Annotated in this window: 62 protein-coding genes and 1 pseudogene (1 of these 63 running past the window's edge); 59 read left to right on the forward strand and 4 right to left on the reverse strand. The window is 52.9% G+C overall.

All coding sequences use genetic code 11. From position 1 onward, the window contains the following. From CHH67_RS19080 to CHH67_RS19275, 45 genes and pseudogenes are all read left to right on the forward strand, one after another. Positions 1-546 carry the 3' portion of a phage antirepressor KilAC domain-containing protein gene (locus CHH67_RS19080; RefSeq protein ID WP_095266871.1) on the forward strand. It extends 246 nt beyond the left edge of the window, so 546 of the gene's 792 nt are visible here — the last part of the coding sequence; its start codon lies off the left edge, out of view; it ends in the stop codon at positions 544-546. A gap of 15 nt (positions 547-561) precedes the next feature. Then, positions 562-738 carry a hypothetical protein gene (locus tag CHH67_RS26265; RefSeq protein ID WP_179292168.1) on the forward strand — a complete coding sequence of 59 codons (177 nt, stop codon included), beginning with the start codon at positions 562-564 and terminating at the stop codon, positions 736-738. Position 739: 1 nt separating this feature from the next. Beyond that, positions 740-913, forward strand: coding sequence for a hypothetical protein (locus CHH67_RS26270; protein ID WP_179292169.1), 174 nt, complete (start codon positions 740-742; stop codon positions 911-913). Then, the gene (locus CHH67_RS19085; RefSeq protein WP_095266873.1) at positions 879-1,091 is read left to right on the forward strand and encodes a hypothetical protein; all 213 of its coding nucleotides are present in this window, start codon (positions 879-881) and stop codon (positions 1,089-1,091) included. Before CHH67_RS26270 ends, CHH67_RS19085 begins: the two co-directional genes overlap by 35 nt. A 66-nt stretch (positions 1,092-1,157) precedes the next feature. Next, positions 1,158-1,415, forward strand: coding sequence for a hypothetical protein (locus CHH67_RS19090; protein WP_095266874.1), 258 nt, complete (start codon positions 1,158-1,160; stop codon positions 1,413-1,415). An 11-nt stretch (positions 1,416-1,426) separates the two neighbouring features. Next, the gene (locus CHH67_RS19095) at positions 1,427-2,986 is read left to right on the forward strand and encodes an AAA family ATPase (protein WP_095266876.1); all 1,560 of its coding nucleotides are present in this window, start codon (positions 1,427-1,429) and stop codon (positions 2,984-2,986) included. Next, complete coding sequence (locus CHH67_RS19100) at positions 2,983-3,255, forward strand: hypothetical protein (protein WP_095266878.1); 273 nt, start codon at positions 2,983-2,985, stop codon at positions 3,253-3,255. The genes CHH67_RS19095 and CHH67_RS19100 overlap by 4 nt, the downstream gene beginning before the upstream one ends. Positions 3,256-3,267: 12 nt before the next feature. Continuing rightward, positions 3,268-3,420: a DUF6906 family protein gene (locus CHH67_RS26275; protein ID WP_179292170.1), complete on the forward strand. Its 153-nt coding sequence runs from the start codon at positions 3,268-3,270 to the stop codon at positions 3,418-3,420. 15 nt (positions 3,421-3,435) lie between these two features. Continuing rightward, positions 3,436-4,344, forward strand: coding sequence for a RecT family recombinase (locus tag CHH67_RS19105; protein ID WP_095266880.1), 909 nt, complete (start codon positions 3,436-3,438; stop codon positions 4,342-4,344). Between the two features lie 154 nt (positions 4,345-4,498). Beyond that, entirely contained in the window at positions 4,499-4,723 is a 225-nt protein-coding gene (locus CHH67_RS19110; protein ID WP_244908257.1) for a hypothetical protein, read from the forward strand. After that, positions 4,720-5,184 carry a hypothetical protein gene (locus tag CHH67_RS19115; protein WP_095266881.1) on the forward strand — a complete coding sequence of 155 codons (465 nt, stop codon included), beginning with the start codon at positions 4,720-4,722 and terminating at the stop codon, positions 5,182-5,184. The genes CHH67_RS19110 and CHH67_RS19115 overlap by 4 nt, the downstream gene beginning before the upstream one ends. Then, on the forward strand, positions 5,174-5,929 hold the full coding sequence (locus CHH67_RS19120; protein ID WP_095266882.1) for an MBL fold metallo-hydrolase: 756 nt from the start codon (positions 5,174-5,176) through the stop codon (positions 5,927-5,929). The genes CHH67_RS19115 and CHH67_RS19120 overlap by 11 nt, the downstream gene beginning before the upstream one ends. Continuing rightward, positions 5,930-6,598, forward strand: a complete 669-nt coding sequence (locus CHH67_RS19125; protein ID WP_095266883.1) for a hypothetical protein — start codon at positions 5,930-5,932, stop codon at positions 6,596-6,598. A gap of 16 nt (positions 6,599-6,614) precedes the next feature. Continuing rightward, positions 6,615-7,568, forward strand: a complete 954-nt coding sequence (locus CHH67_RS19130) for a conserved phage C-terminal domain-containing protein (protein ID WP_095266884.1) — start codon at positions 6,615-6,617, stop codon at positions 7,566-7,568. Further along, positions 7,528-7,875 carry a hypothetical protein gene (locus tag CHH67_RS19135; protein ID WP_095266886.1) on the forward strand — a complete coding sequence of 116 codons (348 nt, stop codon included), beginning with the start codon at positions 7,528-7,530 and terminating at the stop codon, positions 7,873-7,875. The genes CHH67_RS19130 and CHH67_RS19135 overlap by 41 nt, the downstream gene beginning before the upstream one ends. Next, positions 7,865-9,205, forward strand: a complete 1,341-nt coding sequence (locus CHH67_RS19140) for a replicative DNA helicase (protein WP_095266888.1) — start codon at positions 7,865-7,867, stop codon at positions 9,203-9,205. Before CHH67_RS19135 ends, CHH67_RS19140 begins: the two co-directional genes overlap by 11 nt. Beyond that, a complete protein-coding gene (locus CHH67_RS19145; protein ID WP_095266889.1) occupies positions 9,180-9,584 on the forward strand; it encodes a hypothetical protein in 405 nt (134 codons plus the stop codon). Before CHH67_RS19140 ends, CHH67_RS19145 begins: the two co-directional genes overlap by 26 nt. Positions 9,585-9,593: 9 nt before the next feature. Then, on the forward strand, positions 9,594-9,941 hold the full coding sequence (locus CHH67_RS19150; protein WP_218832041.1) for a hypothetical protein: 348 nt from the start codon (positions 9,594-9,596) through the stop codon (positions 9,939-9,941). Continuing rightward, entirely contained in the window at positions 9,938-10,591 is a 654-nt protein-coding gene (locus CHH67_RS19155) for a hypothetical protein (protein ID WP_095266893.1), read from the forward strand. The genes CHH67_RS19150 and CHH67_RS19155 overlap by 4 nt, the downstream gene beginning before the upstream one ends. A 15-nt stretch (positions 10,592-10,606) precedes the next feature. Beyond that, positions 10,607-11,014, forward strand: a complete 408-nt coding sequence (locus tag CHH67_RS19160; protein ID WP_095266894.1) for a hypothetical protein — start codon at positions 10,607-10,609, stop codon at positions 11,012-11,014. After that, entirely contained in the window at positions 10,989-11,828 is an 840-nt protein-coding gene (locus tag CHH67_RS19165; RefSeq protein ID WP_095266896.1) for a helix-turn-helix domain-containing protein, read from the forward strand. The genes CHH67_RS19160 and CHH67_RS19165 overlap by 26 nt, the downstream gene beginning before the upstream one ends. Positions 11,829-11,830: 2 nt before the next feature. Next, a complete protein-coding gene (locus CHH67_RS19170; RefSeq protein ID WP_218832045.1) occupies positions 11,831-13,648 on the forward strand; it encodes a DNA cytosine methyltransferase in 1,818 nt (605 codons plus the stop codon). 43 nt (positions 13,649-13,691) lie between these two features. Continuing rightward, positions 13,692-14,057 carry a hypothetical protein gene (locus CHH67_RS19175; protein WP_095266897.1) on the forward strand — a complete coding sequence of 122 codons (366 nt, stop codon included), beginning with the start codon at positions 13,692-13,694 and terminating at the stop codon, positions 14,055-14,057. Between the two features lie 23 nt (positions 14,058-14,080). Beyond that, positions 14,081-14,233, forward strand: coding sequence for a hypothetical protein (locus CHH67_RS26280; RefSeq protein ID WP_179292171.1), 153 nt, complete (start codon positions 14,081-14,083; stop codon positions 14,231-14,233). A gap of 12 nt (positions 14,234-14,245) precedes the next feature. Next, a complete protein-coding gene (locus CHH67_RS19180) occupies positions 14,246-14,545 on the forward strand; it encodes a hypothetical protein (RefSeq protein ID WP_095266898.1) in 300 nt (99 codons plus the stop codon). A gap of 50 nt (positions 14,546-14,595) precedes the next feature. Continuing rightward, the gene (locus CHH67_RS19185) at positions 14,596-14,919 is read left to right on the forward strand and encodes a hypothetical protein (protein WP_095266899.1); all 324 of its coding nucleotides are present in this window, start codon (positions 14,596-14,598) and stop codon (positions 14,917-14,919) included. A gap of 5 nt (positions 14,920-14,924) precedes the next feature. Continuing rightward, positions 14,925-15,326: a hypothetical protein gene (locus CHH67_RS19190; RefSeq protein WP_095266901.1), complete on the forward strand. Its 402-nt coding sequence runs from the start codon at positions 14,925-14,927 to the stop codon at positions 15,324-15,326. Beyond that, on the forward strand, positions 15,323-15,703 hold the full coding sequence (locus tag CHH67_RS19195; protein ID WP_095266902.1) for a nucleoside triphosphate pyrophosphohydrolase family protein: 381 nt from the start codon (positions 15,323-15,325) through the stop codon (positions 15,701-15,703). Before CHH67_RS19190 ends, CHH67_RS19195 begins: the two co-directional genes overlap by 4 nt. Next, the gene (locus CHH67_RS19200) at positions 15,700-16,086 is read left to right on the forward strand and encodes a YopX family protein (protein ID WP_095266904.1); all 387 of its coding nucleotides are present in this window, start codon (positions 15,700-15,702) and stop codon (positions 16,084-16,086) included. Before CHH67_RS19195 ends, CHH67_RS19200 begins: the two co-directional genes overlap by 4 nt. Then, positions 16,083-16,562, forward strand: coding sequence for a YopX family protein (locus CHH67_RS19205; RefSeq protein WP_144029287.1), 480 nt, complete (start codon positions 16,083-16,085; stop codon positions 16,560-16,562). Before CHH67_RS19200 ends, CHH67_RS19205 begins: the two co-directional genes overlap by 4 nt. Next, complete coding sequence (locus tag CHH67_RS19210) at positions 16,555-16,752, forward strand: hypothetical protein (protein ID WP_095266905.1); 198 nt, start codon at positions 16,555-16,557, stop codon at positions 16,750-16,752. Before CHH67_RS19205 ends, CHH67_RS19210 begins: the two co-directional genes overlap by 8 nt. A gap of 5 nt (positions 16,753-16,757) precedes the next feature. Continuing rightward, positions 16,758-17,105: a hypothetical protein gene (locus CHH67_RS19215; RefSeq protein ID WP_218832042.1), complete on the forward strand. Its 348-nt coding sequence runs from the start codon at positions 16,758-16,760 to the stop codon at positions 17,103-17,105. Next, positions 17,102-17,272, forward strand: coding sequence for a hypothetical protein (locus CHH67_RS26285; RefSeq protein ID WP_179292172.1), 171 nt, complete (start codon positions 17,102-17,104; stop codon positions 17,270-17,272). Before CHH67_RS19215 ends, CHH67_RS26285 begins: the two co-directional genes overlap by 4 nt. A gap of 176 nt (positions 17,273-17,448) precedes the next feature. Further along, a complete protein-coding gene (locus tag CHH67_RS19220) occupies positions 17,449-18,063 on the forward strand; it encodes an MmcB family DNA repair protein (protein ID WP_218832043.1) in 615 nt (204 codons plus the stop codon). Between the two features lie 25 nt (positions 18,064-18,088). Beyond that, positions 18,089-18,577 carry a hypothetical protein gene (locus tag CHH67_RS19225; protein ID WP_095266909.1) on the forward strand — a complete coding sequence of 163 codons (489 nt, stop codon included), beginning with the start codon at positions 18,089-18,091 and terminating at the stop codon, positions 18,575-18,577. 81 nt (positions 18,578-18,658) lie between these two features. After that, positions 18,659-19,123 (forward strand): ArpU family phage packaging/lysis transcriptional regulator, encoded by a 465-nt coding sequence (locus CHH67_RS19230; RefSeq protein ID WP_095266910.1) that lies wholly within the window; start codon positions 18,659-18,661, stop codon positions 19,121-19,123. Continuing rightward, positions 19,104-19,352: a hypothetical protein gene (locus CHH67_RS26290; protein ID WP_179292173.1), complete on the forward strand. Its 249-nt coding sequence runs from the start codon at positions 19,104-19,106 to the stop codon at positions 19,350-19,352. The genes CHH67_RS19230 and CHH67_RS26290 overlap by 20 nt, the downstream gene beginning before the upstream one ends. Continuing rightward, positions 19,336-20,895 (forward strand): recombinase family protein, encoded by a 1,560-nt coding sequence (locus CHH67_RS19240; RefSeq protein ID WP_179292174.1) that lies wholly within the window; start codon positions 19,336-19,338, stop codon positions 20,893-20,895. Before CHH67_RS26290 ends, CHH67_RS19240 begins: the two co-directional genes overlap by 17 nt. 32 nt (positions 20,896-20,927) lie before the next feature. Continuing rightward, positions 20,928-21,014 (forward strand): annotated as a pseudogene (locus CHH67_RS19245) (helix-turn-helix domain-containing protein); the annotation flags it as partial. A gap of 238 nt (positions 21,015-21,252) precedes the next feature. Next, a complete protein-coding gene (locus tag CHH67_RS19250; RefSeq protein ID WP_095266914.1) occupies positions 21,253-21,540 on the forward strand; it encodes a hypothetical protein in 288 nt (95 codons plus the stop codon). Between the two features lie 179 nt (positions 21,541-21,719). Further along, positions 21,720-23,489: a cache domain-containing sensor histidine kinase gene (locus tag CHH67_RS19255; RefSeq protein WP_095266916.1), complete on the forward strand. Its 1,770-nt coding sequence runs from the start codon at positions 21,720-21,722 to the stop codon at positions 23,487-23,489. After that, entirely contained in the window at positions 23,486-24,274 is a 789-nt protein-coding gene (locus tag CHH67_RS19260) for a response regulator transcription factor (protein ID WP_095266917.1), read from the forward strand. Before CHH67_RS19255 ends, CHH67_RS19260 begins: the two co-directional genes overlap by 4 nt. A gap of 104 nt (positions 24,275-24,378) precedes the next feature. Then, a complete protein-coding gene (locus CHH67_RS19265; protein WP_095266919.1) occupies positions 24,379-25,716 on the forward strand; it encodes an extracellular solute-binding protein in 1,338 nt (445 codons plus the stop codon). A 102-nt stretch (positions 25,717-25,818) separates the two neighbouring features. Further along, positions 25,819-26,700, forward strand: a complete 882-nt coding sequence (locus CHH67_RS19270; RefSeq protein ID WP_095266920.1) for a carbohydrate ABC transporter permease — start codon at positions 25,819-25,821, stop codon at positions 26,698-26,700. A 13-nt stretch (positions 26,701-26,713) separates the two neighbouring features. After that, positions 26,714-27,595: a carbohydrate ABC transporter permease gene (locus tag CHH67_RS19275; protein ID WP_095266922.1), complete on the forward strand. Its 882-nt coding sequence runs from the start codon at positions 26,714-26,716 to the stop codon at positions 27,593-27,595. A gap of 124 nt (positions 27,596-27,719) precedes the next feature. Here CHH67_RS19275 and CHH67_RS19280 read toward each other — a convergent pair whose 3' ends face one another. Continuing rightward, entirely contained in the window at positions 27,720-29,330 is a 1,611-nt protein-coding gene (locus CHH67_RS19280; RefSeq protein WP_095266923.1) for a glycoside hydrolase family 43 protein, read from the reverse strand. 197 nt (positions 29,331-29,527) lie between these two features. On the opposite strand from CHH67_RS19280, the gene CHH67_RS19285 reads away from it, so the two are divergent. The 9 genes from CHH67_RS19285 to CHH67_RS19320 all read left to right on the forward strand — a co-directional run bounded on the left by CHH67_RS19285 (position 29,528) and on the right by CHH67_RS19320 (position 40,194). Then, positions 29,528-30,412, forward strand: coding sequence for a helix-turn-helix domain-containing protein (locus CHH67_RS19285; RefSeq protein WP_230875782.1), 885 nt, complete (start codon positions 29,528-29,530; stop codon positions 30,410-30,412). Between the two features lie 111 nt (positions 30,413-30,523). Further along, positions 30,524-31,570, forward strand: coding sequence for a flavin-containing monooxygenase (locus tag CHH67_RS19290; RefSeq protein ID WP_095266925.1), 1,047 nt, complete (start codon positions 30,524-30,526; stop codon positions 31,568-31,570). Between the two features lie 3 nt (positions 31,571-31,573). Then, complete coding sequence (locus tag CHH67_RS19295; RefSeq protein WP_095266927.1) at positions 31,574-31,879, forward strand: ArsR/SmtB family transcription factor; 306 nt, start codon at positions 31,574-31,576, stop codon at positions 31,877-31,879. A 78-nt stretch (positions 31,880-31,957) separates the two neighbouring features. Continuing rightward, positions 31,958-32,137, forward strand: a complete 180-nt coding sequence (locus CHH67_RS26545; RefSeq protein ID WP_141235874.1) for a hypothetical protein — start codon at positions 31,958-31,960, stop codon at positions 32,135-32,137. Between the two features lie 117 nt (positions 32,138-32,254). Then, a complete protein-coding gene (locus tag CHH67_RS19300) occupies positions 32,255-33,976 on the forward strand; it encodes a proline--tRNA ligase (RefSeq protein WP_095266929.1) in 1,722 nt (573 codons plus the stop codon). 144 nt (positions 33,977-34,120) lie between these two features. Continuing rightward, positions 34,121-35,131, forward strand: a complete 1,011-nt coding sequence (locus CHH67_RS19305) for an MBL fold metallo-hydrolase (RefSeq protein WP_095266931.1) — start codon at positions 34,121-34,123, stop codon at positions 35,129-35,131. Positions 35,132-35,435: 304 nt separating this feature from the next. Next, complete coding sequence (locus CHH67_RS19310) at positions 35,436-36,617, forward strand: glucose-1-phosphate adenylyltransferase (protein ID WP_095266932.1); 1,182 nt, start codon at positions 35,436-35,438, stop codon at positions 36,615-36,617. Positions 36,618-36,635: 18 nt separating this feature from the next. Then, positions 36,636-37,739: a glucose-1-phosphate adenylyltransferase subunit GlgD gene (glgD, locus tag CHH67_RS19315; protein ID WP_095266934.1), complete on the forward strand. Its 1,104-nt coding sequence runs from the start codon at positions 36,636-36,638 to the stop codon at positions 37,737-37,739. A 31-nt stretch (positions 37,740-37,770) separates the two neighbouring features. Further along, the gene (locus tag CHH67_RS19320; RefSeq protein WP_095266936.1) at positions 37,771-40,194 is read left to right on the forward strand and encodes a glycogen/starch/alpha-glucan phosphorylase; all 2,424 of its coding nucleotides are present in this window, start codon (positions 37,771-37,773) and stop codon (positions 40,192-40,194) included. A 192-nt stretch (positions 40,195-40,386) separates the two neighbouring features. On the opposite strand, the gene CHH67_RS19325 is transcribed toward CHH67_RS19320, so the two are convergent. Continuing rightward, positions 40,387-40,911 carry a phosphatidylglycerophosphatase A family protein gene (locus CHH67_RS19325; RefSeq protein ID WP_095266938.1) on the reverse strand — a complete coding sequence of 175 codons (525 nt, stop codon included), beginning with the start codon at positions 40,909-40,911 and terminating at the stop codon, positions 40,387-40,389. Between the two features lie 164 nt (positions 40,912-41,075). On the opposite strand from CHH67_RS19325, the gene CHH67_RS19330 reads away from it, so the two are divergent. From CHH67_RS19330 to CHH67_RS19340, 3 genes are all read left to right on the forward strand, one after another. Then, positions 41,076-42,131, forward strand: a complete 1,056-nt coding sequence (locus tag CHH67_RS19330) for a GerMN domain-containing protein (RefSeq protein WP_095266940.1) — start codon at positions 41,076-41,078, stop codon at positions 42,129-42,131. Positions 42,132-42,226: 95 nt separating this feature from the next. Continuing rightward, the gene (rph, locus tag CHH67_RS19335) at positions 42,227-42,985 is read left to right on the forward strand and encodes a ribonuclease PH (RefSeq protein WP_095266942.1); all 759 of its coding nucleotides are present in this window, start codon (positions 42,227-42,229) and stop codon (positions 42,983-42,985) included. A gap of 3 nt (positions 42,986-42,988) precedes the next feature. Then, positions 42,989-43,618: an XTP/dITP diphosphatase gene (locus tag CHH67_RS19340; RefSeq protein ID WP_095266944.1), complete on the forward strand. Its 630-nt coding sequence runs from the start codon at positions 42,989-42,991 to the stop codon at positions 43,616-43,618. Positions 43,619-43,748: 130 nt separating this feature from the next. Here CHH67_RS19340 and asnB read toward each other — a convergent pair whose 3' ends face one another. Beyond that, positions 43,749-45,593, reverse strand: a complete 1,845-nt coding sequence (asnB, locus tag CHH67_RS19345) for an asparagine synthase (glutamine-hydrolyzing) (protein ID WP_095266946.1) — start codon at positions 45,591-45,593, stop codon at positions 43,749-43,751. Between the two features lie 158 nt (positions 45,594-45,751). On the opposite strand from asnB, the gene CHH67_RS19350 reads away from it, so the two are divergent. Together CHH67_RS19350 and CHH67_RS19355 are read left to right on the forward strand one after the other, a co-directional pair. Continuing rightward, entirely contained in the window at positions 45,752-46,078 is a 327-nt protein-coding gene (locus tag CHH67_RS19350) for a hypothetical protein (RefSeq protein WP_095266948.1), read from the forward strand. 40 nt (positions 46,079-46,118) lie between these two features. Then, complete coding sequence (locus CHH67_RS19355; protein WP_095266950.1) at positions 46,119-46,484, forward strand: hypothetical protein; 366 nt, start codon at positions 46,119-46,121, stop codon at positions 46,482-46,484. 85 nt (positions 46,485-46,569) lie between these two features. Here the strand turns inward: CHH67_RS19355 and CHH67_RS19360 are convergent, their stop codons facing one another. Beyond that, positions 46,570-46,863: a magnetosome magnetite crystal formation protein family gene (locus tag CHH67_RS19360; protein WP_095266952.1), complete on the reverse strand. Its 294-nt coding sequence runs from the start codon at positions 46,861-46,863 to the stop codon at positions 46,570-46,572. Positions 46,864-47,025 lie beyond the last annotated feature (162 nt).

The following is a 47,025-nucleotide window of genomic DNA, read 5'->3' on the forward strand; positions in this document are numbered from 1 at the left end:
AAAGAACTCTGCATGGTAGAGAACAACATTAAAGGCCGTGAAGCCCGGCGCTACTTCATCGAAGTCGAGAAAAAATTCAAAGCATCAGCATATGTTCCATCTTATTTGATTGACGATCCAATAGCGCGCGCTCAGAAGTGGATTGAGGAGCAGAAAGCCAAACAAGAAATCGAAACCAAAGCTTTGATGTTGGAGCAGCGTGTGGCTGAGTACGAGCCGAAAATCAGTTACTTGGATCAGATTCTTAAATCAAAAGGCACAGTGACCATAACGCAGATCGCCAAGGACTATGGAATGTCTGGGAATGCCTTAAACAAAATCCTGCACGAAGAGCGCGTCCAGTACAAGCAGAATAAACAATGGCTCCTGTACCGAGAGTACCACGACAAGGGATACACCAAGTCAGAAACTATTGACATCACAAGGAGTAACGGAGACCCGGACGTAACCATGAACACACGCTGGACTCAGAAGGGCAGGCTCTTTATTCATGAACTACTAAAGAAGCGCGGGGTCATTCCATTGATGGATAGAAAAAGCTCTTAGAAAGGAGTACCACCATTGAACGATCAGAATTATCTTCGCAAGAAAATGCTCCAAGCACTTCAGACCGAGCAACGCATGCTGGCTGAGCGTAGATACCTGGAGGCACTAGACGCCCGGGGAGAATATCGAAGATGTCGGCAGGAGCTGCTGAAGCTCTGGGGTGACCGCAGGTATCTGCAGGAGGCGATGTAGGATGTCCCTCGATCGCTTTTCCCGGCCACTGTGGGGTGAACAAAAATCTGCAGGTCAACTGGAAGAGGATGCCCTCGATGCGTACAAGCAGCAGGTGGAGGACAGCATGCTCGATTCCTTGGAAGGAGGTGAACAAGACAATGCAAGTGATCCAGAAGCTGACGGTGGTAAGTAACCCGACCAGAATCTTCGAAGTCGGTACTGAAATGAATGGGCGCGAGATCATCGAGATCAAGCAGGTTGGGGATGAGAACATATCGGAGTTTTGGGTGGTCGATGAGAACGAAAAAATCATCGTCAGCATCGAAAACTGTCCGGTAATCGTGGAATGGCAAGAAGTCGCTGAAGACTAAGCCTATTATTTTTTTGCCAAATTCGGGGTTCTGAGCTCTGAAATCAAGCGAAAGTGAGGAAACAACATGGATCAAAAGACATTGGAGTACATGGGTCAACGGGTTGATAAAGCACGAAATATTCAGCGGCGTATCAAGGAGCTTCAGCATTTCATCAGCTACAGCGAAGGGCGAACAACGATTTGTATTATTGATCGCCATAATAACGGACCTCGAATTAGACAGGATGAGTTTTCAAGGCTATTTGATAAAGCGATTGGTGTGTTCATAGAAGAGATGAGAGAAGAGATCCGGTTGCTCGAGCAAGAGCTTGCGGAGCTTTAGGGGAGGAAACCATGAGTCATTTCAAGTTGATTGAATGCAGCGGCCATAACTTTAAAGCCCACCGTGATCTAAGCGTTAAGTTTGGCGACCTGACCAAGATCACGGGGGACAACGAGGAAGGAAAGTCCAGTGTTCTGGAAATTCCCACATGGACATTGTACGGCACGGACACCTTCGGCGGCAAGATGGACCCGACTCCTACGAATTACAAATACGATCATGTCTTGGCCGAAACGCTGCTGGAAGTTGACGGCAAGCTGCTGAAATTCGGTCGCGGGATCGAGAAGGGGAAGGCAACCTACTATGTCAACGATGTGCCAGGTAAGGCGAGTGATTTCGAGGAGATCGTCAAATCGCTGATTGATAAGGACCTGTTCTTGGCACTGTTTAATCCCTTGTACTTTTTCTCGCTCCATTGGGAAAAGCAACGCGAGCTGATGCTCCGTTACTCGACGCCGCCGACACAAAAAGAAGTGTTCGCAGAAATGAGCCGGACGAACTCGGACCAGAAGCTGAAGGACATCAAACTGAACCCACAAGCTGAGCGGTTGGCCGAGCTGGTGAAGAAACACTCGCTGCCGCAGCTTGAGGAAATCCATAAGAAGAACAAAAACGACAAGGACACAGCACATAAGAAGGCCCAGGGCCGGACGGAGACACTTGAGGAACAATTGCGTCAGCTTCCAGATGTACTGGATGATATCGAGGCGATCGAAGCGGAAGACGCTGAACTGGTCAAGCAGATCAAAAATATCCATGCCAAGATCGAGCTGGCCGACGAGCCCAAACGAAAGCAGGCGGTGCTTGAGGGGACTCTTGAAAATGTTCGGCAACAGATTGCAGCTGCCAAGTCCCGATACATGAAGGTCCACGGGGAAGAGATCGCAGAGGAATGCTCAACCTGTAAACGGCCGTTTGACGAGGCGGCGAAGGCGGCAGCCGAAGCGAGTAAGGAAGAGCGGAAGAAGCCGCTGCGGGAAGAGCACGACAAGCTGGTCGCTCGCCGCAAGGAGATTGAAGCGGAGCTTGATGCGGTGGAACTGATAGACGTGTCTGATCTATGGGAGCAGATGCGAGGGTTGGAGCAGCGCAGAGACGTGACTGCCGACACCATCGGCTGGTATAACCGGCGTCAAAGCCTGCGGGAAGACCTAGAGAAGGCACGGGCGGACGAAGCCGAGCTGCTTGCGAGCCGGAACGACTCGATCTTTATTCTGGACGCGATCAAAGCGTATGAGGCCAAGTCGGCGGAACTGCAGGCGGCCAAGGTTCAGAGCATGTTCAGCGAGTTGAACATCAAGCTGTTCAAGCAACTGAAGAACGGCGAGGTCAAACCGGACTTTGTAGTCACCAGAAATGGCAAGACCCCAGCACAGTTTTCTCTTTCGGAAAGCATCCGAGCCGGCTTAGAAGTTCGCGATGTGATCAGCCAGCAAAGCGATTGGATCACTCCTTGCTTCATCGACAACAAGGAGAGCGTTACGCGCTACAAGGATCCACGCGGGCAGCTTATTCTTTGCCAGGTGGTCGAGGGCCCATTAAAAATCGAAACGGAGGACTCATCCAAATGAGACATATCCCAAATAAAAAGCATGCACTGACAGCAGCACTTCAAGCAGGGGCAGCACGCGACTTCGCACTCATTAAATCCCGGCGGCAGTTTAAACGTGGGGCATCGGATAAACCGCCTTACAAGCCGGGCGGCATCGGGCCTTCTGGGGTAGCAGAGAGGATCAAAAGTATGTTCAACGGCGTGGTCCTCTCACGGAAAGATCGCAGACAGTGGGCCAAAGATACGGGCACAGCATTCAGGCCATTCTACAGTGAGTCCCGCGGGTAGGAGGGATTCTCATTGAAAAACGGAAAGAAGCCCACCCGTCGCCAGAGGATCGCTATCAAGGAAGCCGGCTTGAACATTGAGAACTGGCTTGTATCCAAAGCGCTGCCGGATCGTTTAGTGCTGACGCACCGATATCTCGGCACTGAGAAAACACTATATCTTTAGGAGGCACTTATTCATATGGCAAATTCGAATACACAACTGCAGGCGGTTTCAGAAGAACTTGTCGTTGGCAGTTTTACACAAAAGCATCTCGACATCATCAAGTCCACGATCGCCAAAGGAACCAGTAATGAGCAGCTTCAATTGTTTATTCAGACATGCGTCCGGACGGGGCTGGACCCGTTCCTGAACCAAATCTACTGCATCGTGTACAACGGTAAAGATGGACCGGTAATGAGCATGCAGATCGCGGTCGAGGGTATCGTGGCCTTGGCAAAAAAACATCCACAGTATAAGGGCTTCATTGCTTCTGAGGTGAAGGAAGCTGATGAATTCGAGATTGACATGGTTACAGGCGAGCCCAAGCATCGGATTGTATCCATGAATCGAGGTCAAACGGTCGGAGCCTACTGCGTAGCTTATCGGGAAGGTGCTCCGAATATCGCAGTGATAATTACTAGAGATCAGGTTGAACATCTCTTGAAAGGCCGCAACGCTCAAATGTGGAAGGACTACTTTGATGACATGATCGTTAAACACGCTATCAAGCGAGCCTTCAAAAGGCAATATGGAATTGAAGTTTCGGAGGATGAGTTCGGGACAGCTGGGGCGTCAGCGGCTGCAGTTCAACCTTACGATCGTAAAGACATAACCCCAGAACCCGGGCCCGCCGAACCAGTACAGACAGAACCCACTGCAGCTGAACCTACCCAGACAGATAAACTCCGGGCAGAAATGAAGCTTAAATACAAGAAGTTGGGCATCACCGACAAAGAAGCTATGGCCGCACACATGCAGGAATTCTGCAAGATGAAAGGCGATACCCCAACGGACGCAGAGCTCAAAGCATACCTAAAAATCATGGAAATGCAGATCCAAGAAAAGCAGGCAGCAGAGCAGCAATCGGTAGACACGCTGCCGGAGTAAGCCGTGAAGGAGAAGTATCTGGTAGAGATATTTGAGCGTCTCCCCGACTGCCAGATATGCGGGGATGAAATAAGGGACCCGGGGAAAGGGAGGCAGCTTCACGGGCGCAGGGTATGCCCCCGGTGCTACAAGGGACTGAGAGGAGGCAAGCAGCATGGGAAACATGCCCGAGCAGTTGGACCTGTTTGGAGGCGCAGAGATTGATGTTGCTTCCCCTCCGGACCCGGCCGGGGAAGTGTTGAACGGCATGTATTACGAAAAGGCCACAGATAAATTCGTCTCGTTCGTGCTCGGGCGTCGGTGCTACGAAGAGCCAGCCAAGGGGTGCCCGCACGATCAGGAGTGGCAGGAACGATTAAAGAGGGAGCGTGCGATATGAAGGAAATTACCCCAAAACATCTAGCGTTTGTGGATGAGGCTGCCAAAGCATTTGAAGATAACCCGAAGTATGAGACTTATTATAACGCTGACCGCGATCTTATCGCCCTGCGGTTTGGTGCTGACCGCGACTGCATTAAGGTGTATGAACTCGGCGAACCAGTCGGATTTTTCGTACAGCAAGTTACCATTCGAACGCCGCTGCCAAGAAAAGAAGTAGCAAGGTTTGCAATGGACATGGAAGAGCAGCTTAGAGCAAATGAACTCAAAGGTGGCTGGAAGGTGTGCTCGAATGATTACCTTCTCCATCAACTTTATAGGAATGCGAAACACCTAGAACTCCGCAACCACCACTTATCACATTCGGAATTACGCCGCCGCTGCGCGAACATTGCAAACTACGCAATGATGCTTTCTGACAATGATCGGCGGGAAGAGGAGGAGCGAGCTAGTGAAAGTTGACATTCTCGCTTCCGGCAGCGCCGAGAACTGCGTGGCCGTAACCGCTGGCGGCAAGTCCATCCTGATTGATGCCGGCGTGGCGAAGACCAAAATCGAGAAACGTCTGCTGGAAGTCGGCATCCGGCCGGATCACATCGCGGCGATTTTCATAACCCACGCCCACAACGATCATATCAGGGGGCTGCCGCTGGCCAACAAGTTCTCGATCCCGGTTTGGGCCACGGAGGGAGAGTGGAAAGGCATATCCGGCGTAGATGAGGATCTGCGGCGGGTGGCGGAAACCCGGTGGGGCAAGTACGAGATGATCGAGCTGGGCGGCGTCCATGTGTACCCATTCCAAACCTATCACGATGCCTACGAGCCGGTCGGATACGCGATAGAAGATGACGAGGGCGACCGCTGCTGCGTGGTCTTTGACACCGGAAAGTGGACGGAAGAGATGATTGAAAACATGGAGGGAAGTCATTATGTGCTGATCGAGGCAAACCACGATCCCGACCTGGTCGAGATGTGTAACCGGCCCGACAGCATCAAGGCCCGCATACTTTCCGACATTGGGCACCTGAGTAATCAGCAGACGGCGGAGATCCTGCAGCGACTTATCTGTGGCCGGGGGGAGCGAATATACCTCACTCACTTATCCGGCGAAAATAACACTCCCCAGTTGGCGGAGATGACCGTCATATCAGCGCTGCGGCAGATCGGGTATGAGGCGGGCAAACATTATCATTTGGAGGTGGTTTAGATGCCAATGGTTTTGATAAAAAACGGAGACAACGGCACTTGGTATAAAGACAGGAAAGGCAAGGCTTACCCAATTAGTGACTACACAGACGGCTATTTCTATACAACGGTTTGCGGGCACGGGACTGTTAGGCGGGAAGATGGCGAGCTTCTCTACACTAAAGCCGAATATGACGAACTGCTCTCCGTATGTAACGAACTTCGCCGTCGATTCAACAAAAGCATCGACGATCTCGCCAGACACGCACGAGAATTGGTTGAGTTAAAGGAAGAGCGAACAACACTCCTGCAGAAGATCGAGCGGGCAGTGGACGAGGACGCGAAGAAGGTGGAGCTACCGCGGGAGGTGGCCGAGGCGATCGAGGACTTTCGAAAGGATGGCCATGATGTCGATTACATCATGCGTAATCTTGTAAAAGCGAGCCCGGACCGAACCCGCCGACTACAAATACTTCAGGACTTTTCTCTAAGCAGAGGATCCGAACTGATTATGGCTTTAATCAATGGCTACACGGTCGAGCAGACACCGGGCAAAAGGCTGCACGCCAAAGTTGAGGAATTGATTTATAGCTGGCTGGATTCTCCGGTTGATGAAGCCGGAGCTGAGGAGATTCATCGACTGGCTGATCGCATCGTGGAGCAGGCGCAAGAATTAATAACAACAACCTGAACGTTGGTGAGGAGGTATGAGCGGGTTTATCCCGATAGGGAGAGAGTTGCAGAATCACTGGCTCAGGCGCGATAAGGACTACTGGATGGTGTTCTGCGAAATGGCATTCCTCGCTCGGTTCTCTGATTCTCCAGAGGTTCGGGTGATCGACGGGCAAGAGGTCACCATTCGAAAAAGGGAGTTTATCTTCGGTCGTTCGTCCTGGAGTACCCGGATGGATATCTCCGAGCGGCGGCTGAGGACCCTGGTTAAAAAGCTGGTCGATGAAGGGTTCATAAAACAAATCGCTAAATACAGCAAATTCACGATTTATTCGTTCGAATATATACCCGGATTGACCCAAAAAAGCGACCAGCACAACGACCAGCAGAGCGACCAGCAGAAACCGGGAGAGCGACCAGCAGAAACCTTTATGTCGCAAGGGATTTCTGGCGATAGTGACCAGCACAAATTTGAAAAGCGACCAGCACAACGACCAGCAGAGCGACCACAGAAAGAAGAAGGTATTAAAGAAGAAAGTAATAAAGAAGAAGGTATTAATAATATGGCGAAAAATCACGAACCCATTGCGAAAGAAGTAATTGCTTACCTCAATCAAAAAATGGGGAAGCGATACAGGGCTACTCCGGGGACTATGAAAAACATCTTGGGCCGATTAAACGAAGGCTATTCCAAAGAGGACTGCATTCATGTGATCGACGTTAAATGTGCCGAATGGATCGGAACAGATAAAGAGAAGTACCTGGATTACGAAACTCTCTTTAGACCAAGCAAGTTCCCCAAATACCTTAACCAGCGGCTAGAGGTTGTAACTCGAAAGGGGAGCGATGGATCATATTCAACTAAGTCTCAACGGGCAAAGTCCATTTTAGACCAAGAATTACGAAAGGAAGGTGGACGGGATGGAACGCAGCGACGTGATATTACTCATGAAGTTGATTACCAACGTTTACCAGAATTTCGAGGTTGAAGACCCGGCGAAGATCGATGTCTGGTATATGGTTCTCAGAGAAACCTCGGTAGAGAGCGCCAAATCAAATCTGATGATGCATTTCAGAACGAGCAGCTTCCCGCCTACACCGGCTGATTTGATCGGCGGCAAAGAACCAGAGAAATCTTTGACCATATACGATATTCAGCGGAAAGAGCAAGAACAGCAGCTCCTCGAGCTCCAAGAGTACCACGAAAGGGAAGACGTTAAGCCGATGCCGGATCATATTGCCAAACGGCTGGGACAAATCTTCGCAGGCATGCGGGTGAATCGGGATGAATCTTGAAGCAGAACGTGCTGCTTTAGGGGCTCTACTAAAAGATCATGAACTGATGGATGAGTGTTATCTGTCAGCAGCTGATTTCAGCGAAGAGGAAGATCACCGGACGATTTTTAAAGTGCTTCAGTATGCCAAAGAACACTTTGAAGGAGTCAAAGATCCATTTGACCCAGTTCTCCTTGTATCACAGTGGGGTGAGCGTCTTCAGAAGATTGGTGGAATGACCCGGCTCATAAATCTCCGAAGCTCCGTGCCTACAACCGCAGATTTCTCCCATTATCAGCAGAGTGTACGTTCAGCACGGATTCAGCGGGAGATTCAAGAAATAGGGCAGCAAATCGCGTCTTCTGGCGGTGGGGATCTATCGGAACTCCAACTGAAAATGAACAAGTTGGCAGAGTTGCAGCGCGGTCAGTCCGGGAGCGGTTACGTTCATATGGCCACTACCCTTGAAGGTCACGAACATACGATCATGAGACGCGCCGAAAGCAAGGGTGTGACCGGTGCCAAGACAGCAAATGACGAAATCAGTCAGATGAGTGGCGGCCATCAGCCGGGTGATCTCGAAATAATTGCTGCTCGCCCAAGTATGGGAAAGACGCAATATGTCCTTAATGACATGGACGCTGTTACTAAGGCCGGATGGTCAGCAATAATTTTTTCGCTAGAAATGAGGTCCCTTAAGTTGGTAGAGCGCTTGGTAGCGTGTATCGGAGGGATCAAAAACAAGAAGATCAAGTCCGGGCTCATGTCTGATAACGATTGGGATTCATACAGCAAAGCTGTCGAGATAATCGCAAGCCGTAATCTGTACATTGACGATACACCTGGTGCCACAGTTGAGTATGTTCGCCAGCAAGTAAAACAACTGAAGAAGAAGCACTCTAAGTTGGTTGTATATGTGGACTACCTCCAGTTTTTGAATACTGAGCGGAAATTCACAAAAAATCACGAACGTATCGCCTACATCACCAAGGTTCTGAAAGGGATAGCACGGGAGTTTGAAGTATGTGTGGTTGCTATATCCGCAGTTGGCAGGGATCCGGAGAAAAGGCCCGATAAGCGCCCCCTGCTGTCTGATCTGCGCGAGTCAGGTGACATTGAGAGCGATGCTGATGTGGTTACATTCCTGTACCGCGACGAATATTACAACGCAGATACGGCCAAAAAAGGGATCGTCGAGTTGATCGTGGCAAAAGGGCGGGATATCGGTACGGGGACGTTTGAAATGATATTTCAGAGCGATACTGGCCGCTTTATCAACCTGACGAAGGAAGAGAAAGAGAAACTGGCGGAGAAGGTGAGGCAGCATGAGCAAGCTCATTCAAAACGATGATCAATATAACAAGGCTCTCAGCGGGCTCGTGACGATGGCAGCGAAGCTGGAAGATCCTTTGAGTCCTATGACCCCGGCAGAACGAGAAAGGACGAAGGCCATATATGACCTAACGGCAGAGAGGATTCAGTTGTACAAACGGGGGCGGCTGGTGCAACAATTCCCGGGGTTGAGGGAGAAATACACGGAACTGGGCTGGGAATGGCAGGAGTTTGGCGAGCCGCGGCAACCAGAGGCGGTGACGGATCCGGGAAGTGCGCAGCGGCAGGATACAACGACACAGCAGCCAGAAGATCAGCAGGAGGAGCCGGAGCTGGAGCCGCCAGCAAAACCGACACCCAAAAAGAGCCTGATGGCCTGGCTCGATGATGATGATTAAAGGGAGCGGATGAAATTGGAGATGAGTAAGGCCAGGAAGCGCGAGCTGCTACAGATCGCCCTTCACGAGGTGTGTGATATCGATATCAAGTACGCGGCTGCCCGGGAGCTGCAGCGGCGTGGCAAGACACACTGCCCTGATACCGTCCGGCAATACGACGGCCGGGAAGAGAAGATAATCAGCCAGTTGTACAGTCAGGGCTACCTGCTGAGTGATATAGCATTGCGATTCGGGAGGAGCAAGCAGGGGATAAAGGATAAGCTCCGGGAGTTGCACAAGAGAGGATTGCCCTATCGCACCTTTTCCAGGTGGAGTAAGACCGGTATAGTGCCCGGGAGAGGGACGGGGCAAACATGAGGCATGTTGGAATTGATCCGGCCACACATACCGGATTTGTAGCCCTCGGCCCAGACGGCAAATTAATCGGCTGGAAGGAGTTTGTCGCAAAAGGCCAGACTGCACCAGCTCGGATTAACATGATTCTCAACGAGGTCTATCGGTACCTGCTGCCTGATGATGATGTCTGCATTGAGGGCTTCGCGATGGAGGCCCAGTACGACACAAACAAGGTTTCGAGCGGGTTCAACTGGGGAGTCCGGCTTGCTACAGATCGGAAAGTCGGCAGCTTTATATCAGCAACTCCCAATCAGCTCAAAAAGTTTGTCAAAGTCTCTGAATGGGAGGGCGAGCCCGGCAGCAAGGTGAAGTTGGATGGAAAGGCGGTCAAGCGTCGCGTAATGGCAGCGGTCGAAGATCACTGGGGAGATAAGCCGCCGACAGAAAACATTGCCGATGCTTACGTGCTGGCACGGATCGCTGAGGCTGTATACGACGTCAAGAACGGTCAAGCGCTCAATTGTTATCCGGAATACCAGCAAGAGGTCATTATGACGATCATTGACCCGGAGAGTGTCAAAAAGCCAAAGAAGAAATCGACCAAACGCCGGAGGAAACCTGCGGCGGCGGACGGTCACACCCAAGACGAGGAACAAACGTTCTTATTTTGAGAGGGGGAAGGGGATATGGACAGGAACTTAATCCGGAAGTTTCAGAAAATGAAGTCTATGAGTAACGAACGTTTTTGGCAAGAAATGAACGATATCCACACCCGTGCATACGCCATGGGGATTAAACACATGCGCGAAGCCATGGAATGTCACCCTCGGATCAGTAAGCCTATGGTACAGCAAGTGCTTATCAAGGCGGATGAGATCAGGGAGAAGTGGGACGGCCTGCGGATGGTGACGGTGGATGATACCGAATCCGAGCAATTCCGGACTGCTGCCGAAATCATTCACAATCTTACGCCGACCGAGGGATATATTTTCAATCTGAAAGAGGAGGCTGTGATCAGCATCGCAGGGCGTCAGTTTAAGGTGCAGCCGGTCCAGGAGGAGGGTCAGCATGGGGACGTCGATACCCAGGCGTGAAAATGAGTTGAAGGGGGCACCGCCGAGCCCGGTCAAGAAATACAAACTCAGTCCGGAGGAGTTGGAGGAGATCGTCGGCAAGCCAATTCCGAAGTCACACACAAAACCGATTGGCTTTGATACAAAGGCCAGCAATCCTAAAAAAGAAAAGGATGTGAACGACGTGCCAAAGGTCAATAAAGAGGAGTATTTAGCACTTAGAGCACAGGGTTTATCCCGGGGAACGGCTGCTAAGAAATTGGGCACGACAATCAAGAGTATAGAAAAGTACTGGCTTAAGCGCTGGGATATTAACGGTATCGCAGGCGAAGAAGAGGAGATTGCTCGGTATAAGGAGCAGCGCAAAGCAACCAAAAAGGAGGATGCGACCCCTCCGGCCGACGAGCTTAAAGCCGATCTAATCGCCACCGAACCGACCGCACAGGAATACGCTCCTCAGGAGCCGCAGCAGCAGGAACAATACACGATCCCATACATTCCTGTCCAGCTGACCTTAGAGCAGGCCAACGCCCTGAAACTGGTCATGCAACATAAGCCGGCCGATGAAATCGTACTGCTTCATTCACAAACAATCATCATCACTCACGAGTGGTGGAAAGAAGAACTGGAGCCGCTGAACGATCTCACGTTGGATGAGATGATCCGAGCGGTGTATCAAGGATACGAGCTCGCCAAGAAACCGGAGGAGCTGCTGCTGCAGGAATTCGAACAGGCAGAGGCGAGAGTCGGGGCTGATTCGGCAGCGGTGTTCAGGACTGGCCTGCAGCTGGCGGCGGATATTTTTGGGCACAAGGTTCAGGGAGTCAATGCATGATGATGAGGGAGATTATCGTAGACAATTTCGCCGGCGGCGGCGGGGCTTCTACAGGGATAGAGTTGGCAACCGGGCGCAGCGTGGACATTGCCATCAACCACGATCCCGCAGCGATCGCTATGCACCGAGCTAACCATCCTGAGACGGAGCACTATTGCGAAAGCGTATGGGATGTTGATCCCCGGGAGGCGACACAGGGGAGGCCGGTCGGCCTGGCGTGGTTTTCTCCGGACTGCAAGCATTTTTCCAAAGCCAAGGGAGGACAGCCGGTAGAAAAGAAAATCCGTGGCCTTGCATGGATCATTCTCAAGTGGGCTGGGAGGGTCCGGCCCCGAGTCATAATCCTCGAAAATGTGGAGGAGTTCAAAACGTGGGGACCCGTAAGGAAGGGCCGGCCGGTAAAAAGCAAAAAAGGCCAGACCTACGGACAATGGAAATCGCAGCTCGAAAGCCTTGGGTACAAGGTTGAGAGCCGAGAACTTCGGGCCTGCGATTATGGAGCGCCAACGATTAGAAAGAGGTTATTCGTAGTGGCACGACTCGATGGTCGCCCGATTGTCTGGCCGGAGCCAACACACGGCGCGCCGGACAGTCCAGAGGTGCTTGCAGGCAAGCGTAAACCGTGGCGGACGGCGGCGGAAATCATTGACTGGTCGATTCCATGCCCGAGTATTTTTGAACGGAAGAAACCTCTGGCGGAAAATACTATGCGCCGAATCGCCCGGGGGATACAGCGGTTTGTGATAGATAATCCGATGCCTTTTATAGTCCGTGTTAATCACAGCGGTTCAAACCATCATTACACGGATTCGATTGACGAACCATTCAAGACAGTCACATCTAAAAACGGCTGGGGAATTGTAACACCGTACATTGCCCGCATTGGGCAGACGGGATTCGGCGGAGATCGCCTGCAGTATGAACTTGACGATCCCCTGACGACGGTAACCACCAAAGCGGAGCATTTGCTTGTCAGCCCGACCCTGATCGAGATCGGATACGGCGAAGGTCCGGGGCAGGCACCGCGGGCTCCCGGTCTGCAAAAACCACTCGGGACGGTTGTATCCGGCGGCCGTAAACATGCGATGGTAGCAGCGTTCCTTGCCAAGCATTACGGTGGCAATTACACCGGTCCAGGAAAAGGACTGGACGAACAGCTCTCTACAGTGACCACGGTGGACCACAACGCTCTGGTAACAGCGCATATAACCAAGTTCCGAGGTGGAGCCACCGGACACAAAGTGGACGAACCGCTTCACACCATCACAAGCGGAGCAGGAGCGGCCAGACCAGCAGGAGCCGCACACGCCCTTGGCCTTGTAACTTCCCATCTGGTTAAGCTGCGCGGCACCTGCCAGGACGGGCAGCCGGTTACGGAGCCGCTGCCGACGATCACAGCCGGCGGGCTGCATGTCGGGGAGGTCCGGGCCTTCCTTCTCAAATACTACGGCAGCGCCGACAACGGCCAGCAGCTGGGTGAGCCGCTCCATACAGTCACCACAAAGGACCGCTTCGGCTTGGTAACCATCCATGGCGTTGATTATCAGATCGTCGATATCGGCATGCGGATGCTAGAGCCGCACGAGTTATTTGCGGCACAGGGATTCCCAGCAAACTACATCATCGATGTGGACGCTGACGGCAAGAAGTATTCCAAGAGCGCCCAGGTTGCCCGCTGCGGCAACGCCGTGCCGCCACCGTTTGCAGAAGCATTGGTTAGGGCGAACCTGCCAGAGCTATGTACCGGGTCCGGAAATGCGTTGACGTTTGAACGGTACAAAGAGGCTGCCGGTTCTGGGCAGATGGAGTTTTCACTGTGAGGTCAAGGGATGTCGCAGAGTAAATGATTTGGAAGGTGAATTAATGAAACCTGAAAAAGTCGACAAAAAGGAACTTCACAAGTTGTTCCTTTCCGGCAAACCGATTAAAGAAATTGCGCTTCAACTGGGCAGCACATCGGGATCCATACGAACGATGATCTATCACGAACGGTTACGTAATCCACTAGATTGGCCGCAACGTGTTAGTTACTCGGGCAAGCCAGACATGGACCTGTTGATGATGCATGGCTATGAGTGTGGGGAATGCGCTGTAATGTTTACTGTTGAGGATGATATGGATGTAGACCATTCCATTACAATTTGCCCTATCTGCCAGAGCGAAGATGTGAAAGACAGGGGATACGGTAAATTTGTAGCGACTTCAGATGTAATGAAGCGCGATGCATAGATAAATGGGGGAGGTAACCGCCTATGAAATGGGAAGGTTTTGAATGTGATGACTGCAAGCAACGTTTTGCAATCGAGCAGACTCCAGGCGACGAAATTGAAGAACCTTTGTGTCCGAGTTGTGGTGGCCATTATTGTGGTCCGGTAGAAATTGAGATTTGGGAAAATCGAGATTGATTGGTGAGTCCGATGAACGATGTTGCTTCTGAAAGAGAGTGGTTGGAATACAGAATCCGTTGTAATGAGTCTTATATTCGCGAGTATGAGAAACTGATCGAGTCTGCTGAAAGGCAAATCGAGCAAGAACACCAAGCCAGGGGGAAGGACACGAAGGTCGCTAAAGAACGTATCGAGCATCTGACCAAGAGCTTTATCCCATGGCAGCAAGACGGAATTCAAGATTCACGGGAGTGTATCGAGAGGTACCGAGCACGGCTCGATGCGCTGAACTTCGTCGAAAAGGACGGCCAGCTCGAACTTGTTTTTTAAATCAAAGGGGAAGGGAGGCCCCTCCCCCGCTAAAAGGAGAGGTGAACGGCATGGATTGGAATAAAATCGTGACTGATTTGCGTGAGGCCAATGCAGCGGCAACAGCTGCGGCAAGCGCGATTGCTGATGGAGGCAGCGCGAACCTGGACGCAGTATTCCTCAAGCTGCCGCGTCAGCGGGAAGAAAAGGTGCTGCAAGCCATCAGCGAGGCGGGATTATACTGCCGCGGGAAACGCGAATGGATTGGTTCGGGTTATATGGTCGTGCCAACATGCGGTGGCCAAGGTGATCGGCGGGCACTGTCCGTCACGGTGATGTGTGACGAGTTGAGGGATCGGGGTTGGAGAGCAATCCCCTTCCGCAAGGTGGATTGATCGATATGGAAGACGACAAAATCATCATCCTTGACACCATTAGGATTGATCGGAACAAACCCCGCAAGTGTACCTGTCAGGGGCAGCGCAAATTCACCGTCGATACTGTGAATAGGGAAATCACATGTGGCTGCGGCCGGCCGGTGGATCCGTTTGAGGCAATGGCTGACTTGGCAGCTCACTACGAACGTATCAACCGCCAGCACGAAGCAATGAACAAACAGCGAAAGGAATGGATACGGCAAAAACCGCATTCGGTTTTATTCAAACAGCTTGAGCAGTCTTACCGCCGCGGGGCGATGCTTCCTTTCTGCCCCCGCTGCGGCGATGTGTTCGATTTCACGGAATTGACCAGATTCGGGAGTGCTGATTTTTATACAAAAATGAAAGGTCGGGATAAACAATGAAATCCATAAACGAATTAGTGCAGGCAGCACATCAAAATGCAAAGGACAAAGGGTGGTGGGACGAACCGCGCAGCTTCGGGGAGATCATCGCGCTGATCCACTCGGAGGTGTCGGAGGCGCTGGAGGATCACAGGAACGGCAAGCAGCCAACGGAGGTCTGGTATGAGGCAGATGGATATGAAGGTCCAATCATTCAATCCGATATGCAAAGATACCCAGAGTGGAAGCCATGTGGCATCCCATCCGAATTTGCCGATGTTGTTATCCGGATATTCGATGCCTGCGGGCGGTACGGTATCGATCTTGAGAAAGCGATCACCGAGAAGATGGCCTATAACGCGACCCGGCCGCAGCGGCATGGAGGGAAGGTGTTATGAGGGGGTACCGGTTCCGTGGCAAGCGACTGGATAACGGAGAGTGGGTGTTCGGGTTCGGCGCCTTCATATGGGAAGACGATGGAGTCAAAAGAGCAGAGATTTACAGCACGTGTGGGGTCTATGATGTTGATCCCGAAACAGTAGGTCAATACACCGGGAAAAAGGACGAAGAAAAGAACGAAATATTTGACGGCGACAAACTTTATGCTCCAGGAAACCTAGACGCTGATCTGCAATACGTTGGAACGGTCGAGTGGGATGACAATGACAACAGATGGGAAGTCGCAAGCTTTCATGGTCGCTTTGAATACATCCCTGATGGGTGCGTTGTTCACGGCAACCGCTGGGACAATCCCGATCTATTGGGGAGTGAGAAGGTATGAGACAGTACAAATTTCGCGGAAGAAGCATAGAGCCACTTGTAGGAGAAGATCAGTGGGTATACGGATTCGGTGTTCATGTAGTGGAGTATACCGACGGCAACAAGGAATACTGGTTGTACACCGATAACGGGCCATATCAGGTCGATCCCGGAACAGTAGGTCAATACACCGAACTTCCTGATCGTAAGGGCAAGGAAATATACGAGAAAGCAACGGTTCTAATCACTGGCACACAAGAACTGGATGGTGGTTTATCATTCGAATGGAATGAGAGAGCTGTCGTCCGATGGTCTGAAGAGGAATGCGGATATTACTTGGATGTCATCAACAAACGCGAGGTCGGATTCTGTCAGGACGGTTTTTTCACCATAGATACTTTCCCACTGCGAAAGTGGGAGGAAGGCGAGTGGGAAATAGAATACGAGGTGTTGGAGGGTAGAAAGAACCCGGTTCTGCTGGAGGTGCCGCATGGATAACCAGAACAAGAAGAACTGGCAGGCATACCCTCCAGCGCAGCTGATCGTCGGAGCAATGGGAATGTTGGTCGATGACTACGGCATGACTCCGCGAGAAGTGTTTGAGCTGATCGAAGCAATTAAGCGCGACACCTGGCACGGCTTAGCGGAAATGCATGCCGAGAATAAGAAGGGCGGTCGGGTCCAGTGAACCGCATGATCGTAAAATCTGTGACCCCTCAATTTGATAAAAATCAATTACTCAATGCGATGAAAAGTCTGTTTGAGCAATATGACATCTGCAAGAGGACTCCAGGGAATCCGGACCGCGATGAGTATGCTTCAGCAGTCGAATCAGCTGTTGAACGATTGTCGGACAAGGAGAAGGAGCTGATCACTCAACGCTACATGATCGATTACTATCGAAAGGATTACCAAGTATATAGTTTTATCCTCGACCCGCCAATATCCAAAGAGACATACATGAAGATACGACATCGAGCCTTTTCGAAGCTGTTCATTATGTTAAGCGAGAAAGGGATTGTACGGGAGGGAGATGTATGAGCTCGATGAAAACCAAAATCTGGCCTCCGGAGAAGCTTGCCGCCCATCTCAAAGCGATCGGAGCAGACAAGCCACCAGAACCCAGAAACAGTGGATTGAAATATGAGATCACCGCCCCGCGGAAGGGCTACAGCGGCAAGTATCTCAAGCGAGGTGGGGAGTATTGAAGGCCGTTAAAATCAGGGCTGACCAAATAAAGCGAGCTCTCTCAAAGCGCCACACAGACGATCTGTTCCTTACAGAGGTCAAAACGGGGGCGACATGGAACAACACAGAGCTGCTGAAATTCGACGCCCTGGCCATGAAGAAGAGTTAGGCTAACCCCTGCCTGACTGGATATGAGGTGAAGGTGAGCCGGGGGGACTTTGTTCAGGATCAGAAGTGGCCCGGATACATGGCATACTGCCACAAATTCAGCTTCGTGTGTCCCAAAGGACTGATCAGCAAGGATGAGCTGCCGGAAGAAGTCGGGCTGGTCTACTACTACCCAGACTCCGGAGCACTCAGATCAGAGCGCTCGGCCAAGCATCGTATGGTCGAGATCCCGTCAGATATCTATCAATACATCCTGATGTCTCGGACAGAATCGGACAGACATCCCTTCTTCAGCAACAGCCGCGAAATGCTGGAAGCCTATGTTTCGGACAAAGCGGACAGAAAGGCACTCGGTAGTGAAGTGAGTTCAAAACTCGTTGCCGAGATCCGCGATCTGCGGAAGAAGGTCAGGGATGTAGATTGGGAGAAAGAACGGTTGAAAAGAGATGCGCAGCTGCTCCAGGAAGTACGAGTGCTTCTGGCTGAGTACGGCATCCGGCTAGGGGCCTGGAACAATTGGGAAGAAGAGATGCGGCAGAGGCTGTCGGTTGGTGTTAATCCGCAAGTGATCAAGATAATGAACCAGATCACAGCGAGCACTGAGGAGCTCGCGAGGATGCTGCAGCCTGTCGAAACGAAATGAAATTATTCCGAGAGGGGAAATATCCATGTCTATTAAAATCAAAGCTTTATTCAACAAACAAACCCGCGATAGCAAAAAAGAGAGCATGACCTTCTGGGTCAAGGGTGCGGATGAGGAAAAAGAGGAGCTGCGCGCACTATCCCGCAGCGTGGTTACACTCGAAATCGAAGAGCTTGGTGGAGTCACCGTCGAAGCCGAATTCAAGAAACTCAACAGGGATGATAAAAAGACCGTACTGGAGTTCGAGGTTAAGGGCGGCACATCAGAAGAGAGCAGCAGCGCATTTTATAGCCGTTCCGGTACTGACGTTACCCTTTCAATCTCTAAGGCCAGTCAGTCGGTTGAGGAATTTCGGGAGCACCAGAAAAAGTATCGGGAAGGCTTGAAGGGCAAGATCAATCTGGACGGAACGGTAGAGGTGGACGATCCAAACCAGCTGACTCTCGATCAAGTAGCTGCAGCCGAGCAGGACGGGCCGCCGATGCCAGATGATGACGATGATCTGCCGTTTTGATAGAGTGCAAGGATCAAGACCCCGGCTCCGGCCGGGGAGCATCCCCCTTGGAAACTGTGAGGTGAGGAGAGAGTGGGGCAAATGAGTTTTTTACCAGAGATTGACCGGGAACGGACTCAAGAAGCCGTGGAGGCGATCCTTGAGCGCTATCGGATGTATAAATTCCTTTCTTTCGAAGAGCGTGAGGCAAGCACCACCTCGAATATCAGTGATATCCCGAGGAGCTTCACGGGGACGACGAGTGACCAAACGGCCAGTATCGCTATATACAACGTGGACACCAGGGCGCAGCAGAAGAGCTTCTGTGAACGGGTTGAGCGAGTAGTGAGAAGGATGCCAAGATTGGAAAGATTCCTTATCGAAGAAAGATATATGACCATAGAGCATGATTACATCACCGACCAGCATGTATATAACCACGTCTTTCAGCCTCCGATCAGCGGGGGAAAGTACAGCAAGATAAGGTGGAAAGCTTTTTATAAACTGGCTGCGGACTTTGATGTGCTTGTAACGAAGAAGGGACCAGATGATGAAGGGGCAACTTAACCAAGCCCCTTCTCATAGCATAATAGTGGGTGATGAGATCATGGGGAAATCGTTTAATATTAAGTTCGTTAAGGTGGGGGATGACGACCAGTCCGCGGAAATTATCAGGAAAATAACCAAGAGTGAAATAAAAAAGGTGCTGGATAATCACGGAGCGGTGTCGTACAATTTGGATGATGTTTTGTCCAAATATATTACAGGGGAAATGCGTAATGATCAAAGAGGATAGAGCCTATGTCCGGGTGTCTACAAAGTATGAAACCCAGAAGGACAGCCCGGAGCATCAAGAATCCTTTATCAAAGAGTGTGCCGCAAGAGAACAAATCACAATAAGGCATGTTTACTTGGATAGGGACACTGCAACCAACATTGTAGAGCGCGAAGATGTTAAAAAGATGATCAGCGATGCCCAGAAAGGGTATATTCGTTCCCTATGGTTCGCCTCTCTATCCAGGTTTAGTCGTGATGCTCTTGATGCGATTACACTCAAAAGGATCCTTGTCAACGCACTGAAAATCAGGGTTGTATCAATCGAGGACGGGTATGACTCGGCCAAAAAGGATGACGAATTATTATTCGGTATTAAGTCGGTTGTTAATCAGAATACGAGTGGCGATATCAGTATCTCCAGTAGGCGAGGGATTAGGCAATCAGCGCTGGATAAAGGGAACATTATTGCTTCTAAACCTGCCTTCGGGTACCGAAAAGTTACCGTTGATAAACGGAGAACGTATGAGATTGTGCCCGAGCAGGCAGCCATTGTCGAACTGATTTATGAGCTATATATCGATGAAGGGTTTGGAGCAAAAGCAATCGTAAAATACCTGAATGGGGACAACCCGCAGAAGACAGTTTATGACTCCTACAGTGGGAAGCTATGGTCCTTGTCTACAGTGCAGGCTATTCTCGAAAATCCGACCTATACAGGCTATAACGTAGCAGGCCGATATAAATCAGAAATAGCTTACGACGACATCACTGATTTAATGAACCGTAGGAAGAAACTCGTGAAGAACCCGCCTAGCGAATGGGAATGGTCCAAGGAAATGACTCATCCGGCTATCATCCCGAAAGAACGATATGACCGGGCTACAGAAATCAGGCTTTCGCGTGGTGGGAGAGGTGGTCGCAGGGAATTCGTTAATGTTTTTGCCAAAATGATTTTTTGCGCTCATTGTGAATCGGCCATGGTTTCCATGTCGTCGATCGGCCGCGGCGGCAAGCGTTACAGGTATCTGATGTGCAGCAGGCGCCGAAGACTCGGAGAAGCTGGTTGCCCGAATGAAAAATGGATCCCATACGAAGAAGCAAGAGACGAGCTTATCAGCGAGATTTTGAGTAGGATTTCGAAGGCGATTGAGAAATTTGAAAGCAGCGGCACCGAGGAGCTTGCGATTTCGATTCCGGTAAATGATTTTGAAAAGGAAAAACGGAAGCTTGAGAAACGCATAGAGGGTAACCGCAAGCTGTTATTTGAGATCAGGCGGCAGCATATGCTCGATGAGATCGATAAGGTGCAGTATGAATTTGAGAAAGAACAATACGAGAAGGAGATTGCTGACTTCGAACAACGATTGGTTCGGATACTGGCGGAAGAAAAGAAAGTCGTTGATTTGGAGCGACTGATCAAGGCGGCGAAGAAGACACTTCGGGAACTCACTGACATAACGTCATATAACGATGATGTTGAAAGGACGCGCACGTTACTTAATCAAGTGGTGAAGCGGATATACGTAAATGGTGAAGATATCACTGTGGAGACGTATATTTAATTTTTTGCCCCGTGATGTGTGCTTGAAAATGCATAACCAATGTGATGCAGAAATTGAACGTAAAAGGACGTTCGCAAGCTGTCGTTGAGTTGATAAAACTCGGTGAATTGAAGATCTGACATCATGTCGGTGCCGGTTTATGGACCGAACACGGCGAAAGCCTTCTTTCCCAGCAAGAACGGGAAATAGGAGGCTTTTTTGTGTTGCTGCTGCTCTTGGAAATGCCCAAGGTAGAAATGTCACCCCGAGTTTGCTAGACTTATGTAAGTTATTGTAAATTACATCCGGAGTGTGCTCACAAGCGTACTCTGTATAGCAGGCAAGCACAGGCAGGTCGTCATGGGGAGGATAAGTGATATGGATATACATACCGGACTCTGGATCAGCATCGCCGTGGTCATAGGGGCTATCGTGATAGGCGCGGTGCTGTGGGACCGAAGAAAACGCAGGAAAGGCCGATCCGGCACAGTGGTCCCGCTGCAAGGAAAGCGCAAAGGGGCAGGAAGCGCGGACACTCAGCCATGCAGCCGCTGCCGGAAGCGCCGCAAGCTGACCTATTATGCGAATGATGCCGGAGTGGTCAGCGGGCTGTGCACAGAATGCAAAAAGGTGCTGGAGCGCCATCAGGAGCTGTATCCGATGTGAGCCAGCAGCTCGGCTAACGCCATAGCGATGATGCTTGGCTTAATAAACCAGGCAAAGGCGAAGGGCCTTGATGTATCCCGAGCGCGCGTGCTGATTCGCTGTGTAGGTAAGAGCTTGGCCGCGCAATGGGATGGCAGATGGCCGGGCGGCAACGGAGCAGGGGGAAGGAGAAGGAAGAGATGAACAGACTGGGCAGATTTGGGAGTTTCAATACGCTCCGGAATCAAATTTTTCTGGGTTTTATGCTGGTCATGGTCATTGTGCTGGCCCTGGTCGGTTTTTTTGTGTACAACCAGGTGTCGGTACTGCTTCAGAACAGTGCGGAACGGCATATTCAGCAGACCGCTGTCCAGGCTGCGGGCAAGCTGGATGCTTCCCTGAAGCAGGTGGATACGCTGTCGGCACAGGTGAGCACGAACGCGACGGTGCAGCGCTTTTTGACACAAGAGACCGAGGGGCAACCGATCAGCTTCAGCGAGCGCCAGTCTTTGCAGCAGGAGGTGCGAAAGTACGAGGCCTACGCGACAGGCATTCGTTCGATGGAAATCTATACGACCGATTACCGGCGCCTGTTCCCGCTCGATGAAGGCAGCCTGGAGAGCCGGGTGCCGGGCGAGTGGATTGCGCTTGCGGACAGCGGGCAAGGCCGGCTGTACTGGTTCGGGCAGGACCCGAAGGAACCGGATCTGGTCATCGCGCTGCGGCGTATTCGGCTGATTGATGAGTCTTTTGCACACGGAGGATATTTGCTGGTCCGGATGGAGAAGAGCTATTTCGATCTGACCGACACCAGCGCTGCCTCGGATATTCGGGAAGCCATGCTGCTCTATGACCAGGCGGGACATATGATTGCCTCCAATTTCCATGAGGATGTGGATCCGGCCTATATTCTGGAGCGAGAGGGAGAGACCCTTACGCTGGGCAAGGAGGATTATATATCCGTGCACAAACAGTCGGCAGCGACTGGCTGGCGGATTGTGATGCTGACACCGGTGGATTATACAACCGAAGGGATTTCGGTGCTGCGGACCTCGATTTTGGTATCCGGGGCTGTAGGCGCCTTGCTGTTTCTTGTATTCAGCTTCATCTTGACCACGATGATTACCCGGCCGATTCTGCAGCTGATCAAGGCGATGCGCGGGGCGCGCTTCGGGACGCTGAAGCCGAACAAAGCGACCTCTTCCACGATGGAGATCAATGAACTGAACAATACGTATAATCAGATGGTGGATTCGCTTAATGAACTGATTGAGGTTGTATATCAGAAGGAAATTATTCAGAGCCGCACGGAGCTGAAAGCGCTGCAGGCGCAAATTAATCCGCACTTCCTTTTTAATACGTTGGAAGCGTTTTACTGGGCGCTTGAGGAGAAAGGAGAAGAGGAGCTGGCTCAGGTGGTGGTGGCGATGTCGGGGCTGTTCCGCTATGTCATCAACCGGAAGGACGAGGACGAATGGGTCACCATCGCCGATGAGCTGGAGCACGCGGAGCGGTACTTGACCATTATGAAAATGAGGCTGCTCGACCGCATATCCTGGCGGATCGAGGCGGACGACAGATGCCGTAAAATCATGATTCCGAAGCTGCTGATTCAGCCGCTGGTGGAAAATGCGATTTTGCACGGTGTTGAGCAGAAGCTGGAGCCCGGGAAGGTTGTGCTGCGCGTCGAGCCCTCGGCGCAGCCGGGATATACCCGGATATCGGTCTCGGATGACGGGCCCGGCATGGATGAGGAGGCGTTGGCACAGCTGTATGAGGCGATGGAGAGAGGGCATTCCGAATCATCCAAAGGAAGCGGAGTCGGGCTCGCCAACGTCGGCCGCAGAATCGGGCTGTATTACAGCGCTGAGCAAGGCGGGCTCAACGCGTTGCAGGTAGAGAGCAGGAAGGGAAGCGGGACGACCGTTTCCTTTGAAATCCCGAACGATGGCAAGGGGGAAATAAGATGAAAACGATCTTGATTGTGGACGATGAGCCGAGAACACGGGAAGGGATTCGCAAGACGCTGGAAGCTTGGTCGGCAGGAAGCTGCCGGATCGAGACAGCCGCAAGCGGCGTGGAGGCGCTCCGAATGCTGCCGGAGCTTCGAGCGAACCTGGTCGTCACCGATATCCGCATGCCGGAAATCGGCGGCCTGGAACTGATCGAGAAGCTGAGCGAGGCGCCGAATCCGCCTGTAGTCATTGTCATCTCCGGACATTCCGAATTTGATTATGCCAAACGTGCGCTGCAATTCGGCGTCGTTGATTATTTGCTGAAGCCGCTCGACAAGGGGAAGCTGGTGCAGGCTGTAGAGACGGCCCTGGTGCGTGAGGAGAAGCAGAACCGGATCAAGCGCATGGAGCAGCTGGTGGACCCCAAGCTGCTGGAGACGGTGCAGGAGGAGAAGGTATACAGCGCACAGATCCAGGAGGCGCTTAAATATGTGGATGAGCATCTGCATGAGAGCATGTCCATGAAGGAGGTAGCCGATCATCTGCATCTGAACGCCAGTTACTTCAGCGTGCTGTTTAAGGAACAGACGGGGCTCACCTTCAGTGAGTATTTGACCCGGCGCAGAGTCCAGCGGGCCAAGGAGCTGCTGCTGGCCACGCCGCTGCCTATCTCTGAAATTTCGGAGAGGGTCGGCTATCAGACGGCCAAATATTTTATCAAGGTGTTCCGAGATCAGGAGAACATGAGTCCAAGCCAGTATCGCCAGCAAGCAACCGATCGCGGAGAACGAATCCAATAAAAGTGGTATTAGTCCCAATCGCCATGACCTTATCGCTCGAAATAACCACTGCTACAATTGAATTAAAGCGGTTTCATAATAAAGATCCAAAAGGGGTTGAAAACGTGTTCAAGAAAAAGTGGACTGTACTGCTGTTGACGTTGTGTCTGGCACTCATTGCCGCCGGATGCGGATCTAGTGGTGGAAATTCCGGAGCTGCCGGCGGTTCGGGCGAATCCGGAAGCAGCGGAAGCGAAGGCGACAAGGTGACCTTGAACTTCATGCATCTATGGCCGGCTGGCGTCTCTGCCGGACAGAACCGAATTGTCAACCAGATTATCGAGGAATACCAGAAAGAGAACAGCCATGTCGTGATCAAGCAGGAAGTGCTGGATAACGAGCAATACAAAAACAAGCTGAAGGTGCTGTCAGCCTCGAATGAGCTGCCGGATGTCGGCGTAACATGGGCCGCAGGATTTCTGACACCTTATGTGGAGGGCAATCTGTTTGCACCGGTGGATGACCTGCTGAGCGGGGAACTCAACGGCAAGTTTGTAGCGGGCACGACCGAGGCCTATGCGATCGACGGCAAGACATACGCGCTGCCGCTGGAGTTTAACATCGCACCTGTATACTACAACAAAGCGATCTTTGAACAGTATGGGCTGGAAATTCCACAAACGTATGAAGAATTCAAATCGATTGTGAAAACGCTGTCGGACAACGGCATCGCACCGGTTGCTTTAGGGAATAAGGATCGCTGGACCGGCTCGCTCTGGTATATGTACCTGGCTGACCGGATCGGCGGGCAGGAGAGTCTGGCTGAAGCGATCACGGGGGCCGGCTCCTTTAAGGATGATGCGCTGGTGCAGGCTGCTGCCGAAGTGCAGTCGCTTGTGGACAGCAATGCATTTGTGAAAGGATACAACGGCTTATCCAACGAGGAAGCCAAGTCGGAATTTCTGAACGGGAAAGCGGCCATGTACATGATGGGAACGTGGGAGCTGCCGAACTTTACAACGAATGAAGATATTCCGCAGGAGTTCCGCGACAGCGTCGGTTTCTTCAAGTTCCCGACCGTTGATGGCGGCAAGGGCAATGTGGACAGCTGGGTCGGCGGACCGGGTGTCGGATTGTTTATCGCGGAGAACTCGGCTGTGAAGGAAGAAGCCAAGAAGTTCGTTGAATATTTTGTCACCAAGTGGGGTGAGCAGTCCGTGACTGGGGCAGGCGTCATCCCGGCTACGAAAGTGGATACGGCTTCGCTTGAGCTTCCTCAGCTCTATATCGACCTGTTCAATGAGATGAATCAGGCCAGCAGCATCACCTTGTTTGCCGATGTTCAGATGGAAGCCGGAGCGGCGGAAACGCATCTGAATATGATCCAGGCGCTCTTTGGGAAGGCCGTCACTCCGGAGAAATTCGCGGAGGAGCATGACGCGGCGATCTCCAAGGGGAACTAAGGTTTAAAGCAGCCAAGGGGAGCAGGAACCCCTTCTCCGGCCGTCCGTGCCGGGGAGGGGGCTTCACTTCCTGCAAGCCTGTACAGAAAGGAGTGGGAGCACTTGGATAAAGTCATGTCAAATAAAAAAATCATCACGCTGTACGTGCTGCCTGCGCTGCTCCTGATTCTGGCCATCGTCTATATTCCGATTGTGCTTACGGCTTATTATGGACTGCATGACTGGAACGGAATCGGCGCTATGACCTTTGTCGGCCTGGCTCACTATCAGAAGCTTCTTATGGATGGTATGTTCTGGAGCAGTGCGGGTCACTCGCTGCTGCTGGCGGTATTTTCAGCGCTGAGCTTGATTGTGTATCTCATTGTGGCTATGGTGCTGGCTTCCAAGATCAAGGGAGCGAATCTGTTCCGCAAAATCTACCTCATACCGATGCTGCTATCCTCGGTCGCCATTGCCCAGCTGTGGCTTCGGATGTATCATCCGACGAACGGGATTGTGAATTCGGTGCTGGAATCGCTTGGGGTGGCCAATCCGCCGGCCTGGCTGGCGGAACCGTCCCTGGTGCTCTATGCACTGTTCGTGCCGATCCTGTGGCAATATGCGGGCTTTTATATTTTGATTTACTACGCCGCCTTGAAGAATATCCCTTCTTCTCTGGAGGAAGCCGCCAAGATCGACGGCGCCAATTCTCTCCAAATCGCGTGGAGAATCAAACTTCCGCTGATGATGGAGGTATTCAAGGTAACGATTGTGCTGGCGGTGGTTGGCTCCTTGAAATATTTTGATCTGATCTATGTCATGACAGACGGCGGACCGAACGGGGCCAGTGAGGTTATGGCTTCCTACATGTATCGCCAAGCTTTCCGGGCATACGATTTCGGCTACGGCAGTGCAATCGGATTTTTCCTGCTTGTCATCTGCCTTGTCGTGACGTGGGCCATTCGCCGGGCGACCGCAACGAAAGACAGAATTCAATATTCGTAAGGAGGGGGTCTATATGGTACCTTCAACTGCAGCCCGGCTCGGAACGGAAAACGCAGGCTCCCGATCGCCGGTTGGAAAGCTGGGATACTTGCTGCTTTATGTCGTGCTTATTGTTGTGGCGGCCTTTCAGTTATTTCCACTCGTATGGCTGCTTCTTTTTTCACTGAAGAACAATCAGGAAGTGTTTGATCTTCCTCCTTTGTCGCTGCCGATGAATCCGCGCTGGGAAAACTACGAGAAGGTGTGGAGCGCGGGCAACATCAGCGTCTACTTCCTGAACAGCGTCTGGATTACGATTGCGGCGACGGTGCTGACGATCATATTGGGAAGCCTTGTTACCTTTGCTATCACCCGGATGAAGTGGAAGGGCAGCTCGCTTGTGCTCGGATTGTTCATGGTGGCGATGATGATTCCGGTTCACTCGACGCTTATCCCGTTGTTCAGTCTCTTTAACCGGGTGGGATTAACAGATCATCCGCTGTCGCTTGTACTTTCTTACGCGGCTTTTAACTTGCCGATTACGATGATGATTCTGCTCGGCTTTTATTACTCGCTTCCGCGCGAAGTGGAGGAGGCTGCCGTGATGGACGGCTGCTCTGTCCACCGCGTGTTTTTCCGGATCGTGCTGCCGATGACCGGCTCTGTGCTGGCCACCACGGCGATCATCAATATGATCTATAACTGGAACGAGTTTATTTTTGTCAATACATTCATCAGCTCGGATACGTTTAAAACGTTAACGGTGGGTGTTCAAAACTTTATTGGTCAGTATACAACGGATTGGGGTGCGATTGGCGCGACGCTCATGATCAGCATTTTGCCGATTCTGCTTATGTTCCTCTTCCTGAGCGATCGGATTGTGGAAGGGATAGCGGCCGGCTCCGTTAAAGGCTGATTATGCAAGCAAAATGATCATTGCGGATTCAAACTGCTGACAAATGAAGAAGGCCTGGATGCTCGGTCAAGAGCTCCAGGCCTTTAGCGTATAACCTTTGATGAACCAAGGTGACAGCGCGTGATCAGGAATGGCTTTTATAGATGAAATAGTCAAAATCAGCTGGCTGGCTTCGCCCCGACGTATCCTGGCACTGCATGCCGACAAAGGCTCCGGTGAAGAAACCGCCGCTGCGAATGTAGTCGTCCGACAGCTTGTAGGACTCGAAGCTTACCGGAAGCTGTACCCAGTTGTCTCCATCGAAGGAGTATGAATAATGGTAAAGATCGGTTTGCACATCTACGCGGAGATACACGTACTCCACTTCGTCCGGGATCGGAATTTCTTGCCCGTACAGCGGCTGAGCGTATTCGGAATTGTCGCAGGATGACAGCTCCAGCACTCTTCCTTTCTCTTCGTGCCACGTAATCTGGCAAGCGGTCCAGTGCTGAGTGTTGTAATAGTTCACTAGTCCTGCGGCCTGCTGGAAGGTATCCGGACGGAAGTCCACCTTCGTCTCCGCGGTAAAATTAAAGTGCTGCCAGCGTCTGGCGATGAAGGCCTGCGTGAACCTCGAGGTCAGGGATTCCTTGCCGTACAGGCGCAGATGGCCCGGGCGATCGGTCAGCGAGACGATATGCTCGCCAAGCGGAATGCGCAAATTCTGAAAATGAAGATTCAGCTCGCTGCTGTCGAAATCGTCCTTTTCCGGATAATCCGGGTCCCATGGAACTTCAGCAATTTCCGGCCCTTCAATTTCAAGCGAAGGGAAGTTGCCGCCGACGACATAAGGCCAGTCATTCCTCCACTCCAGACGCTGAATGGCCGTTTCACGGCCGAGCGGACAGAATCCCCGAGGATCCAGAAGCGGCTGATCCGGTCTTGGCAGTGGTCTGCCCGTCAGGTGGACCAAAAACCATTCATCGGTATGCGTTTTCACAATGGATGCATGGCCGGCCTTTTGCAGCGGGTTTCTCGGTACGGCAAAGGACGAAATCAGCGGATTGTCAGGATGAACCTCATAAGGCCCGTGAAGCTGCTTGGATCTGGCGATGGTCGCTTGATGATCGTATTTCGTGCCGCCTTCGGCAGTCAGCAAGTAGTAATAGTCGCCAATTTTGTACAGATGCGGAGCTTCGGTCAGCTTCACATCGGTTCCCTTGAAGATCACCTCGCGCTTGCCGACAAGCTTCTTCTCTTCCGGGCTGTATTCCTGAAGCACGATGCCATAGAAGTTATGATGGCCGCTGCGGTGATCCCACATCATATTCACGAGATATTTCTTGCCGTCATCATCATGGAACAGGGAAGGATCGAATCCGGAGCTGTTCAGGAATATCGGTTCAGACCACTCGCCATCAATTGTGTCTGTGGTGACCAGGTAATTGTGGCAGTCCTTCCAGCGCCCGTCCGTCACTTTCACATCGGTATAGATGAGCCAGAATACACCGTCATGATAGGAGAGCTGCGGAGCCCAGATACCGCCTGAATCGGGGTTGCCAAGCATGTTCAGCTGGCTTAGCCGATTGAGCGGACGGGACACGAGTCGCCAATGCTTCAGATCTTTGGAATGATAGATTCCGACTCCTGGAAACCACTCGAAGGTGGAGACGGCAATATAGTAGTCTTCACCGGCGCGGCAGATGCTCGGGTCCGGATTGAAGCCTGTCAGAATCGGATTGCGAATGATTGACATGAATGGTCACTCCTTCTCGGGAATAATGAAAGACTGTGCGGATGTTATCCATCTTCACAGCATTCTATTCATATGGCTTTATCTGTATAATATCAATAATAGAGATGTGCTTCCCATATCCATACTATGCCGTTATTTACCCAAATCAACTAAATGTTTTCGTATACATGAAGGCGCATTCATAAAGGGGGATTACCATGCAGCGTTTAACTGCCCGCAACATGGGAGAGGGGGAGTTCATGCTTCCGGATATGGATACCACCTTTCGCGTATTTGCCGCTCACTGGCGAAGGGTGGAGCCGAGCTGGAGCTATCCGCGTCACAAGCACGCCTTGTTTGAAGTGAATCTCGTGCTGTCCGGGACACAGAAGACGGTCGTGAATCGAAAAACGTACGTGCAGCACCCGGGGGATCTTCTGCTGTTGAATCCGGGGGATGAACATGAGAGCTGGGCTGTCGGCGATGAAGGGATGACGTATTATTGCCTTCATTTTGATGTGGACGAGCGGGCCTTCCGCGAGCTTATGCACCGGAATCGGACATGTTATCATGCCTCGGACAGCGATCTGGCCAGAGCGATCCGGCCGGCACTGGATAAACTGATCGAGCTGACTGCCCAGGAATCTGCTGCTCGCGTAGAGGGGAGAATGATGGCATTGTCCGCTATGTTTGAGCTTTTCGGGAGTTTGAGCGCAGCGCTTTCCAGACAGGTTGGCGACCGGACAGCGCATGGGATGACCCAGACAGCGGCTCGTATAGCCGAATATATCGAGCGAGCGATCGATAGGCAGCCGGGAGGCGATGGAGACGGTCAGGAGACGATTGCCTCGATCTCAGCAGAGGTGGGGTACAGCCTGTCGTCCGTGAACCGGATGTTCTCCGAGGTGTACGGGATGTCCCCGCGCCAATATATGTCCACTTTAATGCTGAAAAAGGCGAAGCTGCTGCTGATGGACCCGGCGTTGACGATTGAGGAGATTTCTCAGCGGCTGGGATATCACAATATCGCTCACTTCAGCCGCCAGTTCAAGCGCTGGACCGGGGAGCCGCCAAGCCGCTTCCGCAGCCGATTTCATGAATAGGGAGCCCCTTCTCTGCATCTTTTGCATCCGATTCTTCGGGTTGCCGAGATGCTTTTTCTATGGTATATGTATATATGAGCAATTGAACATATATGAATAGGAGTGGGGAAGATGAGATGGGATACCCTGATTATCGGAGCAGGACAGGCAGGAATGGCTGCGGCCTATTGGCTGAAGAAAGCGAGCGTCCCCTTCATTATGCTGGATCGTGGGGAGCGGCATGGGCAGGTCTGGGAAGAGCGGTATGACTCGCTTCGCCTCTTTACCCCGAGAACGCACAGCGCATTGCCGGGATTACCCTTGGAAGGGGATCCGGACGGGTTTCCGGACAAAGCGGAGATGGCTGCTTATCTGGCGAAATATGCGGACATGTTTGAGTTTCCGATCCGCTACGGGGATGAGGTATTCGCTGTGCATCAAGAGGAGGAGGGCTTCCTCGTGAACACGGCCCAGGGAGATTATCACGCCAGACAGGTGATTGTGGCGACCGGACCGTTCCAGACCCCGAGAATTCCGGAATTGGCCGCAAGCCTGCCTGCGGATATTGTGCAGCTTCATTCCTCATCTTATCGCAATCCTTCCCAGCTCCAGTCTGGAAGTGTGCTCGTCGTTGGCGGGGGGAACAGCGGGGCCCAAATTGCGTACGAGCTGTCACATACACGGGAGACCCATCTGTCCATGAGCAAGCGGCCGCGTCATTTGCCAATGGTTCTGGGCGGCAAGGGCATGTTCTGGTGGCTGGACAAGCTGGGGCTGCTTCGGGCAAGCTCCACTTCATTCGTTGGAAAGCTGCTGAAACGCCAGGGAGATCCCATTTTTGGATATGAATTGAAACAGGCGATGAAGTACGGTAAAGTGAAGTTGCATGGCAAAACGGTTGGCGGAAGCGAGAGCGGCGTTCGATTCGAGGACGACTCGGAGCTTCAGGTACGCAATATTGTATGGGCAACCGGTTTTGCTTCTGACTATGGCTGGCTCCAGATGAAAGGGGCTTTGAATGACGAGGGCGGCGTGCGGCATTCCCGGGGAATCAGCCCGGTTCCCGGCCTGTACTATGTCGGTCTTCCTTGGCAAACGCACCGCGGGTCGGCTCTGCTGGCCGGGGTATCTGAGGATGCCCGCTGCATCGTGGAGGCGATACTTGAAAAGAGGGGATGAAGAATGAAGGAACACTGCCATGAACTTCTGGATGAGGAGCAGGCGGTCGAAGCTTCCCGATTGCTGAAGGCGATATCGGATCCGACGCGGATTCGCATACTGCATATGCTGTCTCAGGAAGAGTGCCCGGTGGGGCACATCGCGGAGGCGCTTGGGATGAGTCAGTCTGCGGTTTCGCACCAGCTGAGCTATTTGCGAAGCCTGAAGCTCGTGAAATACCGGAGGGACGGCAATATGTTTTACTATACATACGAAGATGAACATGTCATCGCCATACTGCGGCAGGTGCTCGAGCATATATCCCACTGATACGGATGATCCGGTTTGCTCTTGACATTTGTGGCAGTTGGAGTGTAATTTATGAACAACTGAATGGAACCAAGAACGATGATCAAGGACATAAGCTCGCATCATTCGGCGATCCAGAGAAGAAGCCCCTGGCTGAAAGGCTTCCTCGCACGGGTGCCGGCTTCCTACCTTGTAGTTTTCCGGGCTGGCCAGGTACTGGGCATCCCGGACGGTTGCGGCACGTTATCGCCGCCTAGAGGATTCTTTGCGGATTTTTAGGCGCAAGAATTGAATCAGGGTGGTACCACGAGCACATTCGTCCCTTTCGGCGGATGTGCTTTTTTTGTGTTGTCCTTGGGATGAATCCAGTCATGATATACAAAGGGGAGAGAACAGATGCGTCAAAGCCAATTATTGCTGACTACGCTGCGTGATGTGCCGTCTGAAGCTGAGGCACGAAGCCACCAATGGCTGCTTCGCGGCGGCTATATCCGGCAGATTGCGGCAGGGATTTATTCCTATTTACCGCTGGGCTGGCGGGTGCTGCGGAAGATCGAACACATGATTCGGCAGGAGATGGATGCCGCCGGCGCCCAAGAAATGTGGATGCCTGCCATTCAGCCTGCTGAGCTGTGGAAGGAATCCGGCCGGTATGGCGCCTATGGAGCCGAACTGATCCGGCTCCATGATCGCCAGGAGCGGGAATTTGTGCTCGGGCCGACGCATGAAGAAGTGATTACGTCGATCGTGCGCAATGAAATATCGTCTTATCGAAGACTACCGGTCAATCTGTACCAAATTCAGACGAAATACCGGGACGAGCGGCGGCCGCGGTTTGGCCTGATGCGGGGACGGGAGTTTCTGATGAAGGATGCGTATTCATTCGATCGCGACTGGGCAGGGCTTGATGCTGCATACCGGACGATGTATGCCGCCTATGAGCGCATCTTCGGCCGCTGCGGCTTGACATTCCGGCCCGTTGAAGCCGATGCGGGCTCGATCGGCGGGCAGGGGGAGACACATGAGTTCATGGCGCTGGCAGACATCGGTGAGGACATCATCGTATCCTGCAGCGCCTGCGATTACGCTGCCAATCTGGAACGGGCGGAGTCTGGCCGGACGGCGGGGAGCTCGGGAAATCATCCACATGCAAGTACCGATGGACAGGCACCGTCCGAGGTGCGTACGCCGAATGTTAAAAGCATCGAGGAACTGAGCGCATTTCTGCGGACTGGGCCGGAGCAGATCATCAAGACGCTGGTGTATCGTGCAGACGGCGAGCTGTACGCCGTGCTGGTTCGTGGAGATCGCGAAGTGAATGATACGAAGGTGAAATCCTATCTGAAGGCGGAGCAAGTGGAGCTCGCCGGTGCGGACGAGGTTCTGCAGGCCGCCGGTGCGCCGGTCGGCTTTGTCGGTCCGGTCGGCCTGACCTTAAACATCTTGGTGGATCATGAGGTTGCAGCTATGGCTGAAGGGATTACAGGCGCGAACCGGATTGATACCCATCTCACAGGCGCTCGTCCCGGGAAGGACTTTGCGCTGGAATTTACCGGGGATTTCCGGAATGTGACAGAGGGCGAACCTTGCCCGCGCTGCGGTCAAGCGCTGGAGTTCCATCGCGGCATTGAACTGGGGCATGTATTCAAGCTTGGCACCAAATACAGCGAGGCGATGAATGCGACCTTCCTCGATTCGGATGGCCGGGAGAAACCGCTTGTGATGGGTTGTTATGGCATCGGGGTGTCGCGGGTCATGGCAGCTGTAGCCGAGCAGAGCATTGTGGAGGATCGGCTCGTCTGGCCGATGTCGGTTGCGCCGTTCGCAGCGCATATCATCCAGGTGTCGATGAAGGATGAAGAGCAGCGCGCTCTGGCCGAGCAGCTCTATGCCGAGCTCGGGGCGGCAGGGGTGGATGTGCTGCTCGACGATCGCGATGAACGGCCAGGCGTCAAATTCAAGGATGCCGATCTGATTGGCGCACCGCATCGGATCATTGTCGGGCGCGGAGCGGCTTCGGGCGAAATTGAGTGGATGGGTGAAGACGGGATCAAGACAACAATCCCGGCTGCCGAAGCGGTGCAGCATGTACGTCAGGCGGCAGATGTGGCACGCTAGACGCCGAGGAGCTGGCTTGACGGGTCCGATGAATGCATGAAACGTTAATCCCCAGAAACTATGTACATGAGTGTGGTTTCCGGCTTATGATGGAGTCAGATGAGCTACAACCTACAACAGTCTGTGGACGGAGGAGTTAGAGGCATGAGCAAGCAGCAGCGGGAGCCGGGCCCGGAAGTGAAGGAAATGCCGGAGCATCATCTTGCACAGGTGAAAATAACGCTGGACAACCCACTGCGGTGGGTGAACAGCTATGTGCTGCGCGGGGATGAGGGCGTGACCATCATCGATCCGGGGCCGCGAACCGAAGGCTCGGAGCGGGAGTGGGAGGCGGCGCTGACGCAGCTGGGCATTACGCCAGGCGACATTGCCTCCATCGTGCTGACCCATCATCATCCCGACCATTATGGGCTTGCCGGATGGTTCCAGGCACGCTCCGGGGGCCGTGTATGGATGTCGCGGCGTGCGCACCAGGAAGCGATGCTGATGTGGGGGCCGAATTCCGCGATGGAGACGGCGCTTCCGTCGCTGTTTCGTCTTCACGGCATGCCGGAGCACCGGCTGGCTGAGCTTCCGGCCCATCTCAAGGGCTTTAACGCCCAGGTCACGCCGCAGCCGGACGTCTCCTTCCTGGAGGCGGGGCGACCGTTTCATATGGGCGATCGCCGCTGGCTCCCGATCGAAACGGCCGGACATGCTCCCGGGCATCTGTCATTCTATGATGCCGACCGCGGGGTGCTGCTGTGCGGCGATGCCGTGCTGCCGCAAATCTCGCCTAACGTAAGCTTGCTGCCCGGGAGCGATGAGGCGCCGCTGGCGCTCTACCTGGCCGGGCTGCGCCGCCTGCGCGAGCTGGATGTCCGGACGGCATATCCCGGACATCGTAACCCGTTCACGCATTTCCGTGAACGGATCGACGCGCTCCTCGAGCACCACGAGGAGCGTCTGGCCCACATCGCCGGCCTGCTGCGCGAGGCCGGGCAGCTGACCGCCTACGAGGTATGCACCGCCCTCTTCGGCGACTCGCTCGGCATCCATCAGCTGCGCTTCGCCATGTGCGAAGCGCTGGCCCATCTCGCCGAGCTGGCCCGGCGCCATAACGCCCGGATGGCCGAAGGCACGGGCGGCGCGCTTTATTTTACCGTGAGCGACTGAACTAAAAACTGACCGCCTGCTGCACGTTTGACTTCTCATGCGTAGCGCAGGCGGTTTTTTTACGTATCCGATTTTCGAATCATTGTCAATCTCGCAGTCAGAGTTCCCGCTTCTCTCGCATATACTTGAATACCTTTCCTCTTTAAGCAACGCTCTCAAACGTCTCAAGCCCCATGTTTCAGTCTGATGCATCTCCATGATGCCCCGTCCTTTTTGCAAGCAAGTGCTGCTCGTTTCTTGGCATTCAACCGCCTGATTTCTTGTCTAAGATTCTGGATCAAGCGCCTCTAAAGGAGAATCGGCCATGAAGAAAAAAGATGTCGTCGCCATGCTGCTTGCCGGAGGCCAGGGCAAGCGGCTGAAAGGCTTAACGAAAACGCTGGCGAAGCCGGCGGTTTATTTCGGGGGAACCTACCGCATTATCGATTTTCCGCTCAGCAATTGCTCCCACTCCGGCATAGACACGGTCGGGGTGCTGACCCAGTACGAGCCGCTCGTGCTGCATTCGTATATCGGTGTCGGCAGCGACTGGGATCTGGATCGGTTAAGCGGAGGCGTTTATGTGCTCCCTCCTCATGAACGCGAAGACGGTACGACGTGGTACCGGGGCACCGCGGATGCGATTTTTCGCAATCTGAAGTTCATTGATCAGTATGAGCCTGACCATGTGCTGATTCTGTCCGGGGATCACATTTACAAGATGGATTATGATCGCATGCTTGCGTATCACAAGGAGAAGCAGGCAGATTGCACGATATCGGTCATTGAAGTGACGCTGGAGGAAGCTACCCGATTCGGGATGATTAACACCGATGACAGGTACCGCATTCTCGAATTTGAAGAGAAGCCCATTAGTCCGAAAAGCACGACCGCGTCGATGGGCGTCTATCTGTTTCGGTGGCCGCTGCTTCGGTCCTACCTGCTCCGCAATGCCGAGCTCACGGATACAAGCCATGATTTCGGAAAGGATATTCTGCCGCTGATGCTCAGGGAGGGCAGGAGCCTGTATGCTTATCCGTTTGACGGCTACTGGAAGGATGTCGGCACCATTCAGAGTCTGTGGGAAGCCAATATGGATCTGCTGACTGCTCAGCCGAAGCTGAATCTGAACGATCCGAGATGGCGCATTTATACCCGTAATCCGAATCAGCCACCGCAGTATATTTCTCCCCAGGGCATCGTTCGGAACAGTATGATCAGCGAAGGATGCGCGGTTAGCGGAGAGGTGGTGCGCTCTGTGCTGTTCTACGGCGTGGAGGTCGGCGAAGGGAGCGTCATCACCGACTCGGTCATTATGCCGAAGGCCCGCATCGGTCGCAATGTGCGGATACACCGGGCGATTATCACGGAGGATATGGAAATCGGAGACCATGCGGTGATCGGGACGCCGGATGCGGCTGAAGCTGAAATCACGCTCATTACCGGACAAGACGAAGAGGGGCTGAAGCTGCTTCAGACCTCTTCGCTCCGCACGGATCAGGGGTAGGAACAGGAGGCAGGAACGATGAGAGAGCTGATGGGCATTATTAATCTGGATCGGGAACGGGATGTGCTGAATGAATTGACCTATTATCGCTGCGGGGCTGCGGTCCCGTTCGCAGGCAGATACCGGTTGATCGACTTCATTATGTCGAGCATGATGCATGCCGGGATCCAGGATATTGCGATTTTCGTGCGGCGGAAATATCGTTCCCTGATGGATCATCTTGGCGAGGGGCGCCCCTGGGATATGAACCGCAAGCGGGGAGGGCTGTTCATACTGCCGCCCGACTGGAACGATGAGACGGATATGTCAGCAGGAGAGCTGAGGCATATCAACAATAATCTCGATTTTTTCGAGCGCGGGGCCGCCTCCCATATCGTCCATGCCGGCAGCCAGCATCTGAGCACGGTGGATCTGAACGCAGTCCATGCTTACCATCTGGAGAAGAAAGCGGATGTGACGCTGGTCTATACCCGCGTCCCTTCGCCAAGACCCGAGCACCGGTTCTGCTACCGGTTGGACGTTGACGAGGACGGCAGCGTTGCAGATATTCATTACGAGCAGCGGCATGACTGCATATATATGGAGATGTTTGTGATGGAGAAGTCGCTGTTCCTGGAGCTTGCTGAGCACTGCATCGCCCATGGCGGAAAGCACTTCTTTCGCGATGCCCTTATGAAGAACCGCCACAAGCTGAGCATCGCCGCCTATGAATACAAGGGCTACCATGCCGTGATCAATTCGCTGGAGAGCTATTACCGGACCAGCATGAACCTGCTGAATCCCCAAACGTATGATAGTCTGTTTGGCAAGCGGACCGTTCATACGAAGATCAAATACGAGGTGCCCGCTAAATATTTGGACACGGCGGACGTCAGCAATGCCTTGGTGGCCAACGGCTGCTGGATCGAAGGGGAAGTGAAGAACAGCATTCTGTTTCGCGGAGTCCAGGTAAAGCGAGGCGCAAGCATTCACAATTCCATCATCATGCAAAAATGTGTCATCGGTGAAAACGTCCGGCTTGAGAATGTCATCCTGGACAAAGATGTCATCATCTCCCGCGATCATCAGCTGCAGGGCGATTATCGCAAGCCTTTTGTGATCGCCAAGGATGTCTCAATCTAACCGCCAATAGGATGGGTCAGGAGGAACGACGTTGTTTAACGACAAGGAGTCATTCAAACAGCATTTCAAGGAACAGCTGGTCAGCCGATTGGGGAAGGCAGTGGAGGAAGCGACGCCCGGGGATGTATACAAGGTGCTTGGCAGTATGGTTCGGGAGCATGCCGGGCGGCCATGGGCCACGACGAACCGCATGTACCGGGAAACGGGGCAGAAGCAGGTGTACTACTTTTCGCTGGAATTTCTGATCGGACGTCTGCTCGGCAACAACCTGCTTAATTTGGACTTGCTGGATATGGTGCGGACCGGACTTGCCGAGCTCGGATGGGATTGGGAGGCGGTCGAAGAGCAGGAGACGGACGCAGGGCTTGGCAACGGCGGTCTCGGTCGTCTTGCTGCCTGCTTCCTGGATTCCATGGCATCGCTGCGGTATGCAGGACATGGCTGCGGCATCCGCTACAAGTATGGTCTGTTCGAGCAGAAGATCATTGACGGTCATCAGGTAGAGCTGCCGGACAACTGGCTTCAGCGCGGCAATGTGTGGGAAGAACGGCGGGCTGACAAGGCGGTGGAGGTGCATTTCTGGGGGCGGGTCGAAATCGCGGAGGAAGCCGGGAGGCTCGTATTCCGCACTGTTGACCAGGAGCGGATACGCGCGGTTCCCTACGATGTGCCGGTGATCGGTTATGGCGAAGGAAGCGTGAATACGCTGCGCCTGTGGAGCGCCGAATCCGTCACCGACATGAGCCGGATCGGGCCGGGAGGCCAGCATGGGTATCATCAATATTTGGATTACAACCGCTCCGTGGAATCGATCTCGGAATTTCTGTACCCGGATGATTCCGCTTATGAAGGGAAGCTGCTTCGGCTGAAGCAGCAGTATTTTCTCTGTTCGGCGGGCATCCAGAGCATTCTCCGCACCTTTGCCAAGCTGGGTCGGCCTTACCGTGAGCTGCCGGATTATGTGGCGGTGCATATTAACGATACCCATCCGACACTTGTCATTCCCGAGCTGATGCGGCTGTTGATTGACGAGCTCGGCTTTGGCTGGGAGGAAGCGTGGGACATTACAAGCCGGACGGTGTCGTACACTAATCATACTTTGCTGAGCGAGGCACTGGAGCAGTGGCCGGTCGGCATGGTCAGAGAACTGCTTCCCCGTGTGTACATGATAATTGAAGAGATTAACAAGCGGTTCTGCGCGATGCTGCTTGACCGTTATCCCGGCGATCCGGAGCGGATCGCACGGCTGGCTATCATCGAAGGCGAACAGATTCGGATGGCGCATCTGGCAATCGCCGGGAGCTACAGTGTGAACGGCGTGGCCGCCTTGCATACCGAATTGCTAAAAAGCCAGGTGATGGCGCCTTTCTACCAGCTCTACCCGGAACGTTTCAACAACAAAACGAACGGCATCACCCATCGCCGCTGGCTGTTGTATTGCAACCCTGCGCTCAGCGGTCTGATTGTCGAAGCGATCGGAACGGACTGGATGTTAAGTCCGCGTCAGCTTCGCTTGCTGGAGCCGCTCCAGCATGATGCTTCTTTTCAAGAAAAGCTTCAGGAGATCAAGCGGCATAACAAGCTTCGGTTGGCCGACTATATCCTCGACAAGCAGGGGATTGCCGTGGACCCGGACTCGATCTTTGATGTTCAAGTGAAACGGCTGCACGGATACAAGCGGCAATTGCTTAACATTATGCGGGTGATGCATCTGTATAACATGATCAAGGACGACCCGACAGCTGAGGTTGTTCCGCGAACCGTCATATTCGGAGCGAAGGCGGCCCCAGGTTATTATTTGGCCAAAAACATCATCAAGCTCATTCACAATGTCGCGGATGCGGTCAATAGCGATCCTGATGTTTCCAAGAAGCTGCGCATCGTATTTCTGGAGAACTACTCGGTCTCCCTGGCAGAGCGGATTATCCCGGCAGCGGATCTGAGCGAGCAGATTTCGACGGCTGGCAAGGAAGCCTCCGGCACGGGCAATATGAAGTTTATGCTGAACGGCGCCTTGACCATTGGCACACTGGATGGGGCGAATGTGGAGATGCATGAGCTGCTGGGCGATGACAACATGTTTCTGTTTGGCCTTCGGGCCGAACAGGTGCTGTCTTATTACAGGGACGGCGGTTATGCAGCCCGGGAAATATACGAGCGGATGCCGGACATTTCAAGGGTGGTGGATCAGCTGGTGCAGCCCGGTCCGTTTTGTGCCCAAGAGCAGGAGTTTATCGCTATTTATCAGTCCTTGCTGGATCATAACGATGAATTTTTTGTGCTGGGGGATTTTCATAGTTACTTAGCGGCGCAGGCGGCTGTGGACCACGCTTATGTCGATCGTTCCGCCTGGATGGCCAGATCGGTGAAGAACATCGCGCATGCAGGCCATTTCTCCAGTGATGCCACCATTCATCGGTATGCGTCGGAGATATGGGGAATCTCGCCGATCTGATCGTTCGACAAGCAGGTGGCTTTGCCTTCGAATAGATAAACAAATAAACCTCTGATCATCAGAGGTTTATTTGGCGTTCTATACTTGCTTTAAGGCTTCAGGCGACGCCGGTACATAGGCTTGCTTAGAGCAGCTGCTCGTTAGGGGCAGTTGCACTGGCTGTTACTCCTGTTCCGGGGCGGTTGGCTCGCCTTATTCAATTTCATGGTCCTCTTGCTTGCGATGGGCGATCCGGCTGCTGGCTGCGGCTGCAATCGCGCCGACGATGTCGTCGAGGAAGGTGTTTACGATGCCTTCCGATTTATCGTTCAGCCGTTCAAGCACCCCTGGCTTCAGCTTGTCGATATACCCGTAATTCGTGAAGCCGATGCTGCCATAAACATTGACGATGGAGAAGGCCAGAATTTCATCCACGCCGTACAGGCTTTCGTCATTGGCAAGCAATTCCTGGAGCGGGGACAACAGCTTGCCCTGCTCTGCCAGAATGTCAAGCTGAATGCCGGTCAGCACGGCATTTTGGACTTCTCTTTTGCTGAGTACGGCCTCGACATTTTCGATACATTCTTCCATCGAGAGGTCTGGATAATACTTCTTCTGAAGCACCATAACCAGCTCCGCGATCTCTTCGGTGTGAACCCCCCGCTCTTCGAGCAACTTCCAGGTGGCTTCAGCTACCTTTTTGCTGTTCAGGCTGTAAGGGATGTTTGTATCCGCCATGATCTCACCTCATTGAATTCTTCGTTTGAATGATGGTGCTTACTGAAGATTGTACTTTTTTCACAACCCCTTTGTCCAGAAAACAGGGGAACGAGGGTATTTTTTTGAAAAGGGCTCGTATACATAGGAGTACAACCTGTACAAAATTTAGGGAGGAACAATACATGACACGTAAGAGATCACTGCGCAGAGTTTCAGCCGCCGGGCTCCTTGCTGTTCCGATCATGATATCCGGCTGCGGTCCATTCGGAGGCAATCAGTCTGAAGCGATCGACCCCCCGCCGGCTCAAGTGGAGGAACAAATGATGAACGGCATCGGTTCGGCCGCAACCCAAGGGGAGATTGGCGAGCAGACGACCGTATATCTGACGGACAACCGTGGAATGCTGGTGCCTGTTACGATGGGAATCCCGAGCGAGGAAGGCTCGGATAGCATGAGCAGCGCGCTGGAAGTGCTGATCAAGGGAGGAAGATACGCCGCTTATATACCGCCAGGCTTCCAGGGGGTATTGCCGCCAGGAACGCAAGTCAACAATGTTACCGTAGATGAGGAGAACAAGCTGGCCCTGGTCGAGTTTAACCCGGCGTTTGCAAGCTACAGTGCTCAGGAGGAACGGCGGATACTGGAGGCGCTGACCTGGACGCTCACCGGACAGGAAGGGATTGAACAGCTGCAGATTTGGGTGGACGGTGTGAAGCTGACGGAGATGCCGGTGAACGGGACACCGGTTGACCGGCCGCTGACCAGAGCGCTGGGCATCAATCTTCAGAAAGCGGACGATGCGATCTACTCCTCCTCTACACCGGTAACCGTGTACTTCTCTTCGGTGACGCCGGAGGGGATTCAGTACTATGTGCCGGTAACCCGACTCGTTCCAAGCGGGCAAAGCGCTCTTCAAGCAGCGCTGAATGAGCTGATCCGGGGGCCGCAGCCAGGAGATGGCCTGGAGAGTGTCATATCCGGGGATGCCGCCGTAGCTTCTGTTGAGCAGGGCGAGGATGGCCTGGTGACGGTTGCGCTGGAGGACGACATGTTCATGGAGGGAGACCCGATTCCTTCGGAGCTGCTGCAGGCCGTTGTGCTGACGGTGTCGGAGAACGCACAGAATGCCAAAGTGAAAATCCGCATGAATGATCTGGCCGAGGTGGTCGGCACCGACAGCCTGAATTACAGCGAACCTGTCACCCGTCCTGAGCGCATCAACGAAATTTCCATTTAAGCAAGCCATCCGTCCAGAGGGTGCTTTTGTGCCTGCACTTTGGTAGAATAGGGAATGCTAATCAGGATTGCGATATGAAGTAGGAGGCAGAAAACATGAGATCTAACGGACGTAAGAGCGATGAGCTTCGCCCGATGAATTTATCGACCCATGTGAATAAATATGCGGAAGGCTCCGTGTACATCGAAATGGGGGACACGAAGGTGCTGGTGACGGCAACCGTCGACGAGAAGGTTCCTCCGTTTCTGAAAGGACAAGGAAAGGGCTGGGTAACGGCAGAGTATTCGATGCTGCCGCGCGCTACGCAATCCCGGAATCAACGGGAAGCGAATCGTGGAAAGCTCAGCGGCCGGACGATGGAAATTCAGCGGCTGATCGGCAGAGCTCTCAGGTCTGTTGTGAATCTGCATGCACTTGGAGAGCGTACCATTACGCTGGACTGCGATGTGATTCAGGCTGACGGCGGTACGCGCACCACCTCCATTACCGGGTCATTCGTTGCGCTTGCCATTGCGGTTAACAAAATTGTGGAACAGCATAAGCTGCCTGTATTTCCGATCACCGATTATCTGGCTTCGGTCAGTGTAGGCATCGCCGGTGGAGAGGCCCTTCTTGATCTCAATTACGAGGAAGATTCCAAAGCCAAGGTGGATATGAATCTGGTGATGACAGGAAGCGGCAACTTTGTCGAGGTGCAGGGCACCGGTGAAGAAAGCCCGTTCACCCGCGAGGAGCTTGACCAGATTCTTGAGCTGGGTGACAAGGGGATTCGGGAACTGATCCGCCGTCAGCAGGAAGCGCTTGGTCCGATTGCCGATAAAATTGGTTCAGTCAAGAGTGGGAGTGTAAGATAACAAATGAAGCTAAAGCTTGGAGACACACTAATTGTTGCGACACGTAATCAAGGCAAAGTTAAGGAATTTTCCCATGCTTTCGCTGCATTTGGAACTTCCGTCAAAAGCATGTATGATTATCCGGAATTGCCGGACGTGGTGGAGGATGGCGCAACCTTTGCCGAGAATGCTTACAAGAAGGCAAAGGCGGTTGGCGATGCGCTGGGGCTTCCGGTGCTGGCCGATGATTCCGGCCTGTGCGTCGATGCTCTGAACGGAGAGCCGGGGGTGTACTCTGCCCGTTACGCCGGGGAACATGGCAACGATGAGGAGAATAACAACAAGCTGCTTGCGGAGCTGGAGAAGCTGAAGCTTGGTGAAGATACGGAGCAGCCGCTGCTCAGCACGGCACGATTCGTATGCGCGCTCGTGCTGTATGATCCGGCATCCGGCACCAAGATTGAGACCGAGGGCACCGTCGAGGGCTGGATTACCTCGGAGCCGGCGGGCTGCGGTGGCTTCGGCTATGATCCGTTGTTCTACCTGCCAAGCCATGAGAAAACGATGGCGGAGCTTAGCGTGGAGGAAAAGCAGGAGATCAGCCATCGGGGGGCAGCGCTGCGTCAGCTTGTGGCTCAATTGCAGGAGAGCTGAAGTTATCCGGACCGGAAGGGTCTCACGCCCCTTGCGTCCGCTAGCCACTTTAGCATCATATAGACAGGAAAAGGTCGAGGAATGAGCCTAACTGCTCAATACCCCGGCCTTTTTTGTGGTTTTATGGATGTTACCGGATCGCGACATTGTACTCCTTCAGCCAGAAGTGCACCTGGGCCAAATAGGCGAACAATTGGGGACCCGACATCAGCTGGCCGAACCAAGGCAAATTGGAGGAGGCGTCCGGTGATGAGGCGAGTTCGCGAATTTTTTTCTTATCAATCAGCGGGAGCAGCGGCGAGGTTGAGTCATCCAGGATCGACAGCACCTGCTGTTTGACGGCTGTCAAATAGTTCGGATTGTGGGTTTTGGGATAAGGGCTCTTTTTGCGATACAGCACGTCATCGGGCAGAACGCCCTCAAGCGCTTTGCGAAGGATGCCTTTCTCACGGTTTCCTGCCGTTTTGATGCTCCATGGAATGTTCCATACATATTCAATTAGCCGATGATCGGTATAAGGCACCCGAACTTCAAGGCCCACGCCCATGCTCATCCGATCTTTACGATCCAGCAGCGTAGGCATGAAGCGTGTAATGTTCAGGTAAGACATGACCCGCATTTTCTGCTGTTCGCCGGTTTCGCCCTGGAGTGCGGGAACTTCGGCCACAGCTTCGGAGTATCGGTCCCCGAGATATTCAAGCGGCTTGATCCACTCCCGGATCTCTGGCGAGAGCAGTCCTGCCCGCATGTCAGGTGCAACCGACCATGGGAAGGTACCGGAATTCAGCATTTCCTCCCGGTGGAACCATGGATATCCGCCAAAAATTTCGTCTGCTGCTTCGCCGGAAATGGCAACGGTGGCGCCTTTCTTGATCTCGCGGCAAAAGAGGAAGAGGGAGGCATCGACATCCGCCATCCCTGGCAGGTCGCGCTGACGGGTTGAGGCATCAAGCGCTTCAACAAGCTCCGGTGTGTCAAATTCAATCCAGTGATGCTGCGTGCCAAGCTCCTCGCTCATGCGTTTGATCCAGGGGGCGTCGGCACCGGGCTGGAAGGAATGGGACTGGAAAAACTTATCATTGTCCACATAGTCCACAGAATACGTATGGACCTGGCCTTGCCCTGTTCGGCTGTAATAGTCGACGGCAAGGGAAGACAGGGCGCTTGAATCCAGACCGCCGGACAGCAGCGAACAGACCGGTACATCGGATACCAGCTGTCGCTCCACCGTATCGCTCAGAAGATCGCGGAGATGGCGGGCCGTCTGATCGACATTGTCCTCATGCGGCTTGCTTTCGAGCTTCCAATAGCTATATTTTCGCAGACCCTCCCGGTTGAAGATCATTGCACAGCCCGGACGCAGCTCGGATATGTCCTTGTAGACGCCATGTCCCGGGGTTCTTGCAGGCCCGATGATGAACACTTCTGCCAAGCCCTCTGCACCGACGACAGGCTCCACCTTCGGATGTTGAAGGATCGCTTTCGGTTCGGAGCCGAAGATCAGCGTGCCGTCCTTGTAGCTGTAGAACAGCGGCTTTACGCCCACGCGGTCTCTCGCGAAAAAAACCTGCTCTCTGACGCTGTCCCAGATGGCAAAGGCAAAAATTCCATTCAGCCTTTCAAGGCAATCCGGTCCCCACTCCATATAAGAGACGAGCAGTACCTCCGTGTCGCACTGGGTCTGAAACCGATGTCCCCGCGCAACCAGTTCGGCTCTCAGCTCTGCCGTATTATATAACTCCCCGTTGTATACAATGGCATATACATCCTCTTCTTTATGAATGATCATCGGCTGGGCACCATTCTCGGGATCAATCACGCTAAGACGGCGGTGACCAAAAGCGCAGGGATTGGAAATCCAAGTGCCTGATCCGTCAGGTCCGCGGTGGGCCAAACTATCTGTCATCTTGACCAGCAGCTGCGAATCCTGGGTCAAGTCGCCGCTCCATTGTATAAAACCGGTTATTCCGCACATGACGGCTCATCCTCTCTTCACTTTGTCATACGTTGTCCTTCTTTAAGGGGTTATTTGGGAAAGTGATACAGATATATGCCGAAGCAAGGCATAAAATGTCTGTCCTTTTACGAAAACTAGGGAGGAGGACGAATGTAGAACAAAGGAGTGAACCGTCCATGAACAAACAGAAATATTATGTTTCCGTTCAAAGCAAATCCGTGATGAATCAGCAAGGGGACGCCTCCTACGAGTGGGAGATTGAAGCGACACCCGAAGAGGCGGATCAAGTTCGGATCGAGCTGGACATGATGCAGGAGAAGGAGGAAGAAGCTTTTCCCGGTTATGTGTTTCCATGGCCGGACACCCCGGAGCAAAGCAATAACGCCCTGTTTCAGGATTCGCTGGATCGGGTCTACCGGACGATTTACCGGTTTGGAACCGAAGAGACACGCAAGCAGATGGAGCAGTTCAGGCTGATTCCGGGTCTGGAACAACAATATTAAACCGTGCTGTCCGCAGTGCGATAGTTAGGAGAATGCAGAGATGTATACGATACAGGATGTCAAAATTCGCCGGATTACCGAAATGAATGGAGCGCCCTGCGCGGAGGTTGAGGTATACCCGGCAACGGAAGGAGACAGCGTCCTGCTCGCTTACTTGACGCCTTCGGCTCCTCTGGGCGGCTATGAGCTGGTCAAGCTCGTTCGCAGTGATGCAAGCCTGGAGGTAGATTGGTATGACAACAGTATGCACAGCGCTTATGAGGACGCGACGGACGAAGCGTTCGAGAACAGTACGACGGCCACTGCCGAGGAGAATCGGGATGCATTCAAGCAGCAGCTGCTCTCTTTTGGCCAATTGTACGAGCAGTTGAACCAGCGTTTGAGCGAAGGCACGAACTGGATGTAATGCATATGTGAGAACACAGAATATGCGGGGAAAAAGCTTGGTGACAGAAGTCGCCAGGCTTTTTTTATATTAGGGGGGGATCGCGTTAAACGTATTCGCGTAGTACCTGAACCCCCTTCAGAACGTTGTACACAAAAGTCAGAAAATAAATCAGGCCAAACAGGATCAGATACATAATGACGGAACCGAGCACCTCAGCGTTAAACATCAGGTAGATAAGCGGGATGGCCGCAATAACCGGAATCAGGTGGGAGAGGAGCGCATGACGCGCATGCCGGGCTATATAGGCGTTGTCCGAGAGAACCCATACGAGGAAGGGGAATATAAAGGGAGCAAAAAAGATGCTGAAATAGGACAGGGAGGACAGCAGCTGTTTCATATCATTCACGCTCCTTGTTCGCTGTCATGTTGTTTACATATTACCCTATGGAGCGGGCTCTGATTCGGGCTCCCATAATGAATAAAAAAAGGCTTTGAATTTTCTCCAAAATGCGATATAATAATCTTCGTCACTGTTTCAAAAAACCAATTACATACCTAT

It is taken from the genome of Paenibacillus campinasensis (genome assembly GCF_002272015.1).
Taxonomy (GTDB): domain Bacteria; phylum Bacillota; class Bacilli; order Paenibacillales; family Paenibacillaceae; genus Paenibacillus_AQ; species Paenibacillus_AQ campinasensis.

Excerpts from the sequence above, each read along its gene's own strand:
- CHH67_RS26270 (WP_179292169.1), top strand. The coding sequence starts at position 740 with ATGTCCCTCGATCGCTTTTCCCGGCCACTGTGGGGTGAACAAAAATCT.
- CHH67_RS19085 (WP_095266873.1), top strand. The coding sequence starts at position 879 with ATGCAAGTGATCCAGAAGCTGACGGTGGTAAGTAACCCGACCAGAATC.
- CHH67_RS19090 (WP_095266874.1), top strand. The coding sequence starts at position 1,158 with ATGGATCAAAAGACATTGGAGTACATGGGTCAACGGGTTGATAAAGCA.
- CHH67_RS19095 (WP_095266876.1), top strand. The coding sequence starts at position 1,427 with ATGAGTCATTTCAAGTTGATTGAATGCAGCGGCCATAACTTTAAAGCC.
- CHH67_RS19100 (WP_095266878.1), top strand. The coding sequence starts at position 2,983 with ATGAGACATATCCCAAATAAAAAGCATGCACTGACAGCAGCACTTCAA.
- CHH67_RS19105 (WP_095266880.1), top strand. The coding sequence starts at position 3,436 with ATGGCAAATTCGAATACACAACTGCAGGCGGTTTCAGAAGAACTTGTC.
- CHH67_RS19110 (WP_244908257.1), top strand. The coding sequence starts at position 4,499 with ATGGGAAACATGCCCGAGCAGTTGGACCTGTTTGGAGGCGCAGAGATT.
- CHH67_RS19115 (WP_095266881.1), top strand. The coding sequence starts at position 4,720 with ATGAAGGAAATTACCCCAAAACATCTAGCGTTTGTGGATGAGGCTGCC.
- CHH67_RS19125 (WP_095266883.1), top strand. The coding sequence starts at position 5,930 with ATGCCAATGGTTTTGATAAAAAACGGAGACAACGGCACTTGGTATAAA.
- CHH67_RS19130 (WP_095266884.1), top strand. The coding sequence starts at position 6,615 with ATGAGCGGGTTTATCCCGATAGGGAGAGAGTTGCAGAATCACTGGCTC.
- CHH67_RS19135 (WP_095266886.1), top strand. The coding sequence starts at position 7,528 with ATGAAGTTGATTACCAACGTTTACCAGAATTTCGAGGTTGAAGACCCG.
- CHH67_RS19140 (WP_095266888.1), top strand. The coding sequence starts at position 7,865 with ATGAATCTTGAAGCAGAACGTGCTGCTTTAGGGGCTCTACTAAAAGAT.
- CHH67_RS19145 (WP_095266889.1), top strand. The coding sequence starts at position 9,180 with ATGAGCAAGCTCATTCAAAACGATGATCAATATAACAAGGCTCTCAGC.
- CHH67_RS19150 (WP_218832041.1), top strand. The coding sequence starts at position 9,594 with ATGAAATTGGAGATGAGTAAGGCCAGGAAGCGCGAGCTGCTACAGATC.
- CHH67_RS19155 (WP_095266893.1), top strand. The coding sequence starts at position 9,938 with ATGAGGCATGTTGGAATTGATCCGGCCACACATACCGGATTTGTAGCC.
- CHH67_RS19160 (WP_095266894.1), top strand. The coding sequence starts at position 10,607 with ATGGACAGGAACTTAATCCGGAAGTTTCAGAAAATGAAGTCTATGAGT.
- CHH67_RS19165 (WP_095266896.1), top strand. The coding sequence starts at position 10,989 with ATGGGGACGTCGATACCCAGGCGTGAAAATGAGTTGAAGGGGGCACCG.
- CHH67_RS19170 (WP_218832045.1), top strand. The coding sequence starts at position 11,831 with ATGAGGGAGATTATCGTAGACAATTTCGCCGGCGGCGGCGGGGCTTCT.
- CHH67_RS19175 (WP_095266897.1), top strand. The coding sequence starts at position 13,692 with ATGAAACCTGAAAAAGTCGACAAAAAGGAACTTCACAAGTTGTTCCTT.
- CHH67_RS26280 (WP_179292171.1), top strand. The coding sequence starts at position 14,081 with ATGAAATGGGAAGGTTTTGAATGTGATGACTGCAAGCAACGTTTTGCA.
- CHH67_RS19180 (WP_095266898.1), top strand. The coding sequence starts at position 14,246 with ATGAACGATGTTGCTTCTGAAAGAGAGTGGTTGGAATACAGAATCCGT.
- CHH67_RS19185 (WP_095266899.1), top strand. The coding sequence starts at position 14,596 with ATGGATTGGAATAAAATCGTGACTGATTTGCGTGAGGCCAATGCAGCG.
- CHH67_RS19190 (WP_095266901.1), top strand. The coding sequence starts at position 14,925 with ATGGAAGACGACAAAATCATCATCCTTGACACCATTAGGATTGATCGG.
- CHH67_RS19195 (WP_095266902.1), top strand. The coding sequence starts at position 15,323 with ATGAAATCCATAAACGAATTAGTGCAGGCAGCACATCAAAATGCAAAG.
- CHH67_RS19200 (WP_095266904.1), top strand. The coding sequence starts at position 15,700 with ATGAGGGGGTACCGGTTCCGTGGCAAGCGACTGGATAACGGAGAGTGG.
- CHH67_RS19205 (WP_144029287.1), top strand. The coding sequence starts at position 16,083 with ATGAGACAGTACAAATTTCGCGGAAGAAGCATAGAGCCACTTGTAGGA.
- CHH67_RS19210 (WP_095266905.1), top strand. The coding sequence starts at position 16,555 with ATGGATAACCAGAACAAGAAGAACTGGCAGGCATACCCTCCAGCGCAG.
- CHH67_RS19215 (WP_218832042.1), top strand. The coding sequence starts at position 16,758 with ATGATCGTAAAATCTGTGACCCCTCAATTTGATAAAAATCAATTACTC.
- CHH67_RS26285 (WP_179292172.1), top strand. The coding sequence starts at position 17,102 with ATGAGCTCGATGAAAACCAAAATCTGGCCTCCGGAGAAGCTTGCCGCC.
- CHH67_RS19225 (WP_095266909.1), top strand. The coding sequence starts at position 18,089 with ATGTCTATTAAAATCAAAGCTTTATTCAACAAACAAACCCGCGATAGC.
- CHH67_RS19230 (WP_095266910.1), top strand. The coding sequence starts at position 18,659 with ATGAGTTTTTTACCAGAGATTGACCGGGAACGGACTCAAGAAGCCGTG.
- CHH67_RS26290 (WP_179292173.1), top strand. The coding sequence starts at position 19,104 with ATGATGAAGGGGCAACTTAACCAAGCCCCTTCTCATAGCATAATAGTG.
- CHH67_RS19240 (WP_179292174.1), top strand. The coding sequence starts at position 19,336 with ATGATCAAAGAGGATAGAGCCTATGTCCGGGTGTCTACAAAGTATGAA.
- CHH67_RS19250 (WP_095266914.1), top strand. The coding sequence starts at position 21,253 with ATGGATATACATACCGGACTCTGGATCAGCATCGCCGTGGTCATAGGG.
- CHH67_RS19255 (WP_095266916.1), top strand. The coding sequence starts at position 21,720 with ATGAACAGACTGGGCAGATTTGGGAGTTTCAATACGCTCCGGAATCAA.
- CHH67_RS19260 (WP_095266917.1), top strand. The coding sequence starts at position 23,486 with ATGAAAACGATCTTGATTGTGGACGATGAGCCGAGAACACGGGAAGGG.
- CHH67_RS19275 (WP_095266922.1), top strand. The coding sequence starts at position 26,714 with ATGGTACCTTCAACTGCAGCCCGGCTCGGAACGGAAAACGCAGGCTCC.
- CHH67_RS19280 (WP_095266923.1), bottom strand. The coding sequence starts at position 29,330 with ATGTCAATCATTCGCAATCCGATTCTGACAGGCTTCAATCCGGACCCG.
- CHH67_RS19285 (WP_230875782.1), top strand. The coding sequence starts at position 29,528 with ATGCAGCGTTTAACTGCCCGCAACATGGGAGAGGGGGAGTTCATGCTT.
- CHH67_RS19290 (WP_095266925.1), top strand. The coding sequence starts at position 30,524 with ATGAGATGGGATACCCTGATTATCGGAGCAGGACAGGCAGGAATGGCT.
- CHH67_RS19295 (WP_095266927.1), top strand. The coding sequence starts at position 31,574 with ATGAAGGAACACTGCCATGAACTTCTGGATGAGGAGCAGGCGGTCGAA.
- CHH67_RS26545 (WP_141235874.1), top strand. The coding sequence starts at position 31,958 with ATGATCAAGGACATAAGCTCGCATCATTCGGCGATCCAGAGAAGAAGC.
- CHH67_RS19300 (WP_095266929.1), top strand. The coding sequence starts at position 32,255 with ATGCGTCAAAGCCAATTATTGCTGACTACGCTGCGTGATGTGCCGTCT.
- CHH67_RS19305 (WP_095266931.1), top strand. The coding sequence starts at position 34,121 with ATGAGCAAGCAGCAGCGGGAGCCGGGCCCGGAAGTGAAGGAAATGCCG.
- CHH67_RS19310 (WP_095266932.1), top strand. The coding sequence starts at position 35,436 with ATGAAGAAAAAAGATGTCGTCGCCATGCTGCTTGCCGGAGGCCAGGGC.
- glgD (WP_095266934.1), top strand. The coding sequence starts at position 36,636 with ATGAGAGAGCTGATGGGCATTATTAATCTGGATCGGGAACGGGATGTG.
- CHH67_RS19325 (WP_095266938.1), bottom strand. The coding sequence starts at position 40,911 with ATGGCGGATACAAACATCCCTTACAGCCTGAACAGCAAAAAGGTAGCT.
- CHH67_RS19330 (WP_095266940.1), top strand. The coding sequence starts at position 41,076 with ATGACACGTAAGAGATCACTGCGCAGAGTTTCAGCCGCCGGGCTCCTT.
- rph (WP_095266942.1), top strand. The coding sequence starts at position 42,227 with ATGAGATCTAACGGACGTAAGAGCGATGAGCTTCGCCCGATGAATTTA.
- CHH67_RS19340 (WP_095266944.1), top strand. The coding sequence starts at position 42,989 with ATGAAGCTAAAGCTTGGAGACACACTAATTGTTGCGACACGTAATCAA.
- asnB (WP_095266946.1), bottom strand. The coding sequence starts at position 45,593 with ATGTGCGGAATAACCGGTTTTATACAATGGAGCGGCGACTTGACCCAG.
- CHH67_RS19350 (WP_095266948.1), top strand. The coding sequence starts at position 45,752 with ATGAACAAACAGAAATATTATGTTTCCGTTCAAAGCAAATCCGTGATG.
- CHH67_RS19355 (WP_095266950.1), top strand. The coding sequence starts at position 46,119 with ATGTATACGATACAGGATGTCAAAATTCGCCGGATTACCGAAATGAAT.
- CHH67_RS19360 (WP_095266952.1), bottom strand. The coding sequence starts at position 46,863 with ATGAAACAGCTGCTGTCCTCCCTGTCCTATTTCAGCATCTTTTTTGCT.